Annotated in this window: 44 protein-coding genes and 2 pseudogenes; 30 read left to right on the top strand and 16 right to left on the bottom strand. The window is 65.6% G+C overall.

All coding sequences use genetic code 11. The features are described 5' to 3' along the window. Positions 1-138: 138 nt before the first annotated feature. From DM995_RS22135 to DM995_RS05740, 3 genes are all read right to left on the bottom strand, one after another. The gene (locus DM995_RS22135; protein ID WP_232824091.1) at positions 139-429 is read right to left on the bottom strand and encodes a hypothetical protein; all 291 of its coding nucleotides are present in this window, start codon (positions 427-429) and stop codon (positions 139-141) included. Between the two features lie 480 nt (positions 430-909). Next, positions 910-1,254 carry a DNA-directed RNA polymerase subunit omega gene (gene rpoZ, locus DM995_RS05745; RefSeq protein WP_023837137.1) on the bottom strand — a complete coding sequence of 115 codons (345 nt, stop codon included), beginning with the start codon at positions 1,252-1,254 and terminating at the stop codon, positions 910-912. Positions 1,255-1,320: 66 nt separating this feature from the next. Then, the gene (locus DM995_RS05740; RefSeq protein WP_116970344.1) at positions 1,321-1,980 is read right to left on the bottom strand and encodes a class I SAM-dependent methyltransferase; all 660 of its coding nucleotides are present in this window, start codon (positions 1,978-1,980) and stop codon (positions 1,321-1,323) included. 129 nt (positions 1,981-2,109) lie between these two features. On the opposite strand from DM995_RS05740, the gene DM995_RS05735 reads away from it, so the two are divergent. Then, positions 2,110-2,445 carry an antibiotic biosynthesis monooxygenase family protein gene (locus DM995_RS05735; protein ID WP_116968788.1) on the top strand — a complete coding sequence of 112 codons (336 nt, stop codon included), beginning with the start codon at positions 2,110-2,112 and terminating at the stop codon, positions 2,443-2,445. Continuing rightward, entirely contained in the window at positions 2,442-3,791 is a 1,350-nt protein-coding gene (locus DM995_RS05730; RefSeq protein ID WP_116968787.1) for an MFS transporter, read from the top strand. The genes DM995_RS05735 and DM995_RS05730 overlap by 4 nt, the downstream gene beginning before the upstream one ends. Here DM995_RS05730 and DM995_RS05725 read toward each other — a convergent pair. Then, positions 3,788-4,504 (bottom strand): ribonuclease T2, encoded by a 717-nt coding sequence (locus DM995_RS05725; protein ID WP_116968786.1) that lies wholly within the window; start codon positions 4,502-4,504, stop codon positions 3,788-3,790. The two genes, DM995_RS05730 and DM995_RS05725, sit on opposite strands and share 4 nt — an antisense overlap. Further along, a complete protein-coding gene (gene nadC, locus DM995_RS05720; protein WP_116968785.1) occupies positions 4,504-5,352 on the bottom strand; it encodes a carboxylating nicotinate-nucleotide diphosphorylase in 849 nt (282 codons plus the stop codon). Before nadC ends, DM995_RS05725 begins: the two co-directional genes overlap by 1 nt. Before the next feature lie 114 nt (positions 5,353-5,466). On the opposite strand from nadC, the gene DM995_RS05715 reads away from it, so the two are divergent. After that, complete coding sequence (locus DM995_RS05715) at positions 5,467-6,378, top strand: LytTR family DNA-binding domain-containing protein (protein ID WP_116968784.1); 912 nt, start codon at positions 5,467-5,469, stop codon at positions 6,376-6,378. Positions 6,379-6,390: 12 nt separating this feature from the next. Beyond that, a complete protein-coding gene (locus tag DM995_RS05710; protein WP_232824088.1) occupies positions 6,391-6,711 on the top strand; it encodes a hypothetical protein in 321 nt (106 codons plus the stop codon). 32 nt (positions 6,712-6,743) lie between these two features. Here the strand turns inward: DM995_RS05710 and glpX are convergent, their stop codons facing one another. After that, positions 6,744-7,745, bottom strand: a complete 1,002-nt coding sequence (glpX, locus tag DM995_RS05705; RefSeq protein ID WP_023837129.1) for a class II fructose-bisphosphatase — start codon at positions 7,743-7,745, stop codon at positions 6,744-6,746. Between the two features lie 98 nt (positions 7,746-7,843). Between glpX and DM995_RS05700 the strand changes: the two genes are divergently transcribed. Together DM995_RS05700 and DM995_RS05695 are read left to right on the top strand one after the other, a co-directional pair. Next, positions 7,844-8,353: a hypothetical protein gene (locus DM995_RS05700; protein ID WP_116968782.1), complete on the top strand. Its 510-nt coding sequence runs from the start codon at positions 7,844-7,846 to the stop codon at positions 8,351-8,353. Further along, positions 8,350-8,874 (top strand): GNAT family N-acetyltransferase, encoded by a 525-nt coding sequence (locus DM995_RS05695; RefSeq protein ID WP_023837127.1) that lies wholly within the window; start codon positions 8,350-8,352, stop codon positions 8,872-8,874. The genes DM995_RS05700 and DM995_RS05695 overlap by 4 nt, the downstream gene beginning before the upstream one ends. 43 nt (positions 8,875-8,917) lie before the next feature. Here DM995_RS05695 and DM995_RS05690 read toward each other — a convergent pair whose 3' ends face one another. After that, positions 8,918-9,856 carry a DUF808 domain-containing protein gene (locus DM995_RS05690; RefSeq protein ID WP_116968781.1) on the bottom strand — a complete coding sequence of 313 codons (939 nt, stop codon included), beginning with the start codon at positions 9,854-9,856 and terminating at the stop codon, positions 8,918-8,920. Between the two features lie 3 nt (positions 9,857-9,859). Next, the gene (locus DM995_RS05685) at positions 9,860-11,164 is read right to left on the bottom strand and encodes a homoserine dehydrogenase (RefSeq protein ID WP_023837125.1); all 1,305 of its coding nucleotides are present in this window, start codon (positions 11,162-11,164) and stop codon (positions 9,860-9,862) included. 140 nt (positions 11,165-11,304) lie between these two features. Here DM995_RS05685 and DM995_RS05680 point away from each other — a divergent pair, with 140 nt between their 5' ends. Next, positions 11,305-12,102, top strand: coding sequence for an NTP transferase domain-containing protein (locus DM995_RS05680; protein ID WP_116968780.1), 798 nt, complete (start codon positions 11,305-11,307; stop codon positions 12,100-12,102). Here the strand turns inward: DM995_RS05680 and lepB are convergent. The 5 genes from lepB to pyrE are packed head-to-tail and all read right to left on the bottom strand — an operon-like array spanning position 12,014 to position 15,800. After that, entirely contained in the window at positions 12,014-12,937 is a 924-nt protein-coding gene (lepB, locus tag DM995_RS05675) for a signal peptidase I (protein WP_116968779.1), read from the bottom strand. The genes DM995_RS05680 and lepB overlap by 89 nt on opposite strands. 37 nt (positions 12,938-12,974) lie before the next feature. Further along, positions 12,975-13,379, bottom strand: a complete 405-nt coding sequence (gene acpS / locus DM995_RS05670) for a holo-ACP synthase (RefSeq protein WP_023837122.1) — start codon at positions 13,377-13,379, stop codon at positions 12,975-12,977. Next, entirely contained in the window at positions 13,376-14,116 is a 741-nt protein-coding gene (locus DM995_RS05665; RefSeq protein ID WP_116968778.1) for a pyridoxine 5'-phosphate synthase, read from the bottom strand. The genes acpS and DM995_RS05665 overlap by 4 nt, the downstream gene beginning before the upstream one ends. Next, positions 14,113-15,210 (bottom strand): serine hydrolase domain-containing protein, encoded by a 1,098-nt coding sequence (locus tag DM995_RS05660; protein WP_116968777.1) that lies wholly within the window; start codon positions 15,208-15,210, stop codon positions 14,113-14,115. The genes DM995_RS05665 and DM995_RS05660 overlap by 4 nt, the downstream gene beginning before the upstream one ends. After that, on the bottom strand, positions 15,207-15,800 hold the full coding sequence (gene pyrE, locus DM995_RS05655) for an orotate phosphoribosyltransferase (RefSeq protein WP_023837119.1): 594 nt from the start codon (positions 15,798-15,800) through the stop codon (positions 15,207-15,209). Before pyrE ends, DM995_RS05660 begins: the two co-directional genes overlap by 4 nt. Positions 15,801-15,998: 198 nt before the next feature. Between pyrE and coxB the strand changes: the two genes are divergently transcribed. The 15 genes from coxB to DM995_RS05585 all read left to right on the top strand — a co-directional run bounded on the left by coxB (position 15,999) and on the right by DM995_RS05585 (position 27,690). After that, positions 15,999-17,009, top strand: coding sequence for a cytochrome c oxidase subunit II (gene coxB, locus DM995_RS05650; RefSeq protein WP_116968776.1), 1,011 nt, complete (start codon positions 15,999-16,001; stop codon positions 17,007-17,009). A gap of 15 nt (positions 17,010-17,024) precedes the next feature. After that, positions 17,025-18,692 carry a cytochrome c oxidase subunit I gene (gene ctaD / locus DM995_RS05645; protein ID WP_116968775.1) on the top strand — a complete coding sequence of 556 codons (1,668 nt, stop codon included), beginning with the start codon at positions 17,025-17,027 and terminating at the stop codon, positions 18,690-18,692. A 152-nt stretch (positions 18,693-18,844) separates the two neighbouring features. Beyond that, positions 18,845-19,759 (top strand): heme o synthase, encoded by a 915-nt coding sequence (locus tag DM995_RS05640; protein WP_116970343.1) that lies wholly within the window; start codon positions 18,845-18,847, stop codon positions 19,757-19,759. After that, on the top strand, positions 19,756-19,914 hold the full coding sequence (locus tag DM995_RS21700) for a cytochrome c oxidase system small membrane protein (RefSeq protein ID WP_023837115.1): 159 nt from the start codon (positions 19,756-19,758) through the stop codon (positions 19,912-19,914). Before DM995_RS05640 ends, DM995_RS21700 begins: the two co-directional genes overlap by 4 nt. After that, entirely contained in the window at positions 19,911-20,486 is a 576-nt protein-coding gene (locus DM995_RS05635) for a cytochrome c oxidase assembly protein (RefSeq protein WP_023837114.1), read from the top strand. The genes DM995_RS21700 and DM995_RS05635 overlap by 4 nt, the downstream gene beginning before the upstream one ends. A 42-nt stretch (positions 20,487-20,528) precedes the next feature. Further along, complete coding sequence (locus DM995_RS05630) at positions 20,529-21,344, top strand: cytochrome c oxidase subunit 3 (RefSeq protein ID WP_023837113.1); 816 nt, start codon at positions 20,529-20,531, stop codon at positions 21,342-21,344. Positions 21,345-21,362: 18 nt separating this feature from the next. After that, positions 21,363-21,875 (top strand): DUF3291 domain-containing protein, encoded by a 513-nt coding sequence (locus tag DM995_RS05625; protein ID WP_116968774.1) that lies wholly within the window; start codon positions 21,363-21,365, stop codon positions 21,873-21,875. After that, a complete protein-coding gene (locus DM995_RS05620) occupies positions 21,868-22,260 on the top strand; it encodes a DUF983 domain-containing protein (RefSeq protein ID WP_116968773.1) in 393 nt (130 codons plus the stop codon). The genes DM995_RS05625 and DM995_RS05620 overlap by 8 nt, the downstream gene beginning before the upstream one ends. Next, the gene (locus DM995_RS05615; RefSeq protein WP_116968772.1) at positions 22,257-22,844 is read left to right on the top strand and encodes an SURF1 family cytochrome oxidase biogenesis protein; all 588 of its coding nucleotides are present in this window, start codon (positions 22,257-22,259) and stop codon (positions 22,842-22,844) included. Before DM995_RS05620 ends, DM995_RS05615 begins: the two co-directional genes overlap by 4 nt. A 17-nt stretch (positions 22,845-22,861) precedes the next feature. Continuing rightward, on the top strand, positions 22,862-23,368 hold the full coding sequence (locus tag DM995_RS05610) for a GNAT family N-acetyltransferase (RefSeq protein WP_023837109.1): 507 nt from the start codon (positions 22,862-22,864) through the stop codon (positions 23,366-23,368). 66 nt (positions 23,369-23,434) lie between these two features. Further along, positions 23,435-24,850, top strand: coding sequence for a threonine synthase (gene thrC, locus DM995_RS05605; RefSeq protein ID WP_116968770.1), 1,416 nt, complete (start codon positions 23,435-23,437; stop codon positions 24,848-24,850). Between the two features lie 9 nt (positions 24,851-24,859). Continuing rightward, the gene (locus tag DM995_RS05600; protein ID WP_116968769.1) at positions 24,860-25,756 is read left to right on the top strand and encodes a class I SAM-dependent methyltransferase; all 897 of its coding nucleotides are present in this window, start codon (positions 24,860-24,862) and stop codon (positions 25,754-25,756) included. 150 nt (positions 25,757-25,906) lie between these two features. Next, positions 25,907-26,290, top strand: a complete 384-nt coding sequence (locus tag DM995_RS05595) for a dihydroneopterin aldolase (RefSeq protein ID WP_023837106.1) — start codon at positions 25,907-25,909, stop codon at positions 26,288-26,290. Next, positions 26,287-27,069, top strand: a complete 783-nt coding sequence (locus DM995_RS05590; RefSeq protein WP_116968768.1) for an SDR family oxidoreductase — start codon at positions 26,287-26,289, stop codon at positions 27,067-27,069. Before DM995_RS05595 ends, DM995_RS05590 begins: the two co-directional genes overlap by 4 nt. Positions 27,070-27,093: 24 nt before the next feature. Further along, positions 27,094-27,690 (top strand): fasciclin domain-containing protein, encoded by a 597-nt coding sequence (locus tag DM995_RS05585; protein WP_157973087.1) that lies wholly within the window; start codon positions 27,094-27,096, stop codon positions 27,688-27,690. Between the two features lie 213 nt (positions 27,691-27,903). On the opposite strand, the gene DM995_RS05580 is transcribed toward DM995_RS05585, so the two are convergent. Beyond that, positions 27,904-28,581, bottom strand: coding sequence for a Crp/Fnr family transcriptional regulator (locus tag DM995_RS05580; protein ID WP_116968766.1), 678 nt, complete (start codon positions 28,579-28,581; stop codon positions 27,904-27,906). A gap of 265 nt (positions 28,582-28,846) precedes the next feature. On the opposite strand from DM995_RS05580, the pseudogene DM995_RS05575 reads away from it, so the two are divergent. From DM995_RS05575 to DM995_RS05555, 5 genes and pseudogenes are all read left to right on the top strand, one after another. Beyond that, positions 28,847-30,227: pseudogene (locus DM995_RS05575) on the top strand (multiheme c-type cytochrome). A 214-nt stretch (positions 30,228-30,441) separates the two neighbouring features. After that, positions 30,442-32,097, top strand: a complete 1,656-nt coding sequence (locus DM995_RS05570) for a heme-binding protein (protein ID WP_353653352.1) — start codon at positions 30,442-30,444, stop codon at positions 32,095-32,097. A gap of 348 nt (positions 32,098-32,445) precedes the next feature. Beyond that, positions 32,446-34,269: a hypothetical protein gene (locus DM995_RS05565; RefSeq protein WP_232824487.1), complete on the top strand. Its 1,824-nt coding sequence runs from the start codon at positions 32,446-32,448 to the stop codon at positions 34,267-34,269. A 16-nt stretch (positions 34,270-34,285) separates the two neighbouring features. Then, positions 34,286-38,563: an LVIVD repeat-containing protein gene (locus DM995_RS05560; protein ID WP_116968764.1), complete on the top strand. Its 4,278-nt coding sequence runs from the start codon at positions 34,286-34,288 to the stop codon at positions 38,561-38,563. Between the two features lie 72 nt (positions 38,564-38,635). Continuing rightward, positions 38,636-39,055 (top strand): hypothetical protein, encoded by a 420-nt coding sequence (locus DM995_RS05555; RefSeq protein ID WP_116968763.1) that lies wholly within the window; start codon positions 38,636-38,638, stop codon positions 39,053-39,055. Between the two features lie 12 nt (positions 39,056-39,067). On the opposite strand, the gene DM995_RS05550 is transcribed toward DM995_RS05555, so the two are convergent. Together DM995_RS05550 and DM995_RS05545 are read right to left on the bottom strand one after the other, a co-directional pair. Beyond that, positions 39,068-39,400 carry a hypothetical protein gene (locus tag DM995_RS05550; protein ID WP_116968762.1) on the bottom strand — a complete coding sequence of 111 codons (333 nt, stop codon included), beginning with the start codon at positions 39,398-39,400 and terminating at the stop codon, positions 39,068-39,070. Further along, on the bottom strand, positions 39,397-39,582 hold the full coding sequence (locus DM995_RS05545) for a hypothetical protein (RefSeq protein ID WP_116968761.1): 186 nt from the start codon (positions 39,580-39,582) through the stop codon (positions 39,397-39,399). The genes DM995_RS05550 and DM995_RS05545 overlap by 4 nt, the downstream gene beginning before the upstream one ends. Before the next feature lie 130 nt (positions 39,583-39,712). Between DM995_RS05545 and DM995_RS05540 the strand changes: the two are divergent. The 3 genes and pseudogenes from DM995_RS05540 to DM995_RS21695 all read left to right on the top strand — a co-directional run. Continuing rightward, positions 39,713-40,097, top strand: a pseudogene (locus DM995_RS05540) (S24 family peptidase). A gap of 42 nt (positions 40,098-40,139) precedes the next feature. Then, positions 40,140-40,817: an MBL fold metallo-hydrolase gene (locus DM995_RS05535; protein ID WP_116968760.1), complete on the top strand. Its 678-nt coding sequence runs from the start codon at positions 40,140-40,142 to the stop codon at positions 40,815-40,817. A gap of 97 nt (positions 40,818-40,914) precedes the next feature. Beyond that, positions 40,915-41,458, top strand: a 544-nt coding sequence (locus DM995_RS21695; protein WP_198669265.1) for an SRPBCC family protein, incomplete at its 3' end; no start/stop codon positions are given.

Raw genomic sequence — 41,458 nt, 5'->3', positions numbered from 1 at the left:
ATGGGGGAGGGTTTGGGTGGGGGTGAGCGCGCCGGGTTGCTCAGTCGTTTCGAGTATCTAGAATCTACTGGGGCCACACTTTGGCGATGTCTGCTTTTTGCCGCGCTCAGAACTGCGGAGACGTCACAGATGCGATGGTTAACCGACATCCCATTGGAGCATCGAGGCATCTACAATCTCGGCTCCCCTATGGCGAATAAATGCGTGGCGTAGATCTTCTTTGCTCGCCTGCCATTTTTCAGGATCTTCGGAGGGGTCCATTCCCTCCGCAAGAAACAACCAGTCTACGAATTGGTCTGCGCTTACAGGACCTGCTTCAGGAATGAAGTTATCGACGTGGGATGTCTTTCCATCAACAATACCACCGCACCAACCGCATTCCACGCAAACTTCATTCTGAAGCGCATTATAAGAAGGGTTCCCACTCATCCAGACATCTGACCATACGAGCAAATTGTCTGCAATGAGGTCGTTTGTTGAACGGCAGTTTTTTCCGCCACGATCCCAAATCCGCCCCACCCCCGCTCAGCCTGAGCTTGTCGAAGGCCCCGCTATACGGCCAACGTGGGCGCGGGTCCTTCGACTTCGCGGGCTAAAGCCCGCGGCGCAGAGCCTGCCCTGAACTTGGTTCAGGGATGAGCGGGGGTGGTGCGGGTGGCGCAGGGCTTTCGACAAGCTTGAACTGCCCCGGGCGTGCAGAGGTTGCGTACACCACCTCCCTTCGTCATCCTGAACTCGTTTCAGGATCCATCGTGCCCCAGTCGCCGAAGCTGCGTGGGGAGAAATGGACCCTGAAACAAGTTCAGGGTGACGGCTGGAAGCATGGGACGTGGCCGGTTCTTCACCCACAAAAAAGCCGCGCGAACCATTCGGCTCGCGCGGCTTCTTGCAACTCTTGCGCCAACCAGATCAGGCGTCGAAATCGCCGCCCATGCTGCTGGTGCGCGCCGGGGCCGAGGCCGTCAGGCGCAGGGCTTCGGCCGAGAGGCTCAGCGAGCCGATTTCGTCGGCATCGTCGTCGTCGTCGACCTGGACCTTCTGCATCGACTGGGTCAGGCTTTCCTTGAGATCTTCCGGCAGGATCGTCTCGTCGGCGATCTCGCGCAGCGCGACGACGGGGTTCTTGTCGCGGTCGCGGTCGATGGTCAGTTCGGCACCGCCGCTGATCTCGCGCGCGCGCTGCGCGGCGAGCAGAACCAGGTCGAACCGGTTGGTGACCTTGTCGATGCAATCTTCAACGGTAACGCGCGCCATGAACGGGCTCCAGACTCTATGCGAATATGAGGGAAAGGCGGCCCCTAGCGGCTGCGGGCTTGCGAGTCAATGATAGGTAGGCGTTTGAGCGCTCTCGCCGCCTGCCTTCCAGCCCCAGAACAGGTAGCAGGGGGGCACGTTCCAGCTTTCGAAACCGCGATCGACCCGGTCGAAATAGGGACGGATCAGCTGGTTGGTGAAGCGGGTGAACTGGTAGACCAGGAACGCGCCGCCGGGGCGCAGTGCGCGATAGGTGCCTTGCGCGATCGCATCGGCGACGCCATCGGGCAGGGTCGAGAGCGGCAGGCCCGAAAGCACGTAATCTGCATGGTCGAACCCGTGCGCGGCGATGATCGCCTCGACGTCCGCCGCCGATCCATGCACCGCGATGAAGCGGCTGTCGGGCACGGTCTTGCGCAGATAGCGGATGAAATCCGGGTTGGTATCGATCGCGATATAGGTGGCGTTGCGCGGCAGGCGATCGAGCACCGCGCGGCAGAAGGTGCCGACGCCGGGGCCATATTCCACGAACAGCTGGACGCTTTGCCAGTCCACCGGACCCAGCATCTTGCGGATGGTGCGGTCGGAAGAGGGAACGATCGATCCGACCATGCGTGGATGCTTGAAGAACTCCCTCGCAAAAACGCCCCAGGCCCCGAAAACCCGCTCCGCGCGCGCCTTTATCCGCTGCCGCAACGGCAGCTGGACCAGGTCCGTAGAATGCATGCAAAACCCCTCGAATTGGCTGTCAACGAAACGCCACAATTGCAGATTGGTGCGGCCAAAGCAATCATGTGTATCAGTGTTGCATAGCAGTACTTTGCAAGCGGGCCCCGAGCGCCTAGACCAGCGCGCATGAGCGGAAATGCGGATTCCCGGATTCACCCCGACGGTGCCATCGCCGTGATCTTTGCTGCGCAGCATAGCGGGCGCGATGCCGAGGCTTATGGCGTCATGGCCGAGGCGATGGACGCGCTCGCGGCGCGCCAGCCAGGCTATCTCGGCATGGACCATGCGGGTAGCGAGGGCGGATTCGGCATCACGGTGAGCTATTGGGCGGACGATGCGAGCGCCAGGGCGTGGCGCGACCATCCCGAACATCGTGCCGCGCGCGAGGCGGGGCGGGACCGCTGGTACGACCGTTACACGCTGCATGTGGCGAGGATCGAGCGGGGCTATGCCTGGCCATGAACGTGCAGCAGACCCCCGAACCTCCGATCGAGGCGAGCCAGAAGCTGCCGGCCGATCGCATGGCGCTGCTGTTCACCGTGATGCTGGTGACCGCGGCAGGTAACACCGCGATGCAATCGGTGATGCCCGCGATCGGCACGCGGCTGGGCGTCGCCGATTTCTGGGTGAGCCTGGCCTATAGCTGGTCGGCACTGCTGTGGATGATCTGCGCGCCGCGCTGGGCGCGCATGTCCGATCGGCGCGGGCGCAAGGCGCTGATGAATCTCGGGCTGCTCGGCTTCATATCCTCGTTCGCGCTGTGCGGGCTGACGCTGATCGCCGGGCTGCACGGCTATCTCTCGGCCCTTGCGACGATGCTGATCTTCGCGCTGTTCCGCAGCCTGTATGGCGGGCTGGGTTCGGCAGGGCCGCCGGCGGTCCAGGCCTATGTCGCCGCGCGCACCAGCCGGGCGGAGCGCACCCAGGCGCTGTCGATGATCTCCTCGTCGTTCGGTCTGGGCACCGTGATCGGGCCTGCGCTCGCGCCGCTGATCATCCTGCCCTATCTCGGCCTGCCCAGCCCGTTCTTCGTCTTTGCCGCCTTCGGCCTGCTGGTGCTGGTGACGCTGAAGCTGCGCCTGCCCGACGACACGCCGAGCTATGCCGCGCGCGGGCGGCTGGTGTCCGAGCCGATGAGTTCGGGCGCGGCCGGCGAGGTCTATGATGCGGACGAGCATGATGCCGAGCCCGAGCCGGTTGCTCCAGTGGTCGAGCGCCTGTCGTGGCGCGACGCGCGGCTGCGGCCCTGGCTGATCGCGGGTCTGGTCGGTGGCCATGCCAATGCGATGATCCTGGGGCTGGTCGGCTTTATGCTGCTCGACCGGCTCGACCTGCGCGCCACCCCCGAGCTGGCGGCGGGCCCGACCGGACTGGTATTGATGGCGGGCGCGTTCGCGACGCTGCTCGCGCAATGGGGGCTGATCCCGTATCTCAAGATGGGCCCGCGCACCTCGACGCTCTGGGGCATGGCGCTCGCCGCCAGCGGCTGCACGATGGTCGCCTTTTCGGAAAGCCTCAATGCCATCACACTGGGCTTTGCGATCGCGTCGCTGGGATTTGGCCTTTTCCGCCCGGGCTTTACCGCAGGTTCCTCGCTGGCGGTGACAAGGGCGGAGCAGGGACAGGTGGCGGGCATCGTCGCCTCGGTCAACGGTGCGGCCTATATCATCGCGCCCGCGATCGGGGTGTGGCTGTACAATATCGCGCCGCTCGAATCGTTCGCGATCATCATCGGGCTGTGCGTGTTCGTGCTCGTCTGGGGACGCAAGGCGCTACAGGCGGACGAGGTGCTGGTGCGGCCGAACTAGAGCCCGCGCCAGATCTTCAGCATCGTGTCGCCGCGTGGCTGGCGGACATGCGCCGGGCAGGCGCGCGGACGGAAATCGAGCCCCAGGCATAGCCGCACTTCCTGCAGCCAGCCGCGCGTGTTTGCCTTGAGTGCGATGGCGGTCGCGGGCATTCCCGGGTTGAGCTTCGCAATCTCGCGCTTGAGCATACCCTGGGTCAGCGGTCGGCGCGAGAGACGCTCCATGTCGGGCAGCCTGACCGACCGGTACAGCCGGGTCGCGGTCTGGAAATAGCGCGCCGGGTCGCGCGCCATGCAGCTGCCATGCTTGTCCCACTGGTGCTGGATCAGCCGCTGCGACGGCATCGCGCACAGGTTCTGCCGGACCACCGACAGCGGCACAGGCGACGGGGGCGTCGCGCAATATTGCGGATAGACCGCGGTCCTGCCCTCGGGCCAGAGGCCGTGCAGCACGAACCCGAATTCGCCGAAACGGCGACTGCATTGCAGCGCCTGGCCCGTATCGTCCTCGCGCCCCCGGCAGAATTCGGGCGACCAGCTCAGCGCCAGCGTATAGCCGGCGACCGGCACCACGCGCTTGACCGCATCGCGCCCGCGTTGCGGAGCGGGCAGGGGACTCAGCCGCTCGGGCAGGCGGCATTGATAGGCCTGGGCGAGCAGCGGCGCAGGAGCGACCGCGATCCCCAGCACAATCAGGGCCGCCGCGCCGCGCATCACGCCGCCTTGAAATCGAGCCCGATATCGGCGGCGGGCGCGGACTGGGTGATGCGGCCGACCGAGATATAGTCGACCCCGGTCTCGGCGATCGCGCGGATCGTCTCGAGCGTCACGCCGCCCGAGGCCTCGCACGGTACGCGTCCGCCGACCAGGGTCACCGCGCCGCGCAGCGTGGCAGGTGCCATGTTGTCGAGCAGCAAATGGGTGGCGCCGGCGGCCAGCGCGGGTTCGATCTGCTCGACATGGTCGACCTCGACGATGATCTGGCCGATGCCTGCAGCCACCGCGCGGCGCACCGCCTCGCCGATATCGCCCGCGACCGCGACATGATTGTCCTTGATCATCGCCGCGTCCCACAGGCCCATGCGATGGTTCTTCGCGCCGCCCATGCGGGTCGCGTATTTCTCGAGCAGGCGCAGCCCCGGAATGGTCTTGCGGGTATCGAGCAGCACCGCGCCGGTACCCTCGATCGCATCAACATATTGGCGGGTGAGGGTGGCAATGCCGCTGAGATGCTGCACCGTGTTGAGCGCCGACCGTTCGGCTGTGAGCAAAGCTCGCGCCTTGCCCGAGACCGAAAGGATATCGGTGCCGGCCTCGACCGCATCGCCTTCTCCGACCAGCCGCTGCACCGTGCAGTCCGGATCGAGCGCGCGGAAAAACGCTTCGGCGATCGGCAGGCCTGCAACCACGATGGCGTGCCGTGCGTCCATGACGCCGTCGAACCGTGCATCGGCAGGGATCACGCTCTCGGACGTCACATCGCGTCCGTCGGGGCCCAGGTCCTCAGCCAGCGTCGCGGCAACGAACTGTCCCAAATCGAAGTCGTTGATCGAAATGGTCATTTCCCTCAATCTCCCGGCTGATAGGACGCAGCCAGCGAGGGGCCACCAGGCCCCTCCACGCCGCCCCCGCAATATTGCCATGCGCCATAGGACAAGCCCTGGACTGCCGCCAGAATGAAGTTGCCCAACGCCCATTTCCCGACCGATCCGCAAGACCTGCCAGACCGGCGCCCCGGTCTGCTGCGCAGCGCGGGCGCGGCGGCGCTGCTGTTCTGCCTGAGCACCTTTGCCATTTCGGCCTTTCGCGCGTCGCTCAATCCGGATGAGGTGTTCGACCTCTACCACCCCAAGCGGATCGTGCTGATCGCCGCAGGCGCGCTGGTGTTCTGGCTCGCGATCCGGGGCCGCGCCGGGGCCCGGCGGGGGCTGCCGATGCTGCACCGCATGGCGCTGGTCGGGCTCCCCGGGCTTGCCGTCCTGTTCGTGCTTGCCATGGCGTTCGACATCTGGGTGATGCACGAAAGCGCCAATCTTGCCGCGCGCAACTTGCGGTGGATCCTCTTGTGGAGCGGTTATTTCGGCACCGGCCTCGCGGCCTGGCTGGCACTGAGCTATGGCACCGCACTGGCAGAGGCCGAGCAGCAGGCGGTGGATCGCCTCGCCATCGGGGAAGCGCAGGATGGGGCGCTCGACCAGGGGGTCTGGGTCAAGACGGGCCGGCAGACGCTCCATATCGCCCAGGGCGATGTCGAGTGGATCGAGGCAGAAGGCAATTATGTCCGCATCCATGCGACAAATGGCGCCAACGGCCTCGTACGATCGACTCTCGCGGCCATCGAATCGCAGCTGGAGGCCGAGCAGTTCATGCGCATCCATCGTTCGGCGCTGTGTCGCCGATCGGCCATCCGGGGGTACCGCCGCAAGCCCAGCGGGGCGCTTCTGGCGCTGCTCGCCAGTGGTGCCGAAGCGCCGATGGGGCGGCGCTTTGCGCGGGAACTGACCGGGCAGATGCGGTCGCTGGCGGGCGATGAATCCGATCTGGATGATACCGTATCACGGCGCACGGACAACGCGCAGGCCGCCTGACGTTCGTCACAAATGCAGGATATCCGCGTCACTCGGCTTGGGGCCAGGGGCGCATGCGCGCATGGCAGCAGCATGTTGGAATTGCTGGACCGCGCCGCCGTTACACGAGCGAATGGCACACAGGATGATGTGATGAATCGTGCCGCCCTGTGGATCGTCGATGCGCTTGCCGAAGAACTGGCGGCGGACAAATCGCTGGACCGCGCGGCGCTGGTCCGGTCGCTGCTGCGTCGCGCGGGTTATGAACAGGCCGATTGCCTGGTGCCGGGGGACGCCGAGACAGTTCGTGCCGCTCTGGTCGCGCGGCTCGCGGGGCGGCTGGCGCGGGGCTGAACGATCCCCGTGTCAGCCGCCCTTGCGCGGCCTTAGCGCGCGATGCGGTGTTCGCCCTTGACCCAGCGCACGGTGCCGCTCGCCGAACGCATCACCACGGTTTCGGTGGTCATGATCCCGTCGCGGCGGCGCTTGACGCCCTGGAGCAGCGATCCGTCGGTCACGCCGGTCGCGGCGAAGATGCAGTCGCCCTTGGCAAGGTCGGTCAGGTCGTAGACCGCGTTCAGGTCCTCGATGCCCCATTTGCGCGCGCGCGCGCGTTCGTCATCGTTGCGGAACAACAGTCGTCCCTTGAACTGCCCGCCGACGCAGCGCAGAGCCGCTGCCGCCAGCACGCCCTCGGGCGCGCCGCCCGAGCCCATGTACAGATCGATCGTGGTTTCGGGGTTGGTGGTCGCGATCACGCCCGCGACATCGCCATCGGGGATCAGCATGATGCCGCAACCCAGGCCGCGCAGTTCGGCGATCAGATCGGCATGGCGGGGCCGGTCGAGCACGCAGACGATGATCTCGCCCGGCTGCACGCCCTTGGCGGCGGCCACTGCCTGGACGTTCTCGGTCGGGGTCTTGTTGAGGTCGATAACGCCTTCGGGATAGCCCGGGCCGACCGCGATCTTGTCCATATAGACATCGGGGGCGTTGAGCAGGCAGCCGTTTTCGGCGATCGCCAGCACGGCGAGCGCATTGGGGCCGGCCTTAGCGGTGATGGTGGTGCCTTCCAGCGGATCGAGCGCGATGTCGATGCGCGGCGCGCCTTCGTTGCCCAGGCCTACTCTCTCGCCGATATACAGCATCGGCGCTTCGTCGCGCTCGCCTTCGCCGATGACCACGGTGCCGTCGATATCGAGCCCGTTGAGCGCCGCGCGCATCGCTTCGACCGCCGCAGCGTCCGCCGCCTTTTCATCGCCGCGCCCGATCAGGTTCGATGCGGCGATCGCCGCCGCCTCGGTCACGCGGACCATTTCGAGCACGAGCACGCGGTCGAGCTGCGGGGTTTGTGAGGCGGGCGTCGCTTTCAGGCTTGCGCTGGACATGGCAGGCGGGTCATCCTTCTGTTGTGGGGCACCAGTTGCGCTTTCAGGCCAGGTGCGTTGCGCCCGGTCCATAAGGGAGCATTATTGCATTGTCGAGAATGCTGTTGGTGGCCGTCGCGCTCGCCATTTCGGGGGTTTTCGCGCCGGTGGCGCTCGCACTGGAGGCGCAGGACGACACGCGTCTGCCCGAGCCCGAGAAGCGCGAGCCCGATCCGGTCGAGGCGAAGGTCAAGCAGCTGATTCGCAAGGCCGACGAATGGACCGGCAAGGAAGAGCGTGCCAAGCGTTGCGCGCCGAGCGCCGCCGGCAAGGACATCGTGGTCTGCGGCGAGGCCGATGCCGGGGCGAAATTCCGCGTGCCGGCCGATACCGAGGGCCGTCTCGCCACCGGCGGTCCGCCGCCTGCGCCCGATGTGGCGGGGGATGGCATCTTCAAGGGCAAGGCGACGATGGGGCTGGGCTGCATCATCCCGCCATGCCCGCCGCCCAAGGCCTATATGATCGACTTTTCCAAGCTGCCGGAAGTCGACGAGGAGTATCTGCAAAAGGCGCGCGAGGCCGAGGCGGCGGAAAAGGCGCGCGATCCCGACCAGGGCGAGGGGCCATGACCGACATTCCGGTGATCGAGACCGAGCGGCTGCGGCTGCGTGCGCCGATCAAGGCCGATTTCGACGCCTATGCGGCGATGTGGGCCGACGAGCGGGTGACCGCCTATATCGGCGGAAAGCCGCGCACCCGCAACGAAAGCTGGCTGCGCTTCATCGGCATGCACGGCCTGTGGGCGCTTACCGGCTATGGCTATTGGCTGTTCACGGACCGGCAGACCGATACGCTGGTGGGGGTAGGGGGGCTCGCCAATTTCGAGCGCGGCATCGATCTCCTCACCGGCTATCCGGAGGCCGGCTGGGCGATCGCGCCGGACTTCTGGGGCCGGGGGCTGGTGAGCGAGGCCATGGCAGCGGTCATGGCCTGGAACGACCGCTCGCTGGGCGGAAACGAGGTGCGCTGCATCATCGACCCCGGACACGCCGCCTCGGAGCATGTCGCGGCCAAGCTGGGCTTCGTGCCGATCGGGGACGCGCTGCTGGGGGATGCGACCGTGAACGTGTATTCGCGGGCTGGTAGATAACGGCGTGACTCTCTCCCCTCCCGCACGCGGGCGGGGAGAGAGATTAGTGCGCGCCCTTGCCCTTGACCGCGTTGTAGATCGCCGCAATCACGCCACCGATCACCAGGCCGACGATGCCCGCACCGATCGCGCCGACCAGCCATTCGACCAGACCTCCAACCGCCGGAACCACCTCGCCTGCGGCCACCGCGATGTCGTGGATCAGTTGCTCGGGGCCAGCGACGCCGAACACCGCAAGCCCGTGGATGATGATCTGCCCGCCGACCCAGACCATCGCTGCGGTGCCGATAATGCCCAGCGCCGACATGACGATCGGCATCGCCTTGACCAGGCCGCGGCCGAAACCCTGCGCGGCGGCGGAGGGCTTTTTCGCGAGGTGCAGGCCGAAATCGTCCATCTTCACGATCAGGCCGACCGCGCCATAGACCGCAGCGGTGATCAGCAGGCCGACCACCGCAAGCACGCCCGCCTGCATCGCGATCGACCGGTCGGCGACCTCTGCGAGGGCGATCGCCATGATCTCTGCCGACAGGATCAGGTCGGTGCGGACCGCACCCTTCACGCGCTCGTTTTCCAGCGCAAACATGTCGTGCACTTGCTCGACCACTTCGGCGGTGTCCTGATGGTGGCTAAGCTTGTGGATGATCTTTTCCGCGCCCTCGAAGCACAGGAACGCGCCGCCCGCCATCAGGATGGGCGTGATCGCCCAAGGCAGAAAGGCGCTCAATATCAGCCCGATGGGCAGCAATATGATGAACTTGTTGAACAACGATCCCTTGGCGATCCGCCAGATGACCGGCAGCTCGCGATCCGGGGTGAAATCGGTGACATATTGCGGGGTGACCGCCGCATCGTCGACCACGACGCCTGCGGCCTTGGTGCCCGCCTTGGCCGCCGCTGCGCCGACATCGTCGAGCGACACGGCAGCAAGGCGGGTCAGCGCGGCGACATCGTCGAGCAGCGCGGCAAGGCCTGAAGGCATCGGTCAGTCTCCGAGAATGTGCACGACCAGCGGATCGGCGTGCAAGCTGGGGGAACCCTTGAGCGCGGACAAGGTTGCCGCGACCGCGCTTTCGGGGCCTTCATGCGTCACCATGGCGACGAGCACGCTGCCATCGGGGCTGCGGCCCTTCTGGATCAGGCTTTCGATCGAGACGCCGGCATCGCGCATGGCAGCGGTGATCTCGGCGAGCACGCCGGGCCGGTCGGCGACCTCGAAGCGCAGATAGCATTTGCCGGTTCGGTGCCCGGTTTCGGCGCGCGCGACCTTGTCGAGCTCGCGCACCGGCATCGAGAAGGCGGGGCCGATCTCGCCGCGCGCAATGTCGATCAGGTCGGCGACGACCGCGCTCGCGGTCGGGCCATCGCCCGCGCCCGCGCCCTGGAACAGCAGGCGCCCGGAGAAATTGCCCTCGGCGACGACGGCGTTGGTCGACCCTTCGACATGCGCGAGCGGATGGTTCATCGGCACCAGATAGGGGTGGACGCGCTGGAACAGCTGCGCATCGCCATTGGTGCCGTCGAGTTCGGCCATGCCGATCAGGCGGATGCGATAGCCGAGCGCGGCGGCCTGCGCGATATCGGCGGAGAGGATCTTGCGGATGCCGCTGCGCTCGATGCCGTCGAAATCGAGCTGCGTGCCAAAGGCGAGCGCGGCCAGGATCGACAGCTTGTGCGCGGCATCGACGCCATCGATGTCGAAGCTGGGATCGGCCTCGGCAAAGCCGCGCGCCTGCGCTTCGGCGAGCACTTCGGCGAAATCCTGCCCGGTCTTTTCCATCGCCGAGAGGATGAAATTGCAGGTGCCGTTCAGGATGCCGTAGACGCGGCTCAGCCGGTTCGCCGCCGCGCCTTCGCGCAAACCCTTGATCACCGGAATGCCGCCCGCGACCGCCGCCTCGTACTTGAAGGCGAGCCCTGCGGTCTCTGCGCGTTGCGCCAGGTCGAGTCCGTGATGCGCGACCATCGCCTTGTTCGCGGTCACGAAGGCCTTGCCACCGCTCAGGCATTCCTTGGCGAGCGTCAGCGCAGGGCCGTCCGCGCCGCCGATCAATTCGACCACCACGTCGATATCGGCGCGCGTGGCGAATTCGCCCATGTCGTCGACCCATTCATAGCGCGACAGGTCGACGCCGCGATCCTTGGACCGGTCGCGCGCGGTGATCCCGCAGATGCGGATCGGCTTGCCCGCGCGCCGCGCGATCAGCGCCGCGTTCTCCTCGACCAGACGGATCACGCCCGCGCCCACGGTGCCCAGCCCGACCAGCGCGATGTTCAGCGTTTCCCCCATTTTCGGTCCTTCAGCGAAAGTTCAGTCGAATGGCTCTTAACGTCTGAAACGCCAAAGGGAAGAGGGCGCAGCGGGTTGTTAGCGGCGCCTTGCCGCCCTATAGGCCGCGCGAAGCCGGATCATCGCATGAAGGGTTTAGCATGACATCGCCGACAATCGTGATCCTCGCCGGCAAGCGCGATGGCAAGCTCGATCCGCTGGCCGAGGCGGCGGGCGTCACGCACAAGTGCAACGTTCCGATCCAGGGCAAGGCGCTGCTGCAATGGGTGCTCGAAGGCGTCGAGAATGCCTGGCCCGATAGCCCGATCTGGGTGTCGATCCACGATCCGGCGGTGGTTGCCGACCTGCCCGCGGTGCAGAAGCTCACGGCCAGCGGACGGCTGCGCATGAGCGTGTCGCGCGAGGGCATTGTCGAGAGTATCGAGGCGGTGATCGAGGAGGCGGGTGAGGCCTTTCCGATGCTGATCACCACCGGCGACAATGTGCTGGTGACGGCGGAGGAAATCCGGTCGATGCACGATTTCGGCATGCGCGAGGGCGCGGGCGCGGTGATCGCGATCGCCGAAAAGTCGAGCATCTTGGCCGAACATCCCGAGGCGCAGCGGCGCTTCTACGAATTTTCCGACATGGCGATCTCGAACTGCAATGCCTATTGGCTGCGCGACGCGGCCTCGTTCCGCGCCGCCGAGGCGTTCCGGGCAGGGGGGCAGTTCATCAAGACCAAGGGGCGGATTGCGCAGGCGTTCGGCATCCTCAACCTCATCCGCTTCCGGCTCGGCTGGTGGAGCGTCGATGGCGCGATGGCCGCCATCTCGCGCCGCTTCAAGGTCAAGGTCCGCGCGCTGCTGCTCAGCGAAGGCGCCTATGCGGTCGATGTCGACAATGAGCGAACCTACAAGATCGCCGAAATGCTGCTGGCGAAGCGGAAGCCCACATAGACCTTGACCCACGCGCCGTCATTTCGCTGATCGGGTTCCAGCTGGTGCTGCCGTCGAGCGAGAAGGTGACGATCTCCGCTCGGCCGCCGATATTCTCGAGCGGCACCGCGCCGCCCAGACCGAGCTCCTGCTGGCTCGCGCGGCTGTCGGCGCTGCGGTCGCGATTGTCGCCCATCAGGAAGACATGGCCGGCAGGCACCTTGTACGGCCCGTAATTGTCGAGCGGATAATCGGGGCCGAGATCGATCGTGTTGTACGACACGCCGTTGGGCAGCGTCTCGCGGATGATTGGCAGCTCGCAATAATAACGGCCGTCGGCGCCGCGCGCCTTGAGCATCGGGAAGTCGCTGGCGTTGCACGGCGAGTTGATGTCGACCGGCAGCATCAGATTGGGCTGAACCGCGCGCGCGATTTCCTTGCCGTTGAGGATCAGGCGGCCCTGGCGCACCTCGATCGTATCGCCGGGGCGGCCGACCACACGCTTGATATAGTCGCTCTTCACGCCCGGCGGCGTGGCGATGACGATATCGCCATATTCGGGGGTCGATCCCATGATCCGCCCCTTCATCGGCGGCAGCAAGTGGAACGAGACCGAGACCCAGGACCAGCCATAGGGATATTTGGTCACCACCAGCCGGTCGCCGACCAGCAGATTGGGCATCATCGACATGGTGGGGATGTAGAAGGGCTTGGCGACCAGCGAATGGAAGGCCAGCACCGCGAGCAGCAGCAGGAACAGCCCGCGAATCTCCTCGAACCAGTTGACCGGCTTTTCCACCTCGGCCGCGCGCGCGTCCTTGGCTTCCATCGCGATATCGGAAGAATCTGGTGCCATTTCGGGGTCTTTCGGGTCCGGACGGGGCGAGGGGCTGTCAGTCAACGGGCCGCGCCTCGATAATGACGAAGGCCTGAGCCCATGGATGATCGTCGGTGAGCGTGAGATGAATGAAGGCAGAATGGCCTTGAGGGATCATGCTGTCCAGCCGTGCCTTCGCGCCCCCGGTGAGGTGGAGTGTCGGCGCGCCGGAAGGGGCATTGACGACGCCGATGTCCTTCATGAACACTCCGGCCTTGAACCCTGTTCCCACCGCCTTGGAAAAAGCCTCCTTGGCGGCAAAGCGCTTGGCGAGCGTGCCTGCCTTGGTGAACGGGCGGCGGTTCGCCTTGGCCTGTTCCACCTCGGTGAAGACGCGCTGCTCGAACCGCGCACCGAAGCGGTCGAGCGAGTTCTGGATCCGCTCGATATTGCACAGGTCGGAGCCGAGCCCGATGATCACCGCGCTTCGTCCATCAGCTGGCGCATCTTGCGGATGCTCGCTTCCAGACCGTCGAAAATCGCCTCGCCGATCAGATAATGGCCGATATTGAGCTCGGCGAGTTGGGGGATCGCGGCGATCGGCTGGACATTGTCGAAGGTGAGCCCGTGTCCGGCATGCGGCTCGATACCGTTCTTCGATGCGAGCGCTGCGGCGTCGGCGATGCGCTTCAACTCGGCCTGGACGCCTTCGCGGTCGTCGTCGAGCCACAGATGTGCATAGCGCCCGGTGTGCAGTTCGACCACCGGAGCGCCGAGCCGCATGGCCGCCTCGATCTGCCGCGCCTCGGGTTCGATGAACAGGCTGACGCGGATGCCCGCGTCGCCAAGCCGCGAAACGATCGGCATCAGTGTATTGTGCAGGCCTGCCGCGTCGAGCCCGCCCTCGGTTGTGCGTTCCTCGCGCTTTTCGGGGACGATGCATGCGGCGTGTGGCTTGTGGCGCAGCGCGATCGCCAGCATCTCCTCGGTCGCGGCCATCTCGAGATTGATCGGCAGCGTCGCGCCCGCCATGATCGCGTCGAGATCGCTGTCGCGGATATGCCGCCGGTCCTCGCGCAGGTGCACGGTGATGCCGTCGCCGCCCGCTTGCTGCACGATGCGCACCGCGCGCATCGGATCGGGATGATCGCCCCCGCGCGCGTTGCGGATGGTGGCGACATGGTCGATATTGACGCCGAGGCGGATATGGTTGCTCATTGCGGGGCTCCGGTGGCGCACAGGGCGGCGCGCATCACGTCATGGGTGATGCCGGCCTGCTGCCAGATCTCGCCAAAGGCCGCTTCAGCCTCGGCACGGTTCGATGTCATGATGATCACCATGTCCTGGTCGGGCAGGATGATGTTGCGCAAGGCCACCCCGCCGATGAAACCGCGCCGCTCGATGATGCGCACCGGCGTGTCGCCACAATCCTTGAGGGGCACGGCGAACGACCATTGGCCGAGCGCTGCATAGCCATATTGCGGCTTGCCGTCCCACATCTGCGCGCGCTGCGCCTCGGGGATCAGCCTGCCGGTCATCAGCGCGCGATCGAAGGCGAGCAGGTCGTGCGTGGTGCCATAGAGCGCGCCCGCGCCACCGAAATTCTCGAGCCGGAATGCGGTCGATTCGGGCTTGCCCTCGGCAAAGCCCGGCATTGCCGGTTCGGCGCGCGGGAACAGGCCTACGCTCTCAAGGCCCAGCGGTTGGGTGATGCGTTCGGCGACGAGTGCGTCATAGGACTTGCCGCTCGTTGCCTCGATCACGGCGGCCATCATGATGAAGTCGCAGTCACCGTAGAAGAACTCTTGTCCCGGCTTGCGCTTCGTCGGTCCCTCGCACCAGGCGCGGCCGGTTTCGGGGCTGTCGAGATCGACCGAGTAGAAGACCGGCCAGTCATCGCGGCCGACCGGAGCCTCGTCGGTGCGCGGCAGGCCCGAAATGTGCTGCATCAGCATGCGCGAGGTGATGGTTTCGGCATGGGGCGCCTTGCTGTCGGGCAGGTACCTGATGATCGGCGCGTCGAGATCGAGCCGTCCGGCGGCGACCTCCTGCATCGCAATGGTGGCGGTGACCTGCTTGGTCACCGACGCCCAGCGCCAGACCTGGCCGAGCTGATGCTCGGCCATACCGGTCGGATCGACCCGCCCGAAAGCGCGCTCGTATACCACAGTGTCGCCGCGCGCGATCAGCACCGTTCCGGGGGCCTTGACCGGATCGAGCGCGGCATCGACCGCCGCCGGGTCGATCGCTGGCGCAGGCACGCCCGCGCCGAGCACCAGCGCGGCGAGCAGAGCCAGGCTCCTGCGGTTCATGCCGCCTCGGGTTCCTTGCGGCTGCCGGGTTTGGTCGCCGGGACGGCGGCCAACTCGGGGGGCAGCGCATCGGCAGGATAGCTCGGGAAATTGAGCGAAATCAGCGGGAAGAACGGCACGCCCAGCGAGACTTCTCCGGCGGAGCGGTCGACCAGCGCGCCCGCCGCGATCACTTCGCCGCCCGCCGCGTTGACTGCGGCGATGGCTTCGCGCGAGGACAGGCCGGTGGTGACGACGTCTTCCATCAGCAACACCTTCTGCCCCGGCTTGATCGCGAATCCGCGGCGGAGTTCGAACGTGCCGGTGGGGCGCTCGACGAACATCGCCTCGACGCCCAGCGCGCGGCCCATTTCATGCCCTATTATAAGGCCGCCCATCGCGGGCGAGATCACCAGGTTGATCTGCGAGCGGATATCGCGCGGAATCCGGGCGGCTAGCGCGCTCGCCAGCCGCGAGGCGCGCATCGGGTCCATCAGCACGCGCGCGCATTGCAGATAATGCGCGCTGTGCAGGCCCGACGACAGGATGAAATGCCCCTCCAGCAAGGCCTGGCTGGCGCGGAACTCTGCCAGAATTTCATCATCCTGCATCGCGATTTACCCTTTACGTAGCGTCGCCGGGGGGAGGGTGTCAGCAAGCTGAACCGGCGATTAAAAAATATCCCTAGATTGGCTTGAGACTGGCGGCAAGCCTGCGTATAGGCACCGGTAGCTATGACGCAAACACGGCAGTGATCCGGCACTATGGGACGTGGACGGATGCCCTGCCTATACAGGGACATTCTACGAATGGCGTTCGCATCTTGGACGAAATCTCTCGGTTTCGCAGCCCTTGTTCTCGTTACCGCGCCGATGGCGCTGGCCCAGACGCCGCCCGCTCCGCCGGTAACGGCCCCCACGCCGAGCACGCAAACTGCCCCCGCTGCTGCCGCGCCTGCCGCTGCAGTTGAAGCTGCTCCTGCCGACGCCGCCACCCCGGCGCTCGATTCGAGCTACACGCCGATGGCGCCCACCGCCGGCAAGGGCATGCCCGTCGACAAGGGCGTGGATTTCCAGGAGCAATATTCGGAACTGGGTGAATATGCCCACTGGCTCGACACATCGGTGCTTCTGCCGATCATCGTGGCGATTTCGCTGCTGGTGCTCGCGCTGCTGATCTGGGTGATGGTCCGCTACCGCGCTGCCGCCAATCCGAACCCCTCGCGCGTGACGCACAACACCGCGATCGAGGTCATCTGGACGCTGGTCCCGGTGCTGATCCTGGTCGGCGTCGCCGTTCCGTCGATCGACCTGCTCGCCAAGCAGTACAAGCCCGCGCCCGCCGACGCCGTCACCGTCAAGGTCACCGGCTATCAGTGGTACTGGGGCTACAGCTATCCCGACAATGGCGATTTCGAAGTCGTGTCGAACATGCTCGACGAAGCCGAAGCCGCCAAGCGCGGTGAGCCGCACCAGCTCGCGGTCGACAACCGCATGGTCGTTCCCGCCGGCGAGCCGATCCGCATCATCGCCACCGCATCGGACGTGATCCACAGCTTCGCGGTGCCTTCGCTCTGGTTCAAGATGGACGCCGTTCCCGGTCGTTCGAACGAGAAGATGCTGACCATCAAGGAGCCGGGCGTCTATTACGGCCAGTGTTCGGAACTGTGCGGCGCGCGCCACGGCTTCATGCCGATCGCCGTCGAGGCGCTGCCGCGCGCCAAGTTCGATGCATGGGTCCGTGCACAGGGTGGCACCGTCAAGGGTGACGAAGTCGCCGCTGCTGCTGCCCCGGCCGCCGCTCCCGCTGCCGCTCAGTAAGGACAGGGCAAGACCATGACCACGATTGCCGCCAATCCGGCCGATCTGCATGACCATGATCATGCACATGACGATCACAAGCCCGCGTTTTTCCAGCGCTGGTTCATGTCGACCAACCACAAGGACATCGGTACGCTGTACCTGATCTTCGCGATCGTCGCGGGGATCATCGGCGGTGCGATTTCCGGCCTGATGCGCATGGAGCTCGCCGAACCCGGCGTGCAGTATCTGCAGGGCTGGGCCACGATGATGCAGGGCAGCGAAGCCACGCTCGATCAGGCCTATCACATGTGGAACGTGCTGATCACGGCGCACGGCCTGATCATGGTGTTCTTCATGGTGATGCCCGCCATGGTCGGCGGCTTCGGCAACTGGTTTGTTCCGATCATGATCGGCGCGCCGGACATGGCCTTTCCGCGCATGAACAACATCTCGTTCTGGCTGCTGATCCCGGCCTTCCTGCTGCTGCTCGGCTCGACCTTCGTGCCCGGCGGTTCGGGTCTGGGCGCCGGTACCGGCTGGACGGTCTATGCGCCGCTGTCGACCAGCGGTTCGGTCGGCCCGGCCGTCGACCTTGCGATCCTCTCGCTGCACCTTGCCGGTGCCTCGTCGATCCTGGGCGCGATCAACTTCATCACCACCATCTTCAACATGCGCGCTCCGGGCATGACGCTCAACAAGATGCCGCTGTTCGTGTGGTCGATGCTCGTCACCGCGTTCCTGCTGCTGCTCTCGCTGCCGGTTCTGGCCGCGGCCATCACCATGCTGCTGACCGACCGCAATTTCGGCTCGGCCTTCTTCAGCGCCGCTGGCGGTGGTGATCCGATCCTGTACCAGCACCTGTTCTGGTTCTTCGGCCATCCCGAAGTGTACATCATGATCCTGCCCGGCTTCGGCATGATCAGCCACATCATCGCAACCTTCTCCAAGAAGCCCGTGTTCGGCTATCTCGGCATGGCCTATGCCATGGTCGCCATCGGCGTCGTCGGCTTCGTGGTGTGGGCGCACCACATGTTCACCGTCGGTCTGTCGGTCAACATGAAGATGTACTTCACCGCCGCCACCATGGTTATCGCGGTGCCCACCGGCATCAAGATCTTCTCGTGGATCGCGACGATGTGGGGTGGTTCGCTCAGCTTCAAGACCCCGATGGTCTGGGCGCTCGGCTTCATCTTCATGTTCACCGTGGGTGGCGTGACCGGCGTCGTGCTCGCCAATGGCGGCGTCGACGACAACCTGCACGACACCTATTACGTGGTGGCGCACTTCCACTATGTGCTCTCGCTGGGCGCGGTGTTCTCGATCTTCGCCGGTTTCTACTACTGGTTCCCGAAGATGAGCGGCCGCCACTATAGCGAAGCGCTGGGCCACCTGCACTTCTGGGTGTTCTTCATCGGCGTGAACGTGCTGTTTTTCCCGATGCACTTCCTGGGCCGTCAGGGCATGCCGCGTCGTTACCCCGACTATCCGGAAGCCTATGCCTATTGGAACGAGATCGCCTCGCTGGGTTACGCCATCATGGCTGCCGGCATGCTGATCTTCTTCATCAACATCGCCTATGCGCTGGTTGCCGGCCGTCGTGCCGAAGGCAACTACTGGGGCGAAGGTGCCACGACGCTGGAATGGACGCTGTCCAGCCCGCCGCCGTTCCACCAGTTCGAAACGCTGCCCGTCATCAAGTGACCGCAGCAGCGTTGCACCGCTGACAGGGCCGGATCGGGACATTGTCCCATCCGGCCCGGCACCCCTCGACCTAAAGGCGAGGGGTTTGCCATATGGGTAGTGACATGAGCATGACCGAAGCCGTACAGCAGATTCAGGGGCAGAGCGCCGCCATGACCGCCCAGCCGGGCGTGCTCATGCCCGCGCACTGGCGCGATTTCTGGGCGCTGACCAAGCCGGGCGTGATCCGCCTGGTGGTGTTCACCGGGCTGTGCGGCCTGCTCGCGGCTCCCGGCGACATCCATCCTGTCATCGGCTTCGTCGCGATCCTGTGCATCGCGATGGGCGCCGGCGGTGCTGCCGCGCTCAACCAATATTACGAATCCGATCTCGACGCGCTGATGAAGCGCACCGCCAACCGCCCGATCCCGGCGGGACGCATGGACCGCGAGGCCGCGCTGCAGTTCGGCCTGGCGCTGTCGGGCTTCTCGGTGGTCATCATGGGCCTGGCGGTCAACTGGCTCGCCGCTGCGATCCTGGCCTTTTCCATCTTCTATTATGCCGTGATCTACACGATCTGGCTCAAGCCCAACACGCCGCAGAATATCGTCATCGGCGGCGGAGCAGGGGCCTTCCCCCCGGTGATCGGCTGGGCGGCGGTGACCGGCGATGTCACCATGCTGCCGATCCTGCTGTTCTCGATCATCTTCTTCTGGACCCCGCCGCATTTCTGGGCGCTCGCGCTGTTCGTGAAGATGGATTATGCGCGCGTCGGCATTCCGATGATGCCCAATGTCGCGGGCGAAAAGTCCACGCGCCATCAGGTGTTCGGTTATTCGCTGGTGCTGCTTGCCACCGTGATGGCTCCGGCGGCGCTCGGCCTGGTCGGCTGGACCTATGGCATCAGCGCGTTCGTGCTGTCGGCGATCTTCGTCGCGCTCGCTGCGCGCGTCGGCTTCCGCACGGCGGGCGAGGGTGACAGCCTGAAGCCCGAAAAGCAGCTGTTTGCCTATTCGATCGTCTATCTGTTCCTGATCTTCGCCGCCGTGGTCGTCGACCGCGCCGTCGTTCCGGTGATCGCGGGATGACCGATCGGCCCACGCCCGATTTCAACGATCCCGAGGTGCTCGCGCAGCTGCGCGCGCGCCAGCGCAGCCGCGCGCTATTCATGGCGGGCATTCTCGTCGCGCTGTGCGTGCTCTTCTATGTCATCACCATCGTCAAGATCGGGGTGTGGGGATGAACGCAGCGACCATCAGCCCCGAAATGGCGCGTCGCAACCGGCGCGCAGGCATTATCGCACTGTGCCTTGCGATCGGCATGCTGGGCCTCGGCTATGCTGCCGTGCCGCTCTATCGCATTTTCTGCGAGGCGACCGGCTTCGGCGGAACGACGATGAAGGTCAGCGAAGCCGCCGCCGCCAATGTCGCCGTGACCAACAAGCCGATCACCATCCGTTTCGATTCGAACGTCTCGTCGGCATTGCCGTGGCGGTTCAAGCCCGAAAACCCGACCGAGAAGATTACCATCGGCGCGCGCGACATGGCGGCGTTCACTGCGACCAATCTGTCGAGCAAACCAGTGACCGGGACCGCGACGTTCAACGTCACGCCGACCCAGGCCGGACGCTATTTCGCCAAGGTGCAGTGCTTCTGCTTTACCGAACAGACGCTTGCCCCCGGAGAGACGGTGCGGATGCCGGTGATCTATTATGTGGATCCCGCGATCCTCACCGATCCGGACACCAAGGATATCGAAGAGATTACCCTCAGCTACACCTTTTACCCGCTGGACCAGGCGAAAAAGGGCAGTTAAGGGCTTAGTTCAAGACGTTAAGGGACGACGGGGACCAGAGAGATGGCCGGAACAAAGAACCACGATTATCATATTCTTCCCCCCAGCATCTGGCCGTTTGCCGGATCGATGGCGGCACTCGTCATGGCGGTGGGCGCCATCCTGTGGATGCACAGCATGGATACCTCGGGCATCGTCTTCTATGCCGGTGTCGCCGGCGTGATCGGCACGATGTACGGCTGGTGGGCGCAGGTCGTGAAGGAAGCGCATGCGGGCGATCACACCCCGGTGGTGCAGCTGCACCTGCGCTATGGCATGATCCTGTTCATCGCTTCCGAAGTGATGTTCTTCGTCGGTTGGTTCTGGGCCTGGTTCGATTTCTCGCTCTTCCCCTCGACCGCGGACGTGATCGGCGGCGTGTGGCCGCCCAAGGGCGTCGAAGTGCTCAATGCCTTCGAACTGCCGCTGCTCAACACGCTGATCCTGCTTTGCTCGGGCACCACGGTCACCTGGGCGCACCATTCGCTGATCAACGGCGACCGCGACGGCCTGATCAAGGGCCTGTGGCTCACGATCATCCTCGGCGTCGTGTTCAGCTGCGTGCAGGCCTATGAATATTCGGTCGCGCCGTTCCCGTTCAAGGACCTGAACTATGGTTCGTCCTTCTACATGGCGACCGGTTTCCACGGCTTCCACGTGCTGGTCGGCACGATCTTCCTGATCGTCTGCCTGGTGCGCGCGTACAAGGGTCACTTCACCCCCAAGCAGCATTTCGGCTTCGAAGCCGCTGCCTGGTACTGGCACTTTGTCGACGTGGTGTGGCTGTTCCTCTTCCTGGTCATCTATGTCTGGGGTGGCTGGGGCGCTGCAACCCACTGATAATCTCGAGACCCCGTGATGACCGATCAGCCTGGCTGGCATATCGCCCAGATCAATGTCGCCCGGCTGATCGCGCATCCCGATGACCCGGCGGTGGCCGGGTTCATGGGGATGCTCGACGGCATCAATGCCCTGGCCGAACAGTCCGACGGCTATATCTGGCGGTTGCAGGGCGACAGCGGCAATGCCGTGGACCTGCAGCCGACCCCCGACCCGCGCTTCGTCGTCAACATGTCGGTCTGGCGCGATCCCGCCAGCCTGTTCGACTTCGTCTATCGCAGCGCGCATACCCCGGTGATGGCGCGGAGGCGCGAATGGATCGAGCGGATGGACAATGCCTATCAGGCGCTCTGGTGGGTGCCCGCGGGCCATGTCCCCAGCGTCGACGAAGGGCTGGCCGCATTGTGGCGGCTCGACAGATTCGGTCCCAGCCCGCACGCGTTCACCTTCAAGCACCAGTTCCCGCAACCGGGCGTCGTGACGCCGCCCGTCGACTGGAACCCCGATCCCTGGTGCATGGGACGTGCCTGAGGGCACGAGCCCGCGCTCGCCGCTGATCCAGGCTGCGCTCACCGGCGAGTGCCCGGTCTGCGGATCGCGCACATTGTTCGCGGGATGGGTCCGCTTCGCCCCACGGTGCCGCGCCTGCGGGCAGGATTTCACCGCCTATAATGTCGGCGACGGGCCTGCGGCGTTCCTCATTCTCGTCATCGGCGCGCTGATCTCCGCCCTTGCCGTGGTTCTGCAGGTTCAGGCGAGCCCGCCCTTCTGGGTGCATATCCTGCTCTGGGTGCCGCTGACCTTCGCCCTGGTGATCCTGAGTTTGCGTGTCTCCAAGGCGGCGATGCTGATCCACGAGGCACGCGCCGAGGTGCGCGAGGGACGGCTCGACGACGGCCGCCAGGACGCGCGATGAAGCGGCTTCCCCTGATTCCCACGCTCGTCGTCGGCATCGCCATTGCGATCATGATCGGTCTGGGCATCTGGCAGCTTCAGCGCATGGCGTGGAAAGAGGCGCTGCTCGCCGAATATCGCACCGCCGTCGACAGGCCGCCGGTCGCCTGGCCCGTGGTGCCCGATGCGAGTGCGCTGCCGCTCTATCGCCGATCGAGCGTCCATTGCCTCGAGGTCGCGGGCTGGCGCTCGTCGAGCGGGCGCAGCGCGTCGGGCGCATCGGGCTGGGTGCATATCGCTTCGTGCCGCACCGGTGCCGAAGGGCCTGGCGCGCAGGTCGTCGCCGGGTGGTCGCAGCGTCCCGACAATCCTGCCTGGTCCGGTGGGCCGGTGAGCGGCATCATTGCGCCGGACAGTAATGCGCTGATCCGCCTGGTCGCCGCGCCCCCGGTTGCGGGGCTGCAGCCCGTCCAGAAGCCTTCGCCCGAGGACATTCCCAACAACCATTGGGCCTATGCGGTACAATGGTTTTTATTCGCTGGCATTGCTGCCGTTATATATGGTCTGGCAGTCGCAAGGCGGACACGATCCCCCATGTCCGCGTGACGCCGCAAGGAGAGACCATGCAGGGCGGACATTATTACGGCTTTCATCGGGTCACCCATTCGGACCTGCCGATGCTCGAGCAATGGCTGAAGACTCCCGAGGTCGAGCAATGGTGGGGTGACCCCGCCCATGAGCTGCAGCTGATCATCGAGGATATGGACAATCCCGACATGGTGCAGCTGATCGGCATGCTCGATGGCCATCCGATCGCCTATATCCAGCATTTCGAGGTGCACGCCTGGCCGCAAAAGCATCTGCAGGACCTGCCGCAGGGCGCGCGTGCGGTCGATTGCTTCATCGGCATCCCCTCGCTGATCGGCAAGGGCCATGGCGCCCGGCTGCTCGCGATGCTCGCCAAGCAGCTCAATGCGCAAGGCGTGCGCGTGCTGTGCATCGATCCCGATCCGGAGAACCAGCGCGCGCGCAACGCCTATGTGAACGCCGGTTTTGTCGAGCACGGGCTGATCGAAACGCCCGAAGGTCCGGCGGTGCTGATGTTCTATGAAAGCCCCGAAGAGGACTGAGCGGGGCCCGTCTCCCATAACGCATTGGTTGCATGCAGGGGGCAGGACCGCTAACGGGTCCACCCCATGGACTATATCAGCACCAGGGGGGAAGCCGCGGCGCTCGATTTCGAGGGCGTGACGCTGGCAGGTTTGGCAAGCGATGGCGGGCTGTACGTCCCGCGCACCTGGCCGAAATTCACGCATGCCGAGATCGCCGGCATGGCCGGGCTGTCCTATGTCGAGCTCGCCGTGCGCATCATGACGCCCTTCGTCGCTGGCAGCCTGAGCGAGGACGAGCTGCGCGGCCTGTGCGAGGCGGCCTATGGGCGCTTCTCGCACAAGGCGGTGACGCCGCTGGTGCAGGTCGATGAGAGCAACTGGCTGCTCGAGCTGTTCCACGGCCCCACGCTGGCGTTCAAGGATGTCGCGCTGCAACTTCTCGGCCATCTGTTCGAGCGCTTCCTCTCGAACCGCGACACGCATCTGACGATCGTCGGCGCGACCTCGGGCGATACCGGATCGGCAGCGATCGATGCGGTGGCCGGGCGCGAGAAGGTCGATATCTTCATGCTCCACCCCGATGGCCGCGTCTCCGACGTCCAGCGGCGGCAGATGACCACGGTGCTCGCGCCCAATGTCCACAATATCGCGATCGACGGCAGCTTCGACGATGCCCAGGCGATGGTGAAGCGCATGTTCGGCGATCCCGATTTCGCCGGACGCTTCAGCCTGTCTGCGGTCAATTCGATCAACTGGGCGCGGCTGATGGCGCAGATCGTCTATTATTTCGCCGCCGCGCTGCAGCTCGGCGCGCCGCACCGCCCGGTCGCCTTTTCGGTGCCGACGGGCAATTTCGGCGACGTGTTCGCGGGCTATGTCGCAGCACAGATGGGTCTGCCGGTGGCGCGGCTGATCGTCGCGACCAACGTCAACGACATCCTCCACCGCGCGATCAGCGCGGGCGACTATTCCGCCGGCAGCGTGACGCCGACCGCGGCCCCTTCGATGGATATCCAGGTCAGCTCGAATTTCGAGCGGCTCCTGTTCGACCTCGAAGGCCGCGATGGCGCGCTGACCGCGGCGCGGATGAAGGGCTTCGAAAGCAGCAAGGCGATGCAGCTTTCGCCCGCGATGCGCGCTGGTGCCGAAGCATTGTTCTCGAGCGCGCGGATCGATCCCGAGGAAATGGGCATCGCCATGCGCCGTGCCTGGGACGAGGCCGGGCAGATGATCGATCCGCACACCGCGATCGGGCTGGGCGCCGCGCACCGCCTGCAGGATGCGGGCACGATCGACCGCGCGATCCCCTGCGTCACGCTGGCGACCGCGCACCCCAGCAAGTTCCGCGATGCGGTCGAGCGCGCCACCGGCCTGCGCCCGCGCCTGCCTGCACGCGTCGGCGACCTGTTCGAGCGCGCCGAGAAGTTCGACAAGCTGCCCGGCGACTACACCGCGGTGCGCGACTATATCGCCGAGCGCGCGGTCCCGGCAAAGGGCTGACGCGCGCGCATGGCCGAGTTCGACCCGCAACCGCTGCTGATGATCGGCGAACCGCGCGCGGACTACACGCTGATCGACAGCGGCGGCGGGCGCAAGTTCGAGTCCTACGGGCCGTACCGCTTCATCCGCCCGGAACCGCAGGCGATGTGGCCGACGCGGTTGCCTGACTGGGATGCCGATGGCGCGTTCATTCCCGGATCGGACGAGGATGGCGGCGGGCGCTGGCAGCTCGAGCCGACCGTGCCGCGCGAAGGCTGGTCGCTCGCGTGGGAAGAGGTGCGGCTGACCGCGCTCAACACCCCGTTCCGGCATCTCGGCTTCTTCCCGGACATGGACCCGGTCTGGCGCTGGTTGCGCGGGCATATCGCCGCGCACAAGGGCGAGGAGCGGGCGAGGGCGCTCAACCTGTTCGGCTATACCGGCGTCGGCACACTGGCGATGGCGGCCGCCGGGGCCGAGCTGACGCATGTCGATGCCTCGAAGAAATCGGTCGCGGCCGCGCGCGCCAATGCCGCGCTGTCGGGGATGGAGGACCTGCCGGTGCGCTGGCTGGTCGACGATTGCGTCAAGTTCGCCGCGCGCGAGGTGCGCCGGGGCAGGCGCTATGACGCGATCCTGCTCGATCCGCCCAAGTTCGGACGCGGCCCCGAGGGCGAGGTGTGGAAGCTCGAGGAGCATTTGCCCGCGCTGATCGCCGATTGCCGCAGGCTGCTCGACGAGCGCTCGTCCTGCCTGTTCCTCACCGTCTATGCGGTGCGCATGTCGGCGCTGGCGCTGGGCGAACTGCTCGCGGCGCATTTCGCCGATCTGCCGGGACGGATCGAGATCGGCGAGCTGGCGGTGCGTGAGAAATCGGGTGGGCGCCTGCTGCCGACCGCGATCTTCGCGCGCTGGTCGAACGGGTGAAACACTTGCGCTCAGCCGTGCAATTTGCCAACGCGCTGGGCAGCTGAAAATCCCCTCGTCATTCCCGCTTCTGCTGCGACGGCAAGAGACAAGCGGGACCCCCGCGTGCACGGGGGTGACGATGAAGACATACTAGAACAGGCCCAGCATTTGACCGACACCCAACCCGATAGCCTGATCCTCGAGGTCGCCGATTTCGACGTCAACGTCCTGACCGGCATCTATTCGGAAGAGACCAAGCTGCCCCAGCCGCTGCGCTTCACCATCTGGGCGGAGATGCGGGCGCAGGACCATTATGCGCCCGACACGCCGCTCAGCGCATCCAAGAACTACATGGACCTCAAGCACGCGGCCTCGACCGCCTTGCCTGAAGGTGTGCATTTCACGCTGATCGAGGCGGTGGCCGATCATGTCATCGAGACGCTGTTCCTGCAGGATCCGCGCATCTGGCGGCTCAAGGTGAAGATCATCAAGCTGGCGATTGCCGAAGCGGGCGAATCGATCGGCATCACGCTGACCCGGACGCGCCGGTGAGCGGCAAGCCCGCCCCGCTGGCGCTCGTCACCGGCGGCTTTCGCCGGGTGGGGGCTGCCATCGCGATGGAAATGGCGCGCGCGGGCTACGCCCTGGCCCTGCATGGGCGCAGCGATCTGACGCCCGAGCCCGAGCTCGCTGCGACGCTGGAAGCGCAGGGTACCGACTGGCAGGGCTATGCCGCCGATCTGGCCGATTGCGATGCCCCGCAAGGCCTGATCGACCGGGTGACCGCGCATTTCGGTCGCGCGCCCGACCTGCTCGTCAACAATGCCTCGCTGTTCGAATATGACGACTGGCAGAGCATGTCGGCGCAGATGCTGGCCGATCATTTCGCGGTGAACCTGTTCGCGCCGATGCTGCTGACGCGCGCGGTCGTGGCCGGGGCAGGTGAGGGGGTCGTGCCCGTGATCGTGCAGATCATCGACCAGCGCGTGCGCAATCCCAATGGCGACCAGCTCAGCTACACCCTCTCCAAGCAGGCGCTGGCCGAATCGATCCGAACATTGGCGCGGGCGTTCGGCGCGAAAGCGCGGGTCAATGGCGTCGCGCCCGGCCTGACGCTGGCGACCAGCGATTATGACGATGCGCAGATGGCGCGCCTTGCCGAGCGCATGCCGCTGCACCGCCTGTCGGCTCCGGGAGACATTGCGCGCGCCGTGCGTTATCTGGCCGGGGAGCCTGCGATTACCGGCCAGTTGCTTTTCGTCGATGGCGGTGCCCATATGCTCAGCCTGGAGCGCGACTTCGTCTTCTTGGACAAGCAGCACGAGGCCTGATCGCGCGATGATTTGGAGACCGACATGCGTTTGACTGCCACAGCATCCCTTCTGACGCTGACCCTGATGGTCGCGGGCTGCGGCAGCCATGATGGCGGCGGCGATCCGGTCAAGCGGGTCGATCCGGCCAGCCTCGAGGTCAAGGAGGCGGCCGCCGACGAACCCGATGCCATCCTGCGCGTCGACGAGGTGGTGCTGCGCAACCCCGATCTGTCGACGCTCGCGCGCGCGATCAAGGCGGCGGAATTGAGCGCTGCGCTGGCGGCGGACAAGCCGATGACGCTGTTCGCGCCCGACAATGGCGCGTTCGACAAGCTGGGCGTCGATGCGCTCGCCGACCTGCTGCTGCCCGAGAACAAGGCGCGCCTGGCGGCGGTGCTCAATTATCATATCATCCCCGGCCGGCTGACGGCGGCGGACCTGCGCAAGCAGATCGGCGACAAGGGTGGTAGCATCGAACTCACCACGCTGCAGGGCGAGACGATCAACGCCTCGATCGAGCTCGACCAGGTGCGGCTGGCCGATTCCGGCGGCGATGTCGGTTCGATCCAGCAGGCCGACCTGGCGGCGAGCAACGGCATGGTGCACGTGATCGGCCAGGTGCTCGAGCCGCAGCAATAGCCTGATCGAGCGGTTTGCTCGCTACGTCCCTCGACTTCGCTCGGGACAAACGGACGTAGTCAAACCAGGCTCGTCGTGTTCCGTGTCCTTCACGACCTAAATCGACCAGTAGCCGAGTGGTTTGCCGGGAGCCATGGTCGGTTCGACGTGGACTCTCTCTCCGTTTGTCCCGAGCGAAGTCGAGGGACGAGATGTGCTGCCCTGGCGGTAAACTCAACCGCCCGCGAGCGCCGCGTTCGCCGCGCGCAGCTTGCCCTCGAGTGCCTGGTTGATCTGGCGCTCGATCACCGTGCGCGCGTCGGGGTGCAGTTCCAGATATTGCCGCAGCTTGGGGGCGGAAACGCACCAGAAGCGGCTGTCGGTGGCGAGCGTGACCGTGCCGGTGGCAGGCTCGCCGCTGAGCGCCGTCGCATCGCCGATCAGGTCGCCGCTGGTGACGCTGCCGACATGCGCGCCGTGCAGCGAAATCTCCGCCTCGCCGTCATGCAGATAGAACAGATGGCTGATCGCCTCGCCCTCGTTGATCAGCACCTCGCCGGCGCGACCGGTGATCCAGTTGCCCTGGTCCATCAGATGGCGTGCTCCGGCGCGGGTCATCTCGCCCATGAAGCTGGCGCGCAGCGCCTCTTCCTCGGCGGAGAAGCGCGAGCCGCGCTCGGCCATCAGATAGCGCAGCAGCATCGACGCGCCGATCACCAGCAGCACGAGAAACCACAGGGCAAGGCCGAGATCATTGGCAAAGCCCAGAGCATAGCCGAGCCCGGCGAGGGCCGAGAGCACGATGCCGAGTCGCATCCAGGGCATCGGCGGCGCGATCAGCGCGATCGCCAGGATCATGAACGACAGATGCCCGAGCCATGCGCCATTTGCGAATCCCAAGCCGAGTGTCATCACTGCCCTCCCTTATCTATCGGTGACCATGGCAAATATGCTGCGCTGCGGCAAGCATGGCGGCGGAAAGGAGAGGCCCGTCCGCGCCCGCAGATTTTTGCGGCGTGACCTGAAGGATTGCCTTGAAACTGCTGGACGAACCGGCGATAAGAGACGGCAAGACAAGACTAAGGGGTCGCATCGTTAGTCTATCGGGGGCCGGTTCCTCACGGAGCCGGGGGTAAAAGCGACGATGCACAAATCATGGCTTTGGGCCGTTCAACGCGTGGGTGGAATCCGTGCCGCAATCGCAGGCATGGCCTGTCTTGCTCTGGCGATCGGCGCTTTCTTCATCGCGAATTTCGCAGCCGCCGAACGGCTGGAGGCGCAGGGCGCCAGCATGGCGGCGCGCGGCACGCATATGGGCGTGGGCAGCTGCGCCGGATCGACCTGTCATGGACGCAACGAGGCCGATGGCGAGGTTGTGCGCCAGGACGAATTGTGGCGCTGGCAGGAAGAATCGACCCCCGGCGGCGCGCATAGCCGCGCCTTCCGCGTTCTGGGCGAGCCGCGCAGCCTGGCGATCGGCAAGAAGCTGGGCATCGGCGATCCGCGCTCGGCCGCGATGTGCCTCGGCTGCCATTCGACCCCGGCAGCGTCCAGGGGTCCGCGGTTCCAGGTCCGGCGTAAGCTGCGAAGCCTGTCACGGCGCGGCGTCGGGCTGGCTGTCGAGCCATTATGCTACCGGCACTAGCCATGCGCGCAACGTGTCGCAGGGCATGATCCCGCTCGAAAGCGCGCAGGCGCGCGCGGGCGTGTGCCTCGACTGCCATCTGGGCAACGATGCGCCCGGCCAGTTCGTCAATCACCGGATCATGGCGGCGGGGCATCCGCGAATCTCGTTCGAGCTCGACCTGTTCTCGACGCTGACCCAGCACCATGACGAAGATGCCGATTACCGCCAGCGCAAGGGCAAGACCAACAGCATGCGCATGTGGGCCGTGGGCCAGGCGATCGCGCTCGAGCGCTCGCTGAGCCTGTTCGGCAAGCCCGGTATCGGCCAGGAAGGCGTCTTCCCCGAATTCTACTTCTTCGACTGCCATAGCTGCCATCGCCGCATCTTTGACGAGGAAGATGCGCGGCCCACCAAGCTTGCCAACCCGGGTCGCCCGATCCCGACCGGCATGCCGCCTTACAATGACGAGAACATGATCATGCTCTCGGCAGCGGTGCGGATCGCTGCACCCGGGCTCGCGCAGCAGTATGAATCGCAGGCGCGCGCCTTCCATGCCGCGATGGCGCAGGGTCGCGGTCCGGCGGTCGAGGCGGCCAACCGGCTGCGCCAGACCGCGATGGCATTGGCAGATCAGTTCAGCCGCAGCGATTTCACCCGCGCGCAGACCTTCTCGATCATGGAAGCGATTGCCAGCGAGGCGATCAGCCCGCGCTATACCGATTACGAAGGCAGCGTGCAGGCGGTGATGGCGGTCGATACGCTGCTCAGCGGTCTGGTGAACCAGGGTCAGGTCTCGGGGGGCGCCGCGACGTCGCTCAGGGCGCAGATCAATCAGGCCTATGCCGCCGTGGCAGAGCCCAATGGCTACAAGCCGCTCGAATTCCGCCGGGCGCTGGGGGGCGCAGTGCGGACCATCCGGTCGCTGCAATAAGACCGGCTGGGCAGGGAGATGACCGAAGTGGGACGTTTTGGTGAGTTCAGTTCAGGGATGGCAGGCCGGGTCGCATCCGGGCGGAGTGTGCGCGCATGATGCGAATTGGCAAGGTTACGGCATCGCTGGCGGCAATGGCGCTGGTGCTGAGCTCCTGCGGGGGCGGCAATAGCAGCGGCACCACGCCCGCGCCCAGCCCGACGCCACCAGCGCGATGACCGAGGCGGGGCTGAACAACCCGTTCGTCGATGCGCAGGGTCTGGATGTGCCCGCGGAAATGGCGTCGATCTCCAAGGCGGTGACCGGTGCCTATCTGTCGAGCGGCGGCAATGCCTTCTCGACCCGCACCGCAAGCCAGATCGTCCAGCAGCATTTCCCGCCCGCGCCATCGACTCGCGGGCTGGAGAGCGGCCCGCTGTTCGGGGTGCAGTTCAGCCAGCTGCCCTGTTCGGACCTGTCGTCGCGCTTCCTCTCGGCCGGTGGGGCCAGCGCGTTCATCGGCCCCAAGCGCTCGCCGCTCGGCCTCGCGGCGGACCCGGGCGGGCTTCCGCTGTACAAGAATGGCGTGGTGGTCGGCGCGATCGGCGTCATGGGCGATGGCGATTACGGCTTCGACCCCAATATCCTCGATGTCGACAATGACGCGGAAGAGGCGATCGCCTTTGCCGGGACGCAGGGCTTTGCCGCCGCGGATGCGATCCGCGCCGACCGGATCACGGTGGACGGCACCACGCTGCGCTTCAGCGATATCACCACCGCCAATATTGGCCCGCTCGCGACCAATTTCGCGGCGATCAACGGCAGCGCCGGGTCTCTCATCGCGGTGCGCGGCTATGCCAATGCGGCGATCATTGCAGGCACGCCCTATGGCACCGAAGCTTCGGGCATCCGCGCGGCGCGCGCGGCCGAGTTCGCGAACAGCGACGCGTTCATCCTGACCGATGGCGCGGGCAACCCGCGCTTCCCGATCCGCGCCGGGACCGACGGCGCATCGGTGACCCAGCCGCTCAGTGCCGCCGAGGTGCGCGCGATCCTGGAAGAGGCGTTCACCGTGCTGACCCGCGCGCGCGCGCAGATTCGCCGCCCGCTCGACAGCCGCATGCAAGCGACGATCTCGGTGGTCGACACGCACGGTCAGGTGCTCGGCATCGTCCGCTCGCCCGATGCGCCGATCTTCGGCACCGACGTGTCGCTGCAAAAGGCGCGCACGGCGATGTTCTTCTCCAACCCCAATGCCGGCGCAAACCTGCTTGCGGCGGGCGGCGGGGTGGCGCCGTTCGTCCAGGCGATGCGCACCTTCCTCAACGATCCGCAGGCGCTGACCGGCAATTTCGCCTATGGCAATCGCAGCGTCGGCAATCTGGCACGGCCCTATTTCCCCGATGGCGAGCTCGGCCGCCCGCCTGGACCGCTCTCGCGCCCAATCGAGGATTTCAACCCCTTCGCCGTGGGGCTGCAGGTCCAGCTCGTCGCGGGCAACATCATCCAGCATGCGCAGTTCGTCGCCGGGGCTTCCGCCACCGACACCGCGCAGCGCTGCACCAGTCTGCCCGATGCGGCGGCCGGGCAGAACCGCTTGCAGAACGGCATCCAGATCTTCCCGGGCGGCGTGCCGATTTATCGCGGCGGTGTGCTGGTCGGGGGCATCGGCGTGTCGGGTGACGGCATCGACCAGGACGACATGGTCGCGTTTCTCGGGCTCAACAATGGCGGTCAGCGCGTCGGATCGGTGGGCAATGCCGCCGCCGATCGCCGCGCTGACCGGGTGGTGGTGAATGTCGGCAACGCCCAGGTGCGCCTGCGCTATGTCAGCTGCCCGTTCGCGCCGTTCCTCGACACCAACACCCAGAACGTCTGCGAGGGTCTGTAGATGACCGTGCCGCTCGTCGCCCTCATCCCGATCGTGGCTTTCGCCGGGACTGGCGATGTGGTCGGCGATCCCATACTCGAGCCTGTGGCCCAGCAGGGGCCGCAGACCGCGATTGCCGCGCTGGTCGCCGCCGATCTGGGGCGCAGCCTCGCCCTGACGCGGATGGCCGAGCAGGCGGAGGTTCCGGCGGCGCCCAGCGCGGTCGCGCCGCGCCTCGCCGTTGCGCCTGCCCCGCACCGGCTCAGTTCGCCCCGCAGGATGGGCGATCCCGGCCTGTTCGATCTGGGGATGGGCGAGGATGAACTGCTGCTCACTGCCGATCAGGAAGCGCCGCCCGCGCCGGGCGCGATGCTGCCGACCCCGCCCGCCGCCGATACCGAGACGATCGATGCCGACGAGGCGCTGATCGACGATCGCCGCCGCCCGGGTCTGGAGAAGAAGCTGCCCGATCGGGTGACGCAGGACAATCCCGGTGCGGTGCGCGCGCCCGCGCCCGAAGCCTTTCCGACCGACGAATTCCCGGTGCCCGACCGCTGGCGCATCGTGACGTCGCTCTGCCCGACCAAGGGCGGCGACCAATCGATCTACGGCCTGTATCCGAACCTGTCGAACGTCTGCCGCTCGAAGCTCGACCCCTATCATCAGAACGTGCTCAAGGGCGACCGGCCGCTTCCGGAGGGCAAGCGCCCGAGTTTCCTGAAGGAGGACGACTGGTTCTTCATCGCCAATGTGGTGTCGGACACCGTGGTCGAGCCGCGCAGCTTCCCGACCCCGGTGGGTGTGCAGACCACGGCGCGGCCGGGCAGCCTCGACGTGTTCGGTCGCGCGGATTCGCTGGTGCTCGCGCAGACCGTGATCGCGGGCTTCTCGCTGCTCAAGGGCGAGACCGCGTACAAGCCGCCCGCGATCGAATATCGCCTCGTGCTGGCCGCGCAGGTCAATTATGTCGATGTCAACGAACGCCGCATCCTGTTCGTCGAGCCCTCGCGCCCGACGCACCGCACCGACCATTTCGTCGGCGTGCAGGAAGCGTTTATCGACTATCACCTCGGCCAGTATGACAGCTCGCGCTACGACTTCATCTCGCTACGCGCGGGTGTCCAGCCGATGCAGGCCGATTTTCGCGGCTTCCTGTTCCAGGACAACCAGCTCGGCATCCGTCTGTTCGGCAACCGCGACAACAACCGCTTCCAGTTCAACCTCGGTGCCTTCTGGCGGCTCGAAAAGGATACCAATTCGGGCCTGAACAGCGTGGTCGACACCCCGCGCGACGACTGGGTGTTCTTCGCCAATGTCTATCGTCAGGACTTTCCGGTGGTCGGCCTGACCAGCCAGCTTTCCGTCACCTACAACATGAACCGCGAAGGCGGGCGCGAGCTCAAGATCGACGACAACGGCTTCCCGGTGCGTCCGGCGCTGCTTGGCGACCTGCGCAGCCGCGAATATGATGTCGTGTATCTCGGCTACGCGATCGACGGCCGTATCGGGCGGATCAACATCACCGGCCAGGCCTATGGCGCGTTCGGCGAGGACCGCAACAGCTTCTTCACCAGCCGCGAGGCCAAGATCCGCAGCTATTTCGGCGCGGCCGAGGTCAGCTACGACAATGACTGGGCGCGCTTCCGGCTGCAAGGGCTGTTCGCCAGCGGCGACGGCAACCCGTATAACGATACCGAGGCCGGGTTCGACGCGATCTTCGAGAACCCGATCTTTGCGGGCGCCGATACCAGCTACTGGATCCGTCAGGTGATCCCGTTTGCCGGCGGCGGCCGCGCGGTCGGCGTCAACACCCGCAACGGCATCCTCAACAACCTGCGTTCCTCGAAGGAGCAGGGCCAGTCGAACTTCAACAATCCGGGCACGGTGCTGCTCGGCGCGGGTGCGGATTTCGATCTCAGCACGACGACCCGGCTGTCGGCGAACGTGAACCATCTGTGGTTCCACAAGACCGACACGATCGAGGCGCTGCGCCAGGAGGGCACGGTGCCCGCATCGATCGGCTGGGATGTCTCGGCGGCGGCGATCTGGCGACCCAATGCCAACCAGAATCTGGTGTTCCGCCTGTCGGGCGCGATCTTCGACCCCTCGCGCGGCTTCCGCGACCTGTTCACCCAATCGGGCAAGTCAGACCTCTTTTATTCGGTGCTTTTCAATGCGATCCTGGCGTACTGACCGGCTGCGCGGCGTTATGCCCGCCTTCAACTGGAAGCTGCTGCTGGCGAGCCTGCTGCTCGCCACCTTCGCTGCGCTTCCCGCCGATCAGCTGCTCGCCTCGGGCAAGGAAAAGGCGCAGAAGGTCAAGTACACGTTCACGCCGCCCGCGCCCGAGAACCAGGAATGGGCCGAGGCCGATGCCAAGAGCGTCGGCTGCCAGTCGTGCCACACCGCCAGCGACCACAAGACGATGCATGCCTCGCCCGCCGTGGTGCTGGGCTGTACCGATTGCCATGGCGGCGATGCCACGGTGATGGGCGACAACGCATGGGGTCGTGACAGCCTGCCGTATCAGGACGCGCTGATGAAGAGCCATGTCCTGCCCAAATATCCGGTGGCGTGGAAATGGCCGAGCTCGGCCAACCCGCAGCGCTCCTACGCGCTGCTCGCCAAGGAAGCGCCCGAGTTCATCCGCTTCGTCAACCCGTCGGATTACCGTGTTGTGCGCGAATCCTGCGGGGCCTGCCATATCGAGATCATCGAGGCGTCCGAACGCTCGCTGATGGCGACCGGCGCGATGCTGTGGGGCGGCGCGGCCTATAATAACGGGATCGTGCCGTTCAAGAACTACATGTTCGGGGAAAGCTTCACCCGCGACGGCAAGCCGGCGATGATCAAGTCCGCCGCGACCGAGCCGGGCGCAGCGCACGGCACGGTGACCGAGGCGGAAAAGGCGCGCGGCGCGCTGCCGGTCATGTATCCGCTGCCGACCTGGCACATCATTCCGCCGGGCGACATCTTCCGCGTGTTCGAGCGCGGCGGTCGCAACATCAACCCGACTTTCCCGGAAATCGGCCTGCCCAACAGCGTCGGCATCATCCAGCGTCTGGAAGAGCCGGGCCGTCCCGATCTCAAGCAGTCGAACCGCGGCCCCGGCACCGGCCTGCGCGTCGCGATTCCGGTTCTGAACATCCACAAGACCCGCTTGAACGATCCGTTCCTGTGGCAGATGGGCACCAACGACCAGCCGGGCGACTACCGCTCCTCGGGCTGCGCGGCGTGCCATGTCGTCTATGCCAATGACCGCGAACCGCGCCACAGCCTGGTCTATGCCAAATATGGTCGCGACGGACAGACGATCACCGACGACCCGACGATCAACAGCCTGACCGAAGGCCAGAAGCGCCCGGGTCGCTATGGCGACTATGACGCGGCCGAGCATCATGAGGAGCATGGCGGAGCAGGCGGCCATGGCGGTGACCATGGCACCACGCTCGCCGAGGGCGCGGATGCGCATGGATCGTCGCATGGCGGCGGCGATGGCCATGGCGCCAAGGCCGGTCATGCCGAAAAGGCGGCGTTCAAGGAAAAGGGCCATCCGCTCAAGCACGCGTTCACGCGGGCGATCCCGACCGCGCAGTGCATGAACTGCCATATGCACCAGCCCAACATCTTCCTGAACAGTTATCTCGGCTACACGATGTGGGATTATGAATCCGACGCGCCGCTGCTGTGGCCGGGGCCGGAGAACCGCGCGCCCAAGCCCGAGGGCATGTCGGAAGAGGATTATCAGCGCATCTACAAGAAGCAGCATTACCCCACCGCCAAGGAAGTGCGCGCGACGCTCGACCGCAATCCCGAGGGCGCATCGCCGCGCGGCCTGTGGTCGGACATCGAGTTCGTGCGCAACGTCTACGACCTCAACACCGAGGCCAAGGACACGCAGTTTGCCGATTATCACGGCCATGGCTGGAACTTCCGCGCGATCCTGAAGCGCGACCGCAAGGGCAACCTGCTCGACGCCGAAGGCAACATGGCGACCTGGGGTACCGATACCGCCAACATGGTCTCGCCCGACGATCCGGAGAAATTCCGCAAGGCGGGTGAGGGCAAGTTCGTCCCCGTCGGGACCAATCCGGGCAAGGCGGTGCACATGATGGACATCCATGCCGAACTCGGCATGCAGTGCGTCGACTGCCATTTCAGCCAGGACGGGCACGGCAACGGGCTGATCTATGGCGAGGTCGCCAATGCCGTCGAGATCGGCTGCAAGGACTGCCACGGCACGGCGGATGCGTACCCCACGCTGTTCACCTCGAACCTCGCTGCGCGGCCCAAGGGCAACAACCTGTCGCTGATCCGTAATCCCGATGGGCAGCGCCGCTTCGAATGGATGAAGGACGCGACCGGTCGGCGCGTGCTGATCCAGCGTTCGGTGCTCGACCCCGAACTGTCGTGGAAGGTCAGCCTGGTCAAGGACGCGGTCAATCCCGACAGCCCCGATTTCAACCCCAAGGCCGCACGCTCCAAGCTGATGGCGAAGGACGGGGCGGAAACCGGCAAATACGGCTTCGGGCTTGCGGTCTCGAAGGAGAACCGCGCGCACGATACCGACAAGATGGCGTGCTTCACCTGCCATCTGAGCTGGACGACCTCGTGCGGCGGTTGCCACCTGCCGATCGAGGCCAACTGGAAGGCCAAGGTCCACAAGTACGAGGAAGACGAGACGCGCAACTATGCGACCTACAACCCGCAGGTCGCGCGTGACGAGATGTTCCAGATCGGCCGCCACCAGACGAGCAAGGGCAATATCATCGCCCCGATCCGCTCGACCTCGGCGCTGATCCTGTCCTCGACCAATATCAACCGCGAACGCATCTATGTGCAGCAGCCGCCGATCTCGGCGCCCGGCTTCTCGTCACAGGCTTTCGCGCCGCACTTCCCGCACACGGTGCGCAAGACCGAGACCAAGCAGTGCACCGACTGCCATCTGAGCGAGGCGAACGATAACAATGCGGTGATGTCGCAGCTCCTGCTGCTCGGCACCAATTTCGTCAACTTTGTCGGGCTCAACAGCTGGTTCGGGCTCGAGGGCGGGTTCGAGGCGGTGCGCGTCACCGAATGGGACGAGCCGCAGGCGGTGATCGGATCCTATCTGCACCGCTATGCCTATCCCGATTATTACAAGCAGCATGTCGAGCAGAACGGACGCGAGCTCAAGAACTGGACGCGCGGCCCGATCTTCAGCGACGGCCTGTCGGGCGAAACCCAGGCGCGCGAGGAATTCGCCAATGTCGTCCAGGGCACCGATGGCCGCGTGAACTGCCTGCAGAACCGGGGCGAGTACATGTTCGTCGCGGAAGGCAAGGGTGGTTTCCGCGCCTATGACATCGCCTCGATCGGCAACAAGGGCTTTTCCGAGCGGATCATCCGCGCGCCGTTCTCACCGCTGGGCCATGACACGCATGTGAAGACCACCAACGCGACCTGCATGGCGATCGCGACGACCCAGCCGATCGCTCCGAGCCGCAACACGCCGGAAATGCGCGAGGCCAATCAGGAGCAGCCGTTCCACGCGGTCTATCATTACGCCTTCGTCACCGACAGCGTCGAAGGCCTGATCGCGGTCAATATCGACACGCTGGCCGATGGCGAATTCCGCAACAACTTCTTCAAGCGCACGCTGACCTGGAACCCGGACAATGTGCTGAAGGGTGCGCGGCATATCACGCTGGCGGGCGATTATGCCTATATCACCGCCGATGCGGGGCTCGTGGTCGTACGCCTGTCCGATCCGATCCCGCCCAATGCGCCGCGCGACTATGATTACAGCAAGCTCAACCCGCAGCTGATGGCGGTGCTGCCGCTCAAAGATGCGCGGGCGAGCGCGGTGCAGTTCCGCTATCTCTGGGTCACGGACGCTGACGGCATCAAGCTGTTCGACATCACGCGCCTGGAGGCTCCGGTGGCGGTGCCCAGCGGCACCGTGCGGCTCGCCGATGCGCGAAAGCTCTATCTCGCGCGCACCTTCGCCTATGTCGCGGCCAAGCAGGACGGTCTGGTGATCCTCGATGTCACCAATCCCGAAGCGCCGCGCGAGTATATGCGCTACAATGCCGGGGGGCAGCTCACCGATGCCGAGGACGTGATCGTCGGATCGACCAATGCGACGCTGTTCGCCTATGTCGCCGATGGCCGCAACGGGATGAAGGTGCTGCAACTGACCTCGCCATCGAGCCAGCCCAGTTTCTACGGCTTCTCGCCCGATCCGAGGCCCGAGCTGATCGCGTGGACCCGGACGCCGACGCCCGCCATCGCGGTGGCCAAGGGTCTCGATCGTGACCGCGGCGTCGATGAATCGGGCGGCCAGGTGGCGATCTTCGGACGCCTGGGCTCGCGGCCCTTCAACCGGACCGAGATGGAGAAGCTCTTCCTCAACAAGGCGGGCCGTCCGTACAAGGTCAGCGATACCGTGACCATGGCCGACTGGCTGGGTCCGCGTCCGGCGATGCTCAGCGCGCGGGGGCAGTAAGCCTTGCTGCGGGGGCTGCTGCGCCGCTTGCGAGGCGAGCCGCCCCCGACGAGCCTTCCCGGCAGGGCCGATGTGCTCGTCTCCGCCATCGCCCCGCTGATCGGGAGCGATGCGCTCGCGCTGATCGTGGCGCTCATTCCGGGCAATTTCGGGCTGCGCGACTTGGGCGGCGGCGTGCCGGTCGGTGATGCCGCAGAAACCTGGAATACGGCCAGCCGGGCCCTCGAGCGGCACCAGCCGATCACGCCTTATTATCTCATCGATTTTTTCCGCGAAATGGGGCTGGTGGGTCGTGAATTCAGCGGGCTTGCGCTGTTCGACGCTGCGCTTGCCGAGCAGCTGGCGCGGGCGGCGCAGCAATCGCGCGGGGCCGCGCCGGCCATTGCCCTGTCCGGTTTCGACGGGGACGCTGTTTCCTCGGCCCGATTGCGCTATTCGCGTGCAGACTTGGCCGCCAATGCCGCAGCGATCCGCGAGCGCTGGCAGGATTGAGGCGATTTCAGCTCAATCTGCCTCGACGGTGAGCGCCTCTATGGTCAGCGTCATCGCGGGCGTCCCTTCCTCGCGGCGGTAGATGGCGCTGACGGCAATGTCGGCGACCAGATGGCCTGCGATCTGGAACTCGTGCTCGGGCAGCATGCTGGCCAGCCATTCGCCGGCCGCAACGCCCTCGCGCCCGGTCAGCGTCACGCGCATCACGTGGCGCATGCCGGTGAAGGTTGCGCTGGCCCAGGCGGTGCCGCGATGCTCCTCGAGCTGCGCTTCACCACGGGCGAGCGTCAGCACCGCGCGGATCAGCGCGGTCGCGGGATCGTGGCGAATCTTCTGGTGGATCATGCCTGTTCCTCTCGATTGATGTTCATGAAATGTTCTATTCGATTCCGCAAGGCCTTGCGCGGTTCGCGGCCACGCCGCAGGTCGTCGACCAGACGCGGATCGCCAGCCGACAGGCGGCCGAAGCGGGTGCGCGGCATCCCCGTTTCCCGCAGGAAATTTTCGACCAGGCGCAACAGCGGCATCGGCATTCTCCTTCTAGTCTCGACGCGGGCGACGGCTCGCAGGACGATCGTAGGAATAATCCTATAATTGATTCGGATGATGTAGGAAATATCCTTGAGAAAATCGATCGTGATGCTATATATGTCCCATATGGAACAGGATGTTCGTCAGACGCTGGAGCGGTTGATCGCGGCGCGCGGGGTGAGCTTCGCTGGCGTGTCGCAATTGCTCGGCAAGAACCCCGCCTATATCCAGCAGTTCATCCGGCGCGGTCGAGGGCGATTCCATGGCCCCGACGCTAAACGACGGCGACGACATCCTGGTCGCGATGCACGACGGCGCGGGCTCGCCCCGCCGCGACGGCATCCATGTGCTGCGCATGGACGACGCGCTGATCGTCAAGCGGCTTGCCTTCCGTCCCGACGGGCGGCTGTCGGTAACCTCGGACAATGCGCTCTACCCCAGCTTCCCCGATCTCGCGCCTGAAAGCGTTCATATTGTTGGCCGCGTGATCTGGGCGGGGCGGCGGGTTTGACCGGACTTGCACCCACCGGCCATCCTTGCCACATAGCCTGACATGACCGACGCATCCGCCAACCCCGCCCAGCCGCCGCTTCGCGCGGCGATCATTCCGGTGACGCCGTTGCAGCAGAACTGCACGTTGTTCTGGTGCACCGAGACGATGAAGGGCGCGCTCGTCGATCCGGGCGGCGATCTGCCCAGGCTCAAGGCCGCGGTGGCTCAGGCGGGGGTAACGCTGGAAAAGCTGCTGGTGACGCATGGCCATATCGACCATTGCGGCGAGACCGGAACGCTCGCCAAGGAGCTCGGCCTGCCGATCGAGGGGCCGCACGAGGAAGACCGGTTCTGGATCTCGCGGCTCGATGACGATGGCCGCAATTACGGCATCGCCGGGTCGGTGTTCGAGCCTGATCGCTGGCTGAAGGACGGCGATACCGTCACCGTCGGCAATCTGGTGCTCGACGTGATCCATTGCCCCGGTCACACGCCGGGCCATGTCGTGTTCCACCACGCGCCATCGAAGCTCGCGATCGTCGGCGATGTCCTGTTCCAGGGCTCGATCGGTCGCACTGATTTTCCGCGCGGCAATCACAAGGACCTGATCGATTCGATCACGCAGAAGCTCTGGCCGCTGGGCAACGACACGGTGTTCGTGCCCGGTCATGGGCCGACCAGCAATTTCGGCTTCGAGCGCCAGCGCAACGGCTTCGTGGCCGATCACGTGCTGGCCTGATTTCCCCGGCACGCCGGGTGGGGCGTGGCTTGCACGCCCCCCTTGCCCCGGCGCGCATTCGGCGGCATGGCTGAGCGGTTGATCGAGGGGATAGTCCATGCGCACCGCTTTTGCCGCACTTGCCGCTATGCTGGCCGCCACCACGCTGGCCGCCACGCCCGCCCGGGCCGAGGTCGTCCAGCAGGCCGATAACGGCTTTGTCGTGCAGGCGAGCGTCACCGTCGCGACCGATCCCGATGCGACCTTCGCGATGCTGCGCACGCCCGCCAAATGGTGGGACAAAGACCATACATGGACCGGCAATGCCGAAAACCTGTACATGGATGCGCAGGCGGGCGGCTGTTTCTGCGAGCTGATCCCCAATGAGACGACAACCGAAGGCGGCGCGCCGCAGCGCACCCTGCGCGGCAGCGTGCAGCACATGCAGATCCTCTATGTCGATCCGGGTAGGCTGCTGCGCCTCTCGGGCGCGCTGGGGCCCTTGCAAAGCGAGGCGGTGACCGGCGCGATGACCCTGACGCTCAAGCCCGTCAAGGGCGGCACGCGGATCACCCTGGACTATGTCGTCGGCGGCTTCCTGCGCATGAAGACCGGTGATATCGCGCCTGCAGTCGACAAGGTGCTGGCCGCACAGCTTTCGC

The sequence above is a fragment of the Blastomonas sp. UPD001 genome (genome assembly GCF_003426715.1).
Taxonomy (GTDB): domain Bacteria; phylum Pseudomonadota; class Alphaproteobacteria; order Sphingomonadales; family Sphingomonadaceae; genus Blastomonas.
Note: the sequence above shows the minus strand (reverse complement) of the source record. Positions and strands in the feature narration are given on the sequence as shown.

What these genes read in the sequence shown, in the direction of transcription:
- DM995_RS22135 (WP_232824091.1), bottom strand. Translation starts at nt 429, where the DNA reads ATGAGTGGGAACCCTTCTTATAATGCGCTTCAGAATGAAGTTTGCGTG.
- rpoZ (WP_023837137.1), bottom strand. Translation starts at nt 1,254, where the DNA reads ATGGCGCGCGTTACCGTTGAAGATTGCATCGACAAGGTCACCAACCGG.
- DM995_RS05740 (WP_116970344.1), bottom strand. Translation starts at nt 1,980, where the DNA reads ATGCATTCTACGGACCTGGTCCAGCTGCCGTTGCGGCAGCGGATAAAG.
- DM995_RS05735 (WP_116968788.1), top strand. Translation starts at nt 2,110, where the DNA reads ATGAGCGGAAATGCGGATTCCCGGATTCACCCCGACGGTGCCATCGCC.
- DM995_RS05730 (WP_116968787.1), top strand. Translation starts at nt 2,442, where the DNA reads ATGAACGTGCAGCAGACCCCCGAACCTCCGATCGAGGCGAGCCAGAAG.
- DM995_RS05725 (WP_116968786.1), bottom strand. Translation starts at nt 4,504, where the DNA reads ATGCGCGGCGCGGCGGCCCTGATTGTGCTGGGGATCGCGGTCGCTCCT.
- nadC (WP_116968785.1), bottom strand. Translation starts at nt 5,352, where the DNA reads ATGACCATTTCGATCAACGACTTCGATTTGGGACAGTTCGTTGCCGCG.
- DM995_RS05715 (WP_116968784.1), top strand. Translation starts at nt 5,467, where the DNA reads ATGAAGTTGCCCAACGCCCATTTCCCGACCGATCCGCAAGACCTGCCA.
- DM995_RS05710 (WP_232824088.1), top strand. Translation starts at nt 6,391, where the DNA reads ATGCAGGATATCCGCGTCACTCGGCTTGGGGCCAGGGGCGCATGCGCG.
- glpX (WP_023837129.1), bottom strand. Translation starts at nt 7,745, where the DNA reads ATGTCCAGCGCAAGCCTGAAAGCGACGCCCGCCTCACAAACCCCGCAG.
- DM995_RS05700 (WP_116968782.1), top strand. Translation starts at nt 7,844, where the DNA reads ATGCTGTTGGTGGCCGTCGCGCTCGCCATTTCGGGGGTTTTCGCGCCG.
- DM995_RS05695 (WP_023837127.1), top strand. Translation starts at nt 8,350, where the DNA reads ATGACCGACATTCCGGTGATCGAGACCGAGCGGCTGCGGCTGCGTGCG.
- DM995_RS05690 (WP_116968781.1), bottom strand. Translation starts at nt 9,856, where the DNA reads ATGCCTTCAGGCCTTGCCGCGCTGCTCGACGATGTCGCCGCGCTGACC.
- DM995_RS05685 (WP_023837125.1), bottom strand. Translation starts at nt 11,164, where the DNA reads ATGGGGGAAACGCTGAACATCGCGCTGGTCGGGCTGGGCACCGTGGGC.
- DM995_RS05680 (WP_116968780.1), top strand. Translation starts at nt 11,305, where the DNA reads ATGACATCGCCGACAATCGTGATCCTCGCCGGCAAGCGCGATGGCAAG.
- lepB (WP_116968779.1), bottom strand. Translation starts at nt 12,937, where the DNA reads ATGGCACCAGATTCTTCCGATATCGCGATGGAAGCCAAGGACGCGCGC.
- DM995_RS05665 (WP_116968778.1), bottom strand. Translation starts at nt 14,116, where the DNA reads ATGAGCAACCATATCCGCCTCGGCGTCAATATCGACCATGTCGCCACC.
- DM995_RS05660 (WP_116968777.1), bottom strand. Translation starts at nt 15,210, where the DNA reads ATGAACCGCAGGAGCCTGGCTCTGCTCGCCGCGCTGGTGCTCGGCGCG.
- pyrE (WP_023837119.1), bottom strand. Translation starts at nt 15,800, where the DNA reads ATGCAGGATGATGAAATTCTGGCAGAGTTCCGCGCCAGCCAGGCCTTG.
- coxB (WP_116968776.1), top strand. Translation starts at nt 15,999, where the DNA reads ATGGCGTTCGCATCTTGGACGAAATCTCTCGGTTTCGCAGCCCTTGTT.
- ctaD (WP_116968775.1), top strand. Translation starts at nt 17,025, where the DNA reads ATGACCACGATTGCCGCCAATCCGGCCGATCTGCATGACCATGATCAT.
- DM995_RS05640 (WP_116970343.1), top strand. Translation starts at nt 18,845, where the DNA reads ATGACCGCCCAGCCGGGCGTGCTCATGCCCGCGCACTGGCGCGATTTC.
- DM995_RS21700 (WP_023837115.1), top strand. Translation starts at nt 19,756, where the DNA reads ATGACCGATCGGCCCACGCCCGATTTCAACGATCCCGAGGTGCTCGCG.
- DM995_RS05635 (WP_023837114.1), top strand. Translation starts at nt 19,911, where the DNA reads ATGAACGCAGCGACCATCAGCCCCGAAATGGCGCGTCGCAACCGGCGC.
- DM995_RS05630 (WP_023837113.1), top strand. Translation starts at nt 20,529, where the DNA reads ATGGCCGGAACAAAGAACCACGATTATCATATTCTTCCCCCCAGCATC.
- DM995_RS05625 (WP_116968774.1), top strand. Translation starts at nt 21,363, where the DNA reads ATGACCGATCAGCCTGGCTGGCATATCGCCCAGATCAATGTCGCCCGG.
- DM995_RS05615 (WP_116968772.1), top strand. Translation starts at nt 22,257, where the DNA reads ATGAAGCGGCTTCCCCTGATTCCCACGCTCGTCGTCGGCATCGCCATT.
- DM995_RS05610 (WP_023837109.1), top strand. Translation starts at nt 22,862, where the DNA reads ATGCAGGGCGGACATTATTACGGCTTTCATCGGGTCACCCATTCGGAC.
- thrC (WP_116968770.1), top strand. Translation starts at nt 23,435, where the DNA reads ATGGACTATATCAGCACCAGGGGGGAAGCCGCGGCGCTCGATTTCGAG.
- DM995_RS05600 (WP_116968769.1), top strand. Translation starts at nt 24,860, where the DNA reads ATGGCCGAGTTCGACCCGCAACCGCTGCTGATGATCGGCGAACCGCGC.
- DM995_RS05585 (WP_157973087.1), top strand. Translation starts at nt 27,094, where the DNA reads ATGCGTTTGACTGCCACAGCATCCCTTCTGACGCTGACCCTGATGGTC.
- DM995_RS05580 (WP_116968766.1), bottom strand. Translation starts at nt 28,581, where the DNA reads ATGACACTCGGCTTGGGATTCGCAAATGGCGCATGGCTCGGGCATCTG.
- DM995_RS05570 (WP_353653352.1), top strand. Translation starts at nt 30,442, where the DNA reads ATGACCGAGGCGGGGCTGAACAACCCGTTCGTCGATGCGCAGGGTCTG.
- DM995_RS05565 (WP_232824487.1), top strand. Translation starts at nt 32,446, where the DNA reads ATGCTGCCGACCCCGCCCGCCGCCGATACCGAGACGATCGATGCCGAC.
- DM995_RS05560 (WP_116968764.1), top strand. Translation starts at nt 34,286, where the DNA reads ATGCCCGCCTTCAACTGGAAGCTGCTGCTGGCGAGCCTGCTGCTCGCC.
- DM995_RS05550 (WP_116968762.1), bottom strand. Translation starts at nt 39,400, where the DNA reads ATGATCCACCAGAAGATTCGCCACGATCCCGCGACCGCGCTGATCCGC.
- DM995_RS05545 (WP_116968761.1), bottom strand. Translation starts at nt 39,582, where the DNA reads ATGCCGCTGTTGCGCCTGGTCGAAAATTTCCTGCGGGAAACGGGGATG.
- DM995_RS05535 (WP_116968760.1), top strand. Translation starts at nt 40,140, where the DNA reads ATGACCGACGCATCCGCCAACCCCGCCCAGCCGCCGCTTCGCGCGGCG.